58 protein-coding genes are annotated in these 55,636 nt (G+C 67.0%); 28 read left to right on the plus strand and 30 right to left on the minus strand.

Annotation, left to right across the window (positions count from 1 at the left end; all coding sequences use genetic code 11):
- Nucleotides 1-104: 104 nt before the first annotated feature.
- Genes aftC through SLQ33_RS10830 form a run of 3 tightly spaced genes read right to left on the minus strand, consistent with a single transcriptional unit; the run spans nt 105 to nt 3,809 of the window.
- On the minus strand, nt 105-1,388 hold the full coding sequence (gene aftC, locus SLQ33_RS10820) for an arabinofuranan 3-O-arabinosyltransferase (RefSeq protein ID WP_319453844.1): 1,284 nt from the start codon (nt 1,386-1,388) through the stop codon (nt 105-107).
- A gap of 20 nt (nt 1,389-1,408) precedes the next feature.
- On the minus strand, nt 1,409-2,977 hold the full coding sequence (locus tag SLQ33_RS10825) for an alpha/beta hydrolase (RefSeq protein ID WP_319453845.1): 1,569 nt from the start codon (nt 2,975-2,977) through the stop codon (nt 1,409-1,411).
- 37 nt (nt 2,978-3,014) lie between these two features.
- Nucleotides 3,015-3,809, minus strand: a complete 795-nt coding sequence (locus SLQ33_RS10830; RefSeq protein ID WP_319453846.1) for a pyrimidine reductase family protein — start codon at nt 3,807-3,809, stop codon at nt 3,015-3,017.
- 25 nt (nt 3,810-3,834) lie between these two features.
- On the opposite strand from SLQ33_RS10830, the gene zapE reads away from it, so the two are divergent.
- Nucleotides 3,835-4,872: a cell division protein ZapE gene (gene zapE / locus SLQ33_RS10835; RefSeq protein ID WP_319453847.1), complete on the plus strand. Its 1,038-nt coding sequence runs from the start codon at nt 3,835-3,837 to the stop codon at nt 4,870-4,872.
- Nucleotides 4,873-4,930: 58 nt separating this feature from the next.
- Complete coding sequence (locus SLQ33_RS10840; protein WP_319453848.1) at nt 4,931-5,689, plus strand: FkbM family methyltransferase; 759 nt, start codon at nt 4,931-4,933, stop codon at nt 5,687-5,689.
- On the opposite strand, the gene SLQ33_RS10845 is transcribed toward SLQ33_RS10840, so the two are convergent.
- The 5 genes from SLQ33_RS10845 to SLQ33_RS10865 form a co-directional block, all read right to left on the minus strand.
- The gene (locus SLQ33_RS10845) at nt 5,670-6,224 is read right to left on the minus strand and encodes an N-acetyltransferase (protein WP_319453849.1); all 555 of its coding nucleotides are present in this window, start codon (nt 6,222-6,224) and stop codon (nt 5,670-5,672) included. The genes SLQ33_RS10840 and SLQ33_RS10845 overlap by 20 nt on opposite strands.
- A 6-nt stretch (nt 6,225-6,230) precedes the next feature.
- Nucleotides 6,231-6,752, minus strand: a complete 522-nt coding sequence (locus SLQ33_RS10850; RefSeq protein WP_319453850.1) for a hypothetical protein — start codon at nt 6,750-6,752, stop codon at nt 6,231-6,233.
- A gap of 61 nt (nt 6,753-6,813) precedes the next feature.
- A complete protein-coding gene (locus tag SLQ33_RS10855; RefSeq protein WP_319453851.1) occupies nt 6,814-7,227 on the minus strand; it encodes a PPOX class F420-dependent oxidoreductase in 414 nt (137 codons plus the stop codon).
- A gap of 29 nt (nt 7,228-7,256) precedes the next feature.
- Nucleotides 7,257-7,982 (minus strand): Clp protease N-terminal domain-containing protein, encoded by a 726-nt coding sequence (locus SLQ33_RS10860; RefSeq protein ID WP_319453852.1) that lies wholly within the window; start codon nt 7,980-7,982, stop codon nt 7,257-7,259.
- Nucleotides 7,983-8,037: 55 nt separating this feature from the next.
- Entirely contained in the window at nt 8,038-8,520 is a 483-nt protein-coding gene (locus SLQ33_RS10865) for a polyketide cyclase (protein ID WP_319453853.1), read from the minus strand.
- Between the two features lie 82 nt (nt 8,521-8,602).
- On the opposite strand from SLQ33_RS10865, the gene SLQ33_RS10870 reads away from it, so the two are divergent.
- Complete coding sequence (locus tag SLQ33_RS10870; RefSeq protein ID WP_319453854.1) at nt 8,603-8,881, plus strand: hypothetical protein; 279 nt, start codon at nt 8,603-8,605, stop codon at nt 8,879-8,881.
- Nucleotides 8,882-8,891: 10 nt separating this feature from the next.
- Here SLQ33_RS10870 and SLQ33_RS10875 read toward each other — a convergent pair whose 3' ends face one another.
- From SLQ33_RS10875 to SLQ33_RS10885, 3 genes are read right to left on the minus strand one after another with little or no spacing between them, the layout of a single operon-like run.
- The gene (locus SLQ33_RS10875; protein WP_319453855.1) at nt 8,892-9,359 is read right to left on the minus strand and encodes a hypothetical protein; all 468 of its coding nucleotides are present in this window, start codon (nt 9,357-9,359) and stop codon (nt 8,892-8,894) included.
- 18 nt (nt 9,360-9,377) lie between these two features.
- Nucleotides 9,378-10,319 (minus strand): hypothetical protein, encoded by a 942-nt coding sequence (locus SLQ33_RS10880; RefSeq protein WP_319453856.1) that lies wholly within the window; start codon nt 10,317-10,319, stop codon nt 9,378-9,380.
- A gap of 31 nt (nt 10,320-10,350) precedes the next feature.
- Complete coding sequence (locus SLQ33_RS10885) at nt 10,351-11,409, minus strand: phosphotransferase family protein (RefSeq protein WP_319453857.1); 1,059 nt, start codon at nt 11,407-11,409, stop codon at nt 10,351-10,353.
- A gap of 121 nt (nt 11,410-11,530) precedes the next feature.
- Between SLQ33_RS10885 and SLQ33_RS10890 the strand changes: the two genes are divergently transcribed.
- Nucleotides 11,531-12,370, plus strand: a complete 840-nt coding sequence (locus tag SLQ33_RS10890) for an alpha/beta hydrolase (RefSeq protein WP_319453858.1) — start codon at nt 11,531-11,533, stop codon at nt 12,368-12,370.
- Here the strand turns inward: SLQ33_RS10890 and SLQ33_RS10895 are convergent.
- Nucleotides 12,367-12,924 carry a TetR/AcrR family transcriptional regulator gene (locus SLQ33_RS10895; RefSeq protein ID WP_319453859.1) on the minus strand — a complete coding sequence of 186 codons (558 nt, stop codon included), beginning with the start codon at nt 12,922-12,924 and terminating at the stop codon, nt 12,367-12,369. The two genes, SLQ33_RS10890 and SLQ33_RS10895, sit on opposite strands and share 4 nt — an antisense overlap.
- A gap of 193 nt (nt 12,925-13,117) precedes the next feature.
- On the opposite strand from SLQ33_RS10895, the gene SLQ33_RS10900 reads away from it, so the two are divergent.
- The 3 genes from SLQ33_RS10900 to SLQ33_RS10910 are packed head-to-tail and all read left to right on the plus strand — an operon-like array spanning nt 13,118 to nt 16,485.
- The gene (locus SLQ33_RS10900) at nt 13,118-14,074 is read left to right on the plus strand and encodes a metal-dependent hydrolase (protein ID WP_319453860.1); all 957 of its coding nucleotides are present in this window, start codon (nt 13,118-13,120) and stop codon (nt 14,072-14,074) included.
- On the plus strand, nt 14,064-15,308 hold the full coding sequence (locus tag SLQ33_RS10905) for a cytochrome P450 (RefSeq protein WP_319453861.1): 1,245 nt from the start codon (nt 14,064-14,066) through the stop codon (nt 15,306-15,308). Before SLQ33_RS10900 ends, SLQ33_RS10905 begins: the two co-directional genes overlap by 11 nt.
- A gap of 16 nt (nt 15,309-15,324) precedes the next feature.
- Entirely contained in the window at nt 15,325-16,485 is a 1,161-nt protein-coding gene (locus SLQ33_RS10910; protein ID WP_319453862.1) for a hypothetical protein, read from the plus strand.
- Between the two features lie 6 nt (nt 16,486-16,491).
- On the opposite strand, the gene SLQ33_RS10915 is transcribed toward SLQ33_RS10910, so the two are convergent.
- The 3 genes from SLQ33_RS10915 to SLQ33_RS10925 all read right to left on the minus strand — a co-directional run bounded on the left by SLQ33_RS10915 (nt 16,492) and on the right by SLQ33_RS10925 (nt 20,543).
- Nucleotides 16,492-17,646: a CaiB/BaiF CoA-transferase family protein gene (locus tag SLQ33_RS10915; RefSeq protein WP_319453863.1), complete on the minus strand. Its 1,155-nt coding sequence runs from the start codon at nt 17,644-17,646 to the stop codon at nt 16,492-16,494.
- Nucleotides 17,643-18,800, minus strand: coding sequence for a Zn-dependent alcohol dehydrogenase (locus SLQ33_RS10920; RefSeq protein ID WP_319453864.1), 1,158 nt, complete (start codon nt 18,798-18,800; stop codon nt 17,643-17,645). Before SLQ33_RS10920 ends, SLQ33_RS10915 begins: the two co-directional genes overlap by 4 nt.
- Before the next feature lie 72 nt (nt 18,801-18,872).
- Entirely contained in the window at nt 18,873-20,543 is a 1,671-nt protein-coding gene (locus SLQ33_RS10925) for an FAD-dependent oxidoreductase (RefSeq protein ID WP_319453865.1), read from the minus strand.
- A 104-nt stretch (nt 20,544-20,647) separates the two neighbouring features.
- Between SLQ33_RS10925 and SLQ33_RS10930 the strand changes: the two genes are divergently transcribed.
- Genes SLQ33_RS10930 through SLQ33_RS10950 form a run of 5 tightly spaced genes read left to right on the plus strand, consistent with a single transcriptional unit; the run spans nt 20,648 to nt 24,203 of the window.
- A complete protein-coding gene (locus SLQ33_RS10930; protein WP_319453866.1) occupies nt 20,648-21,025 on the plus strand; it encodes a Rieske (2Fe-2S) protein in 378 nt (125 codons plus the stop codon).
- Nucleotides 21,022-22,083: an amidohydrolase family protein gene (locus SLQ33_RS10935; RefSeq protein WP_319453867.1), complete on the plus strand. Its 1,062-nt coding sequence runs from the start codon at nt 21,022-21,024 to the stop codon at nt 22,081-22,083. The genes SLQ33_RS10930 and SLQ33_RS10935 overlap by 4 nt, the downstream gene beginning before the upstream one ends.
- The gene (locus tag SLQ33_RS10940; RefSeq protein WP_319453868.1) at nt 22,080-23,249 is read left to right on the plus strand and encodes an amidohydrolase family protein; all 1,170 of its coding nucleotides are present in this window, start codon (nt 22,080-22,082) and stop codon (nt 23,247-23,249) included. Before SLQ33_RS10935 ends, SLQ33_RS10940 begins: the two co-directional genes overlap by 4 nt.
- Nucleotides 23,230-23,652, plus strand: a complete 423-nt coding sequence (locus tag SLQ33_RS10945; protein WP_319453869.1) for a hypothetical protein — start codon at nt 23,230-23,232, stop codon at nt 23,650-23,652. The genes SLQ33_RS10940 and SLQ33_RS10945 overlap by 20 nt, the downstream gene beginning before the upstream one ends.
- 44 nt (nt 23,653-23,696) lie before the next feature.
- Nucleotides 23,697-24,203 carry a hypothetical protein gene (locus tag SLQ33_RS10950; protein ID WP_319453870.1) on the plus strand — a complete coding sequence of 169 codons (507 nt, stop codon included), beginning with the start codon at nt 23,697-23,699 and terminating at the stop codon, nt 24,201-24,203.
- Between the two features lie 11 nt (nt 24,204-24,214).
- Here the strand turns inward: SLQ33_RS10950 and SLQ33_RS10955 are convergent, their stop codons facing one another.
- The 8 genes from SLQ33_RS10955 to SLQ33_RS10990 all read right to left on the minus strand — a co-directional run bounded on the left by SLQ33_RS10955 (nt 24,215) and on the right by SLQ33_RS10990 (nt 33,904).
- Complete coding sequence (locus SLQ33_RS10955) at nt 24,215-25,783, minus strand: MCE family protein (protein WP_319453871.1); 1,569 nt, start codon at nt 25,781-25,783, stop codon at nt 24,215-24,217.
- Entirely contained in the window at nt 25,783-27,015 is a 1,233-nt protein-coding gene (locus SLQ33_RS10960; RefSeq protein ID WP_319454342.1) for an MCE family protein, read from the minus strand. The genes SLQ33_RS10955 and SLQ33_RS10960 overlap by 1 nt, the downstream gene beginning before the upstream one ends.
- Before the next feature lie 11 nt (nt 27,016-27,026).
- Complete coding sequence (locus SLQ33_RS10965) at nt 27,027-28,370, minus strand: MCE family protein (RefSeq protein WP_319453872.1); 1,344 nt, start codon at nt 28,368-28,370, stop codon at nt 27,027-27,029.
- Nucleotides 28,367-29,455 (minus strand): MCE family protein, encoded by a 1,089-nt coding sequence (locus SLQ33_RS10970; protein WP_319453873.1) that lies wholly within the window; start codon nt 29,453-29,455, stop codon nt 28,367-28,369. The genes SLQ33_RS10965 and SLQ33_RS10970 overlap by 4 nt, the downstream gene beginning before the upstream one ends.
- Complete coding sequence (locus SLQ33_RS10975; RefSeq protein WP_319453874.1) at nt 29,452-30,480, minus strand: MCE family protein; 1,029 nt, start codon at nt 30,478-30,480, stop codon at nt 29,452-29,454. The genes SLQ33_RS10970 and SLQ33_RS10975 overlap by 4 nt, the downstream gene beginning before the upstream one ends.
- The gene (locus SLQ33_RS10980; RefSeq protein WP_319453875.1) at nt 30,477-31,715 is read right to left on the minus strand and encodes an MCE family protein; all 1,239 of its coding nucleotides are present in this window, start codon (nt 31,713-31,715) and stop codon (nt 30,477-30,479) included. Before SLQ33_RS10980 ends, SLQ33_RS10975 begins: the two co-directional genes overlap by 4 nt.
- A gap of 426 nt (nt 31,716-32,141) precedes the next feature.
- A complete protein-coding gene (locus SLQ33_RS10985; protein WP_319453876.1) occupies nt 32,142-32,912 on the minus strand; it encodes a TetR/AcrR family transcriptional regulator in 771 nt (256 codons plus the stop codon).
- 173 nt (nt 32,913-33,085) lie between these two features.
- The gene (locus SLQ33_RS10990) at nt 33,086-33,904 is read right to left on the minus strand and encodes a FadR/GntR family transcriptional regulator (RefSeq protein ID WP_319453877.1); all 819 of its coding nucleotides are present in this window, start codon (nt 33,902-33,904) and stop codon (nt 33,086-33,088) included.
- Nucleotides 33,905-34,108: 204 nt separating this feature from the next.
- Here SLQ33_RS10990 and SLQ33_RS10995 point away from each other — a divergent pair, with 204 nt between their 5' ends.
- On the plus strand, nt 34,109-36,508 hold the full coding sequence (locus SLQ33_RS10995; protein WP_413467630.1) for a CoA transferase: 2,400 nt from the start codon (nt 34,109-34,111) through the stop codon (nt 36,506-36,508).
- Between the two features lies 1 nt (nt 36,509).
- Here SLQ33_RS10995 and SLQ33_RS11000 read toward each other — a convergent pair whose 3' ends face one another.
- The gene (locus tag SLQ33_RS11000; protein ID WP_319453879.1) at nt 36,510-37,748 is read right to left on the minus strand and encodes a cytochrome P450; all 1,239 of its coding nucleotides are present in this window, start codon (nt 37,746-37,748) and stop codon (nt 36,510-36,512) included.
- 135 nt (nt 37,749-37,883) lie between these two features.
- On the opposite strand from SLQ33_RS11000, the gene SLQ33_RS11005 reads away from it, so the two are divergent.
- Genes SLQ33_RS11005 through SLQ33_RS11035 form a run of 7 tightly spaced genes read left to right on the plus strand, consistent with a single transcriptional unit; the run spans nt 37,884 to nt 43,993 of the window.
- Nucleotides 37,884-39,038 (plus strand): Rieske 2Fe-2S domain-containing protein, encoded by a 1,155-nt coding sequence (locus SLQ33_RS11005; RefSeq protein WP_319453880.1) that lies wholly within the window; start codon nt 37,884-37,886, stop codon nt 39,036-39,038.
- Complete coding sequence (locus tag SLQ33_RS11010; protein ID WP_319453881.1) at nt 39,038-40,669, plus strand: AMP-binding protein; 1,632 nt, start codon at nt 39,038-39,040, stop codon at nt 40,667-40,669. Before SLQ33_RS11005 ends, SLQ33_RS11010 begins: the two co-directional genes overlap by 1 nt.
- A 13-nt stretch (nt 40,670-40,682) precedes the next feature.
- The gene (locus SLQ33_RS11015) at nt 40,683-41,096 is read left to right on the plus strand and encodes a nuclear transport factor 2 family protein (RefSeq protein ID WP_319453882.1); all 414 of its coding nucleotides are present in this window, start codon (nt 40,683-40,685) and stop codon (nt 41,094-41,096) included.
- A gap of 26 nt (nt 41,097-41,122) precedes the next feature.
- A complete protein-coding gene (locus SLQ33_RS11020) occupies nt 41,123-41,557 on the plus strand; it encodes a pyridoxamine 5'-phosphate oxidase family protein (protein ID WP_319453883.1) in 435 nt (144 codons plus the stop codon).
- A gap of 53 nt (nt 41,558-41,610) precedes the next feature.
- Nucleotides 41,611-42,084, plus strand: a complete 474-nt coding sequence (locus SLQ33_RS11025; RefSeq protein ID WP_319454343.1) for a MaoC family dehydratase N-terminal domain-containing protein — start codon at nt 41,611-41,613, stop codon at nt 42,082-42,084.
- Nucleotides 42,081-42,533, plus strand: a complete 453-nt coding sequence (locus SLQ33_RS11030; protein ID WP_319453884.1) for a MaoC/PaaZ C-terminal domain-containing protein — start codon at nt 42,081-42,083, stop codon at nt 42,531-42,533. The genes SLQ33_RS11025 and SLQ33_RS11030 overlap by 4 nt, the downstream gene beginning before the upstream one ends.
- On the plus strand, nt 42,530-43,993 hold the full coding sequence (locus SLQ33_RS11035) for an aldehyde dehydrogenase (RefSeq protein ID WP_319453885.1): 1,464 nt from the start codon (nt 42,530-42,532) through the stop codon (nt 43,991-43,993). The genes SLQ33_RS11030 and SLQ33_RS11035 overlap by 4 nt, the downstream gene beginning before the upstream one ends.
- A gap of 11 nt (nt 43,994-44,004) precedes the next feature.
- Here the strand turns inward: SLQ33_RS11035 and SLQ33_RS11040 are convergent, their stop codons facing one another.
- On the minus strand, nt 44,005-45,219 hold the full coding sequence (locus SLQ33_RS11040; RefSeq protein ID WP_319453886.1) for a cytochrome P450: 1,215 nt from the start codon (nt 45,217-45,219) through the stop codon (nt 44,005-44,007).
- A 169-nt stretch (nt 45,220-45,388) separates the two neighbouring features.
- Here SLQ33_RS11040 and SLQ33_RS11045 point away from each other — a divergent pair, with 169 nt between their 5' ends.
- From SLQ33_RS11045 to SLQ33_RS11060, 4 genes are all read left to right on the plus strand, one after another.
- Complete coding sequence (locus SLQ33_RS11045) at nt 45,389-45,955, plus strand: helix-turn-helix domain-containing protein (protein ID WP_319453887.1); 567 nt, start codon at nt 45,389-45,391, stop codon at nt 45,953-45,955.
- A 74-nt stretch (nt 45,956-46,029) separates the two neighbouring features.
- Entirely contained in the window at nt 46,030-46,950 is a 921-nt protein-coding gene (locus SLQ33_RS11050) for an LLM class F420-dependent oxidoreductase (RefSeq protein ID WP_319453888.1), read from the plus strand.
- A gap of 35 nt (nt 46,951-46,985) precedes the next feature.
- On the plus strand, nt 46,986-47,171 hold the full coding sequence (locus SLQ33_RS11055; protein WP_319453889.1) for a hypothetical protein: 186 nt from the start codon (nt 46,986-46,988) through the stop codon (nt 47,169-47,171).
- Between the two features lie 55 nt (nt 47,172-47,226).
- Complete coding sequence (locus tag SLQ33_RS11060; protein WP_319453890.1) at nt 47,227-47,625, plus strand: hypothetical protein; 399 nt, start codon at nt 47,227-47,229, stop codon at nt 47,623-47,625.
- A gap of 42 nt (nt 47,626-47,667) precedes the next feature.
- Here SLQ33_RS11060 and SLQ33_RS11065 read toward each other — a convergent pair whose 3' ends face one another.
- Nucleotides 47,668-48,168 carry a hypothetical protein gene (locus SLQ33_RS11065; RefSeq protein WP_319453891.1) on the minus strand — a complete coding sequence of 167 codons (501 nt, stop codon included), beginning with the start codon at nt 48,166-48,168 and terminating at the stop codon, nt 47,668-47,670.
- Between the two features lie 45 nt (nt 48,169-48,213).
- Between SLQ33_RS11065 and SLQ33_RS11070 the strand changes: the two genes are divergently transcribed.
- From SLQ33_RS11070 to SLQ33_RS11085, 4 genes are all read left to right on the plus strand, one after another.
- Nucleotides 48,214-49,647, plus strand: a complete 1,434-nt coding sequence (locus tag SLQ33_RS11070) for an FGGY family carbohydrate kinase (protein ID WP_319453892.1) — start codon at nt 48,214-48,216, stop codon at nt 49,645-49,647.
- Nucleotides 49,644-51,020 (plus strand): NAD(P)/FAD-dependent oxidoreductase, encoded by a 1,377-nt coding sequence (locus SLQ33_RS11075; protein WP_319453893.1) that lies wholly within the window; start codon nt 49,644-49,646, stop codon nt 51,018-51,020. The genes SLQ33_RS11070 and SLQ33_RS11075 overlap by 4 nt, the downstream gene beginning before the upstream one ends.
- Nucleotides 51,017-52,255 (plus strand): NAD(P)/FAD-dependent oxidoreductase, encoded by a 1,239-nt coding sequence (locus SLQ33_RS11080; RefSeq protein WP_319453894.1) that lies wholly within the window; start codon nt 51,017-51,019, stop codon nt 52,253-52,255. The genes SLQ33_RS11075 and SLQ33_RS11080 overlap by 4 nt, the downstream gene beginning before the upstream one ends.
- A 97-nt stretch (nt 52,256-52,352) precedes the next feature.
- Nucleotides 52,353-53,234: a mycofactocin-coupled SDR family oxidoreductase gene (locus tag SLQ33_RS11085; protein ID WP_319453895.1), complete on the plus strand. Its 882-nt coding sequence runs from the start codon at nt 52,353-52,355 to the stop codon at nt 53,232-53,234.
- On the opposite strand, the gene SLQ33_RS11090 is transcribed toward SLQ33_RS11085, so the two are convergent.
- The 4 genes from SLQ33_RS11090 to SLQ33_RS11105 all read right to left on the minus strand — a co-directional run bounded on the left by SLQ33_RS11090 (nt 53,174) and on the right by SLQ33_RS11105 (nt 55,585).
- Nucleotides 53,174-53,851: a TetR/AcrR family transcriptional regulator gene (locus tag SLQ33_RS11090; protein WP_319453896.1), complete on the minus strand. Its 678-nt coding sequence runs from the start codon at nt 53,849-53,851 to the stop codon at nt 53,174-53,176. The two genes, SLQ33_RS11085 and SLQ33_RS11090, sit on opposite strands and share 61 nt — an antisense overlap.
- On the minus strand, nt 53,848-54,693 hold the full coding sequence (locus SLQ33_RS11095) for an SDR family NAD(P)-dependent oxidoreductase (protein ID WP_319453897.1): 846 nt from the start codon (nt 54,691-54,693) through the stop codon (nt 53,848-53,850). Before SLQ33_RS11095 ends, SLQ33_RS11090 begins: the two co-directional genes overlap by 4 nt.
- Before the next feature lie 66 nt (nt 54,694-54,759).
- Nucleotides 54,760-54,966: a hypothetical protein gene (locus tag SLQ33_RS11100; protein WP_319453898.1), complete on the minus strand. Its 207-nt coding sequence runs from the start codon at nt 54,964-54,966 to the stop codon at nt 54,760-54,762.
- Nucleotides 54,967-55,216: 250 nt separating this feature from the next.
- Nucleotides 55,217-55,585 (minus strand): hypothetical protein, encoded by a 369-nt coding sequence (locus tag SLQ33_RS11105; RefSeq protein ID WP_319453899.1) that lies wholly within the window; start codon nt 55,583-55,585, stop codon nt 55,217-55,219.
- Between the last annotated feature and the right edge of the window lie 51 nt (nt 55,586-55,636).

Genomic DNA, 55,636 nt, shown 5'->3' on the forward strand with positions numbered 1-55,636 from the left:
TGGCACTGCTGGCAAGACCACACCACCTACGACCCCACCCAGCATCGCGCCCTCCAAGCACTGCTCGACAGACCCCAACCGGGAGCGGCTTGACACAGGGCAACTCATGCGTCAACGCTAGCGCGCTCCGGCTCCTTCATCCAGGGTTGATCGATGCCACCGTCGAGGCGGCCGTCGGCCTTCGCGTCGAGGAAGCGGAACAACAACACGCAGAACACCACCACGAGCATCAGCGACCAGCCGTAGGTGACCTTCATGTACTCGAAGTAGCGGCCCGTGGTCGGCCAGTGCCCCAGCAGCCAGAAATCCATCGTCATGAAGCCGTAGATGGCCAGCCAGGCCACCCAGTTGCGGAGCACTGAATTGGTGAGCACGACGGTCATCAGGAACGGGAACAGCATCATCGAGTAGTAGCCCTGACCCAGCGAAAGCACCAGGAACGAGGCGATCAACAGCACGCCCGAGGACGTCAGCATCCAGAACAGCTGATCGCGCTTGCGGTAGTACACGTACAACAGAACCAGACTGGCGAGCGCGAGGAGCCCGAAGACGATGCGCAGCAACAGGATCAGCCACGCAGGCAATCCGTAGTAGATGCCGTTGCCCAGGATGGAGCTGTTGAAGTAGTCGCGGACGGAGAAGATGTACGGGACCGTGTTCCGGACGAAGCTCATCGGGTCGCTGACCAGGAACCAACCGAAGGCGTTGAAGGCCAACGGCACCGCTAACGCGGTCACCAGCGCTCGCCACTGTCGGTTCAGCAACGGCAGCAGCAGCAACGGCGCCAGCGACGGTTTGATCGTCAGTGTCAGCCCCACCGCGACGCCTGCCAGCCACTGCCGGCTGACTCTTCCATCGAGCAGCCAGAGGAAGAACAGCACCTCGCAGAGCAGGATGCATCCGTTGATGTTGGTGAATCTCAGTGTGTTGGTGACGCTTTCGGTGCAGAACATGGCCAGCAGCAGCGCGGGCGCGGCAACCGAGGACAGTGAGAACTTGAACAGCCGCAGCAGAAAGTAGGCGGCCAGCACGATCGCGATGGTGTTGAAGGTGATGAACCAGTACCGGGAGGCGTCGACCGGCAGGTAGCCGAACGGGGCAAGCAGTAGCGTGCCGCCGGGCGGGTAGAGGTAGTGCGGGTCGACCTGATCGAAGTGCTCGTTGTAGATGTCCAGGCCGAGTTTGAAGTTGACCACCGCGCGGTAGACGGGACCGAAGTCGTCGGTGATGTAGCCGTTCGTCGCCAGCACATAGCTGCGGTGGACGACCGACAGGATCGCGATGGGCCACAGCACCGAACGCAGCACCGTCGCGGTGCTGGGCGCGGAGGTGCGGGGTCGGAATGCGCTCAGCAGTGATTCGGGTACCGCCACCAGCGCACCGTACACCGGAGCCCCGGACGGTCGGGCTAGGCGGGGCAGTACGTGTCGGTCTCCGGCAGCTTGCCGGAAGCCAGGTAGCTGATGACGGGCGTCGTGGCGCACGGCGTGTAGATGCTGGCCCCGTGGCCGACGCCCTGCCACATCACCCGGCGGTTGGAGGCGCCCGAGTTGATGATGGTGGCGGCGACGGCGGCCACGCCCTCGTTTCCTACGATCGGGTCGTTCTGGACGCCGAGCAGGAGCACCGGAACCTTCAGGTCCTTGGGGTCCTTCGGCTGGGCGCTGCTCGGCCAGCTCAGGCAGTTCGCCAGATTGAGCGCACCGACGGCGCCGAACTGTGGGTAGAGCTTGGGCCATGCCACCAAGAGTTCGCGGACCCGGTCGGGGGTGGGCCGGTTGAGCGAGTCACTGCACGAGTTGACGAACTGACCGTCCGTGAGGCGCACCGTCTCCGCCCTGCTGATCAGATTGTTCAGCCCGGTGGTGTCACCCCCACGTGCAGCGGCGAGGGTGCTGGCGAGGGCGTTGGTGGAGGCGACGCGATCACCGACGGGAAACGCGAGCGCGGTGACGATTGCGTCGGTGAGCACCGACACCGACACGCCTCCTGGTCCGCGACCGTCGCTGGCTGCGGCGAGCATGTCGCTCACCGCGCCCTTGGGGTCGGGGCCGAGCGGGCAGGCCGTGGTGGCGCACTGGCTGGCGAATGCGTCGAGCGCAGCCTGCTGACCCTTGACCCTCTGTTCGGCGGCGGCCTCGGCGGCGATGCCAAGCGGCAGCGGTGAGTCGAGCACGAGCCGGGCGAGCCTGTTCGGGTGCGACCCTGCGTACGCCAGCGCCACCTGCGCGCCGTTGCCGATGCCGAGCAAGGCGATCGTCGGGACGTCCCAGGTGCTGCGCAGTCGTTCGATGTCCTCGGCGGCGTGGGCGTTGTCGTAGGCCGAGTCGCCGGGGGCGATGGTGTCGGTGCAACTGGTCGTTGCGGTCTGCACGACGGCGCTCAGGTTGGCGACTCGGTCGTCACCGGATTCGAACTGCGCCTGCTCGAGCATCTCCTGCCGGTCGAAGTAGTCGCGGCAGTCGAGCTCACCCGAGGTTCCGATACCGCGCCGGTCGACGGCGACGATCGGGTTCGTCTTCAGAATGTCGATGCCGTTGCGGCTCAGCCACGCTGGAAGCTGCACCGAGGATGGCAGGTCCGTGCCCGTCGTCATCACCAGCGGGCCTGCATCGGACGGGGTGGCCGTGGACTGGGCCTTGACGACGCCGATGCTGACGGTGCCGTTCGCGCCGCTGATCGGATCGAGGTCGGCATCGTAGCTGGCGCACTGCAGGGTGACGCCTGCGATGGGTGGTACGGCGGCGTCGCCGAACACCCGTGACGTGCAGTCGCGCCACGTCAGGTCGTTCTTGGGAGCCGCCAGCGGCGGCGGACCCGCCTGAGGCGGGGTGGTGTTCGGCTGGCCCTGGGGGTGAGCGCCCGAGTCGGTGGCGAATCGCGGGTTGGCGGCCAATCCCGGCGCGCACCCGGCGACGACGGCCGACGCCACGACGCACAGGCTGAGGGCCCGGAGTAGCTGACGATGCCGACGCATGCTGACCACAGTAGCGATCACCGGGAGGGTGCCCGGCTCAGTCGTGCTTGACGTAGCGCGCGTAGAGGTAACCCTCTGCGTCGGTGAGCAGGTGGCTGCGCCGCATCCTGGTGTGGGCCTCGCCGACGCCCGCGGCGATGCGCCGGGCCGCTCCGCCGACCAGGATCGGCGCGATCGTTACGCACAGTTCGTCGAGCAGGTCACGCTCGATCAGCAGGCTCAACAGCGACGGTCCGCCTTCGGTGAGCACGCGGCGAAGCCCGCGCCGGTCGAGCACTTCGAGCACGGTCACCGGATCGACGCGGTCGGGCTGGTCGCCGGAGGCGTCGATGACCTCGGCGTGCGCGCCGAACCGGTGTGCGGCTTCGGCTGCGGTGTCGCGGGACGTCAGGATCAAGGGCGGTACCTCGGTGCGGGTGAAGAGTTTGGCGCCGTGCTCGAATTCGGCCCGATGGGTAATCACGGCGATGGGAGGCACCTCGGACTGTCCGCGGGACTGCCGGTCCTTGCGCTGGGCCAGGGACATCTGCGCACCCGAGTAGTTCTCGATTCGGACGGTGGACGCGCCGACCAGGATGACGTCCGCCTCCTGGCGCATGCGGGTGAAGATCGCGCGGTCTCCGAGGCCGGCAAGCCCGCCGGAGCTGCCGTCGTCGGTGGCACCGCCGTCCAGGCTGGAGATCATGTTGGCCCGCACATACGGCCGAGACAGCCCGTCGGGGTAGGAGTAGTACGCCGCCAGCCGTTCGTCGTCGTCGGGATCGAAGGCGGCGCCGACGGCCGCCAGCTCTGTGAGCTCGGTCGCAGGGTCGGCATCGGACACGGGCACCATTGCAGCACGCCGATAAAGTGCGTCCATGTCTGGGGCCAGCGGTGTCGCGCATCTGACCGATCGGCATCCGAGCGTCACCCCGGAGCGGCTCGTCGCCGGGCTCGTCCCGCCGCCGACGTTCGCGGCCGTCGACTTCGACACCTACCGCCCCGATCCAGCCGAGCCGTCGCAGGCCGCCGCAGTGGCGGCATGCCTGAACTTCTCCGCCAAGGCGGTGGAGCGCCGGGCAGGCAAGAAGAAGCTCTTCGGCAAGCGTGAGGTGCTGCCCGGGGTCGGCGTGTACCTCGACGGAGGGTTCGGCGTCGGGAAGACCCACCTGCTGGCGTCGACGTACTACCGGCTGGCCGCTGCCGGGGCCGGACCCGCGGCGTTCGCCACGTTCGGCGAGCTCACGCAGCTGGCAGGGGTGTTCGGCTTCGTCGAGTGCATCGACCTGCTCGCCGACTACGTCGTGGTGTGCATCGACGAGTTCGAACTCGACGACCCGGGCAACACGACGCTCATCTCCCGCCTGTTGTCGCAGTTGGTGGAGCGTGGCGTTTCGGTGGCCGCGACCTCCAACACGCTGCCCGAGCAACTCGGCGAGGGCCGATTCGCGGCGCAGGACTTCATGCGTGAGATCAATACGCTCGCAAGTATTTTCAGCACCGTGCGCATCGAGGGGCCCGACTACCGGCACCGCGATCTGCCGCCGGCGCCGGAGCCGCCGAGCGACGACGACGTCCGGGCCGGGGCCGCGCGGGTGGCGGGCGCGACGCTCGACGACTTCGACGACCTGTGTGCACACCTCGCGACCATGCACCCCTCGCGATACCTCGCGCTGATCGAGGGTGTGACGGAGGTGTTCGTCACCGGCGTCCACCCGCTGGACGACCAGAGCGTGGCGCTGCGGCTGGTGTCGCTGACCGACCGCTTGTACGACGCGGGCATCCCGGTGGCGGCATCCGGGGCCAAGCTCGACACCATCTTCGGTGCGGAGATGCTCGCCGGTGGCTTCCGCAAGAAGTACCTGCGTGCCACGTCGCGCCTGCTCGCGCTGAGCCACGCCGGTCGCGCTCAGTAAGCGCGCGACGGGCAGGCGGCTAAGCTGGCGGCGCCCATCAGGTCGAGGAGCGTGGCAAATGACAGCGGTTTCTTCGCTTGACGAGTTGCGCCAGGCGCTGGTAGTCGCTGGTTTGCGCGGCTTGGCCCGCACGACGCCGTGGATGGAGAGCGAGCTCGTCGGGGTCGCCGAGGTCATCCCGAAGGGTGGGGTGTGCATCGACATCGGTGCGGCGGCCGGCTTCTACACCGCGGAGCTGGCGCGGCTCGTCGGCGACGCCGGCGTCGTGCACAGCGTCGAGCCCTTGCGGTTTGCGCATGCGACCGCGTCGCGTCTGCTGGGCCTGCGCACCGGGCGCAACATCGTGCGGCACAGCGTGGCGCTCGGCGACACCGGCGACGAGCTCGTCATGAGCGTGCCGCTGCGAAAGGGTGTCCCGATCACGGGCCGGTCGTTCGTCACGCGCAATGCCTCCGGGCTGGGGTCCAATGCCGAGTTCGAGGAGCACCTGCGGGTGGTGGTCGATGGAGACACCCTCGACGGGTTCACCGCCCGGTTGGGCATCGACCGGCTCGACTTCGTCAAGATCGACGTCGAGGGTGCCGAGTTGCACGTCTTGCGCGGCGGGCAGGCCACGATCGCTGCGCTCAAGCCGGTGGTCATGGTGGAGGTGGAGGACCGACACCTCGAGCGCTTCGGAGTGAACTCGGCGCAGATCGCCGAGTGGTTCACGTCGCAGGACTACCGAATGTCGGTGTGGGACAGCGGCTCCTGGCGCCAGGTGAGCGTCGTCACCGAGCGCTACCGCAACTACCTCTTCACTCCGCCGGGCCGATAGCTTCCGCCAGCGGGCGGACCATCACGTAGTCGTGCTCCAGCCCGGTCCCCAGCCGGAACGTCTTGGTGCCGGTTGCCTCGAACCCGTGCTTGCCGTAGAACCGTTGGCCGCGTTGGTTTTCCTGATTCACCCCGAGCCAGACGCACGCGGCTCCGAGGCGACGGGCCCGCTCGAGGGTGGCCGTCATCAGCGCGGCCGAGACGCCCGCCCCATGCGCGTCGGGCAGCACGTACATCTTCGATAGCTCGATGGCGGGCCGCAGCCGGACGGCCGCCCGCACGTCGGCGTCGTCGGGGACACCGCGAATCAGCGTGGCGTAACCCAACATCCGCTCCGCGTCACGGGCCGCCAGCACCACCCGGTCCGGGTCGACGAGATTGTCGGCGAAGCGGGCGCGAGACAGGTTCGCGGCGATGAAGGCCGCCACGTTGTCCGGGGTGGCTGACGGCGGGCAGGCCAGCGGAAAGGTGCGTGCGGCGACGTCGGCGAGCTCGTCGAGGTCGGACTCGGTCGCCTCGGTGACGGAAACGGCCATGCCGCGTCAGGGCAGCGGGGTCCCTGGCTGCCAGATGTTCCACTGCGCCAGGTGCGTTCCCGTTTGCGGGTTGAGCAGCACGACGTTGGTGACCCCTGCGCGGTAGACCTGCCAATAGACGGCGCCGTTGACGGTGGCCCCGGGTGGGGCGTTCTGCAGCGCGTACTGCAAGGCGTCCGGGGCGTCTGTGTTCTTCGGCGCATACGCGTCGGCGTACGGGGTGACGCCGTTGAAGGCGAACGCGATGGACGTGATGAAGGGGTTGGGTGCCTGCACGACGTGCACGGTGACCAGCGCCTTCCACGGGCCGCCCTCGTTGCGCCAGCGCGGCGACCCGGTCGGCGTGTAGCCCGGGGGTGCGTCGGTCGGCACCACGTCGTGCACGGTGACGTCGGCGACGATGCCCTTGAACTCGACGCGCAACGTGTCACCGAGATTCCCGATGGGGTTCACCTCGGCGGCGGCCGCAGGCGCGACGAAACCGGCAACCACCGTCATCGCGGCGATCAAGGACACCAACCAGCGCATCGCTCCTCCTTTGCTGTTCCGCATGATGTCACACCGCGTCGGCGCCAGGGGAGGATCGTGGCTAGATGCCGAAGCCTCCGACTTTGTCGATGCGGATCCGGGTGAGCAGTCCCGGCGGTGAGTTGGGTGGCGGGAAGTGCTCGCTCGATCCAAGCATGGCCTCGGCCAGTTCGGTGAGCAGTTCGGGTGCGCCGCCCTCGACGATCCGCGCCGTTCCGGTGATGGACAGATACGGCGTCTGCTGGCCAGGGTGACCCTTGGACACGATGGTCAACGTGACCCGTGGGTCGCGGCGGATGTTGCGCGTCTTCTGGTACTCGGACAGGTGTGCGCTGACCAGTTCGTCACCGTCGGGCGTCGACTGCAGCGCGACCCAGATCAGGGAAACCTGGGGGCTACCGTCGGGGTTGAGGGTGACCAGAGTGGCGTCGGCGCCTGAGCCGATGAACGCGCGAGCAGAATCGTCGAATCTCATGTCGTGTTTCTACCGCTGCATGGCCCGTTTCATTCCCGCTTCGGATCGGTGAGGGACTGCAGCATGTCGACGACGCCGGTCTCGATCCGCTCCTTGTCCACCCCGAGGGTGTGCAGCGGGCCGTCTTCGGCCTCCGTCTCGAGCAAGGCAAGCAAGATGTGTTCGGTGCCGATGTAATTGTGGCCCAAGCGAAGTGCTTCGCGGAACGTCAGTTCGAGCACCTTTCGTGCGGCGCCGCTGAAGGGGATCAGCGCGGGCATCTTGGCGGACCGCTCCGGCAACGTGACGACCTCGGCGGCGGCCGCGGCGTCGACGCCGGCGCCCGCCAGCAATCGTGCGGCCAACGAGTCGGGGTCGGAGAAGAGCGCGAGCAGGATGTGCGCCGGCTGGATCTCGTCGTTGCCCGCCGCGTGCGCGTTGTTCTGGGCACCGACGACCACGCTGCGAGCGCGTGGGGTGAACCGGCTGAAGCCGTCATTCGGATCGATCGGGTCGGCTTGCGCCTTGGGCACGAAGCGCTTCTGGGCAGCCTGCTTGGTGACGCCCATGCACTTGCCGATCTCGGTCCAGGAGGCGCCGGACCGGCGGGCCTGGTCGACGAAGTGGCCGATGAGGTGGTCGGCGACCTCACCGAGGGCCTCGCCGGCGAGCACCGCGTCGATGAGCTGTTCGAGCGGCTCGTCGTGAACCTTCTTGATGGCGGTGATCAGGTCGTCGAGTCGGACGGGGTTGGACAGTTTGACGGGCTCGGTCATGCGTCAACCATAGGTTGACGAATCCTGATCGTCAACCTTGGGTTGACGCAGTGATCTAGCCGCGGGGATAGCCGCGCTTGACCGTCCGGTCGAGGATGCCCAACGTCGCGCGTAGTGCGCCTTCGGAGATGACGGGGAAGATGCCCGCGTCGCGCCAGTGCTGGTCGATCCCGGACCAGTCGTAGAACGACGTGACTACGGTGCTCTTGCCGTCGTCGCCGGGATCAAGTCGGTAGCCATACACATGCCCGATCTGCGGCTTGATCTGGCCGAGGATGGTCCAGGCGATGACCCGGTCCCGCTCGAAGTCGCAAATCTTGACCGTGACGTCGTACTCGCCGAGCGGAAAGTCGTTGAGCGCCTCCCGATCCATGTGGATGACGAAGCTGTCGTCGACCGCCGACACCGATTCGCCATCGGCGTCCTGGAGCATCCCCGACGCGTCGATCGCGACGTGCCCGTACGGGTCGCACAACACCATGAAGATGTCGGCCGCTGGGGCGTCGATGGTGCGCTGGACTTCGATCCGCTCGCTCATGCTGACGATGGTGTCAGGAGCGGCGACGCGTCGTGCGAAATTGCTGCTAGCGCCAGCAACCGTCGTCGGTTACGTTACGGCGATGAGCGATCCGGGGGTGCTCGGACAAACCGCGGCGGGGACCGCGGACGTGCTGCAGGGCGGATACTTCCGCGACATGCTCGTTGCGGAACGGCAAGGGGTGCTCAACGACCTCGTCAAGTCCAGGGCCGAACTGGCCGACCAGGCGGATACCGGGGGCGCCATCGTGCTCGGCAGGCTCCACGACGACGTGCTGGCAAAGGAACACCAACTCGACCACCTCGACGCGCTGATCTCCGCCCTCGACGAGCGCTTCGCGTCACATTGGGCGGGTGGCTAGGCGCTGAGGATCAAGGCGTCGGCGGAGCGGCTGGCGCCGGTGCGGGCGCCGCCGGTGCCTGCCCCATACCGCCTGCCAGCCCGTTGAGGGCGCCGAGCAGGATTTGCGCTTGCAGGTTGCCGACCCCGGCCGGAGGGGCCGCGTCGGTCAACGCCCACGCTTGGCAGCCTCGGGTCTTGAACGTCGCATCCGTCGGCGCGATCGCGATGATCTGAGCCTTGTGGCTGATGGCGTTGTCGATCGTGGTGCCTGCGGCATCCGCGCGTCGCCAAGAACACGTTCCGTCGCCGACGGGTCCGGCTGAGCTGTAGTTGCCAGGCGCGATGTCCTTGCCGACGGTGTACAAGCCGTCGGCGTCGATCGTCGTCTTGGGCGCCGGTGGGGGAGCCGGGGGTGGATCGGCGTGCGCGACACCTGCCGCGCCCCAGTAGGCGAAGGCGAAAGTCGCGGCCACCGCCGCCGTCTTGACCGACCTCACGAGCACAGTTTAGCTCAGCTACGCGAATGGTCGGTTTTTGGTTCTTGTCGGCGGTGAGATCTCCTGCATCCGCGCAACGGTCCGGGTCAGTCCGATGGCTGCGGCGTGGTGGGCCATGGCCGCGTTCACTTCCCGCTGTACCGCGTGGAGCGGCAGCGTCAGCTGGGCCTGCAGGTGGTCGAGTGCCGGATCGTCGACGTCACCCGAGTCCTCGACCGCTTCGAGAACGTCGTGCAGGTGGCAGATGAGCAGGTACAGCGGATCCTCGGCGATCGCCGAAGGGTCGAGCTCATCGTGCCGGTACCTGTCCAGCAGCAGGCTGGAGTCGAGGTAGCAGGGGTTGACCGGCGCGACGCGGTGCGCGACCAGCCACTCGGCGAGCACCGTGTTGGTGTACCGCACCTGGCTCGCGAGTTCGTCGGCGCGCGTGCGCAGCGTGCGGGCCGCGCGCACCAACTCGTCGTCGGTGTCCTCAAAGGTGACGACCTCGACCAGCAGGCTTGGAGAATTCACCAGCCGGCGCGTGCGATCGCCACGCAACACGTAGCCGGCCAGGCTCCACCGCACGGAGTCCAGGTAGTCGAAGGCTCCGTCCCGCCCGTCGCCGGGACGACCCGCCTCGGAGATCAAGCCGAGTTCGTCGGCCACGTCAGACATGTCCGACAGCTCCCGTGCGAGTTGGTCGGCCGGCGCGGGGGTGCACCGTGGCCGGGCCGGGGTGGCTGGCGCAGGCGACGGCCGCTGCCCGCGCACGCGGACGACGGCGCCGACGAGCATGAGCGCGAAGAAACCGTTCCTCACCGCGCTCTGGGCGAGCGCGACCCAACTCCAGCCGCCTGTCGACAAGGCGATGAGTTCTTCGCCGACGGCGGCGGCCGACGCGGCGACGACCGCGGTGACGACGAGTTTCGACGTCCGTTCGCCTCGCAGCGACCTCCGCAGTCCAACCATGGTGACCATCTGTGCCCCTTGGGATTTCGCCGTCGTCTGGTCAGTCGTTGGCGGTGATCGCCGCGGTGGTCCACGCGGGAAGCACCGGCGCCTTGGTGAATCCGTGGTCGCCCTGGCCGATGCTGCGCAGCAGCGCTTGCATCCGCACGATGCAGCACCCCATCCGGACCATCGCGAAGGTCTCGTACCAGTCGAGGTCGACGAGTGGCCGACCGATCAGTTCCTGGTAGCGCTCGATGAGGCGGGCGCGGGTGTCGAAGCCGGGCAACTCGGGATCCAGGTTCAGTCCGTGGACTTCGAGCATCTGCCGTCGGGTGCCCAGCCACCACGCGAAGTCGACTTCGGCGGGACACCAGCAGGCCTGCTCCCAGTCGAGCACGCCGATGATCGTGCCGTCGTCGTCGAAGATCGCGTTGGACAGCCGCGCGTCGCCCCAGCACAGCACCAGGTCGTCGGTGTCCTCGGGCTGGCGGCGGCGCAGCCAGTCGAACGCCGCGGTCATGACGCCGGGCACGTGCCCATCGGTGCCCCACTCGACGTACTCGCGCCACCAGTTCAGTTCGGCGGTGTTGCCGACTCCCGTCGGCCGTACCAGCCATGGGGCTTCTGACCGTGGAACACGCTGCAGCCCAACGAGTGTCTCGAGGAAGGAGTCGTGGGCACGGCGCTGAACCTCGGGCCCGGCCCCGTGCAACCAGCCGCGCGTCGCGTACGAGGTGTCCGACGGCGTGTGGCCGACGATGCGGGGCATGACGAGGAACTTCGAGCCGATCCACGCGTCGTCGGGTTCGTAGTGGATGGGCGATGGCGTGGCGATGCCGTAGGTGTGAAGGAGTTCCTGTGTGCGCGTCTGCCCAAGCAGGTCGTACTCGGCGAAGATCCCCCCGCCGGACGGCGGGATGCGCACCACGTACTCGTCGACGGTTCCGTCGGTGCGCTGCGCCGAGAACTTCAGGCTTTCGCTCGACCATCCCGAGGCGCGGTTGGCCGCTTCGAGCTCGGACAGCGTCACCGGCTCTCCGAACTTCTGCTCGAACCAGTCGCCCAGCCGAGCTCGGGTGCCCGGGAGATCACGTTGGGCGAGTGTGATGCCTGCCATACCGCCTAGATTTACATATCGCCACCGTGATGTAAAGCGAATCGATGTTTACGTATGACTACTCAGATGTAATACACTCGGTTGGCTCGTGACCCGAGCCGCACTCCCGGAAGGGGGCTCCGTGAGCTCTGTGGAACCGCTCGTCTTCGGCGACGTGGACGACGTCGCATTGCCGCTAGCGGTACTGGTGCACGGCTTCCCGGACACGCCCCACACGTGGCGTCACCTCGGGCCTCGGCTCGCAGAGCGCGGGTATCGGGTGGTCGCCCCGTGGCTTCCTGGCTACGACGCACCGGCGCAGAAGCCCATCAGTGTCGGTACCTACGTGCGCCACGTGCTGGCGGTGCGCAACCAGTTCCACGGTGACGAGCGGGCGCTGCTGGTGGGGCACGACTGGGGCGCTAACGCCGGCTACGGCGTCACCGTCACCGAGCCGGCCGCGTTCGGCCGGTTCGTGGCGCTCGCGGTCCCGCCGACCGCGGCACTCGGCATGGGACTGTTCCGGTACGCACAGTTGCGACGGTCGTTCTACATCTGGTTCATCCAACAGGTGGGGTTGGCCGAATCTGCGCTGCTCGAACCTGGTTTCTGGGAAGCGTTGTGGGCGGATTGGTCGCCCGGCTACGACCCATCCGAGGACGTCGCCGTGCTCAGGCGGCATGTCACGGCCGAGACCATCACCGGTGTCGTCGGACCGTATCGGGCGTCGTTCAACCCCGCGTACGCCGATCCGGAGGCGGCCGACGAGGCGGTGGCCACGCTGAGCCCACCCCCGGTTCCGACGCTGTACCTCCACGGTGCCCGCGACGGAGCGATCGGAGCCGAACTGCTCGGCGACGTGGCGGCTCAGCTACCGACGCCCGGTTCTGCGTTCGAGCTCATCGACGGCGTAGGTCACTTCCTGCACCTCGAACAACCGGAAGCGTTGTGGGTGAAGGTCTCTGGTTGGCTCGACGGCTAGCTGGCCGTTGCTGCGGCGCGGATGGCGCGACGCTTGCGCTGAGGCAACCCCGCCGCGTGCCGCAGTTCGGCGAGGTACTGGTCAGAATCGCCCGCGCCGAGCAGGAAGTGGCAGACGGCGATGCGCACCACCGCCGCAGCGGCGATGTCTGCGTGCTCGCCCGGGATGATCCGGCGGATGCGTTCCTGCAGCACGGGTAGCAGCCGTTTCGTCTGCGCCAGCACGTGTTCGGGCTCGACGTCCACCATCGAACTCACCGAGTACTCGTGCTGGAAGTCGACGATGAACTGCAGGGCGGCGTCGAGTCGGTCAGGTCCGCGCAGCCCGGCCATCGCGGCGGCGATGCCTGCGTCGAAGTTGTCCTGTTCGTAGAGCCCGAATGCGTCGAGCAACCCATCCTTGGAGCCGAAGTACCGGTACAACGTGGGCCGCGAGACCCCAGCTTCGGAGGCCACGTCGGACAACTGCAGTTTGCGAAGTCCACTGCGAGCGAGCACGACGAACGTCGCAGCGAGTATGCGCTTGCGAGTCGACTGCTCAACGTCGGCGGGCATCGGTCGAACCACCATCCAATCCTTTACATCTATAGACCATAATGTCACACTGACGTCGTCCGTGTCTGCCGTAGCGTTCGCGCCGTCGTGAGACACCGGACCGCGTCGACGTTAGGGCGTACCCGGCCCGAATCCGGTCCTACGACGCTCACCCGCGACGTGGCTGAGACATTCAGGGGAAGGTGCGACTGCGATGACGGACCTGGTGGTTCGCAAGATCGGCTGGGAGTTCGACGCGAGCGTTCCGTTCCTGTGGCAGCCGGCCAATCCGAACTTCAGCATCTTCTGCAATGCGTTCACGTTCATCGCCGTGCCGTTCGAGAAGTACATCATCGACGCGGTCCGCAAGGCTCAGCACGAGTTCGACACGGATGACCGCGTGGCCGCCGAAGCCGAGGCATTCCTCCGTCAGGAGGCGCAGCACGCCGCGGCCCACCGCAAGCACATGCTGGCGCTCATCGCGCGCTACCCCGCCCTGGAGAAGTGCTACGACGACGCGGTGGCCGCCTACGACGAACTCCTCGAGCGGTACCCCGCCGAATATCACTGGGCCTACATCGCCAACCTCGAAGCCACCTTCACTCCGCTGTTCAAGGTCGTGCTGGACAACCGGGAGGCGTTGTTCGGCGAGGGCGACCGGCGCGTCGGCTCATTGATGATGTGGCACTTCGTCGAGGAGATCGAGCACCGCAGTTCGGGGCTGACGCTCTACCGCCACCTGCGAGCCGGACCCTGGCACCGGGTGAAGCACATTTCCAGCACCTTCAAGCACGTCGGCGACATGGCCGAGAAGATCGCCAGAACCTTCGACGAGGTCATCCCCTTCGAAGAACGCGGCGCGTCCGCCGAGGCGCTCATGTCGATCAAGCTGCTGGTCGGCGAATTCAAGTACCGCGGACCGGGCGGCGCCCGCCGGCGATCCCGGGAAGGCGGTCCGCCGACGCTGTTCAGTGCCGTGCCGACAAGGGATTTGGCCACCATGGTGTGGCGGTTGCTGTTGTCGCAGACTCCACATCACGACCCGGCCGATCAGCCGTTGCCGTCGAGCGCCGATACCTGGATGCGCGAATACGAGAGGGGTACCGACATGACGACGTACTTCGGCCAGGCTCCTGCCAGCGTTCCGCCGAGTGCTGGGCATGACCACTGAACGCGCCGACGACGGGGGCGTTCGCGTGACTGCCACGGCCCCAGTCGAATTCGACCCGTTCTCCGAAGACTTCTTCAACGGCCCATTCGAGACGTATCGCCGGCTGCGCGACGAAGCGCCCGCGTACTACTCCGAGAAGTACGGCTTCTGGGCGCTGTCGCGCTACGACGACGTCGCTCCCGCCATCAAGGACTGCGACACCTACTCCTCGGCAAGGGGCGTCAGCCTCGACATGTTCTTGGACGAGCCGAACCCGGACATGCCCGACCTGGTCATCATGATGGACCCGCCGGACCACACCAAGATGCGCAAGCTCGTCAACAAGGTGTTCACTCCGCGTTCCGTCGCGGCCCTCGAGCCGATGATTCGCGCCAAGATCACCGAGTGCGCCGACCGCCTCGATCCGAAATCCTTTGACGCCGTTGCGGACTTCTCGGCGTTGTTCCCCGTCGAGATCATCACCACGATGCTGGGAGTGCCGCAGGCCGACCGCCAGCAGATTCGACACTGGCTGGACAGGACACTGACGCGCGCGCCAGGAGACTACCGCCCGTCAGCCGACGGCATGGCCGCCACCATCGAATCTGGCATGTACTACTACGACCTCGTTCAGAAGCGGCGCGCCGCTCCGCAGGACGACATGATCAGCGAGTTGACGCAGGTCGAGGTCGAACGCGACGACGGTGGCGTCGCCAAGCTGACCGACATCGAGATCACCGGGTTCCTGTCACTCTTGGGCGGTGCCGGGGCCGAGACCGTCACCAAACTGGTGGCCAGCGCTCTGGTCATCCTGTCCGAGCGGCGTGACCAGTGGCGCATGCTGCAGGAGGACCGCAACCTAATCCCCAACGCCTTCGAAGAGGTGCTGCGGTTCGAGGGGCCGGTGGGCTACTTGATCCGATACAGCATGCGCGAGGTGGAGATTCACGGGCGCACCATTCCGAAAAACGTTCCGGTGATGCTGGTTACGGGGTCGGCGACGCGTGACGAGCGGGCGTTCCCCGACCCCGACACCTTCGACATCCGACGCAAGCTTGGCGGATTCAACCTCGGCTTCGGCTATGGCGCCCACAGCTGTCTCGGCGCGGCGCTCGCCCGCATGGAGGGGCGCATCGCGCTGGAACTCCTGCTCGACCGGATACCACGCTTCGAGGTCGACCATTCGGCGTTGCGGCGGGTCAACATGACCAACGTGATGGGGTACTCGAATGTCCCCGTCCGCGTGAACAACTGAAGAGGAGTTGCCCACCTTGTTGTCGACGAACTATGGCGGCCTGGTGCCAGAGGACGAAAGCCTGACCCACCAGATCGTCGACACGTTCGCCACCGTGAGCCAGTCCGATCCGTCGTGGACGGAGAAGATCTGGACCATCGCCCACGCCAAGGACAACTCGCTGCAGGCCGTGCTCGGCGTCGGAAAGTACACCAACCGAGGCGTTTTCGACGGCGCCGCCGGAGTGTGCCGAGGCACGGAGCAGTGGACGGTGCGGGCAGGGCGGAGGCTGTCGTCGGATCCGGGTACCGACGTCGGGCCCGTCCACTACCGCGTCGTCGAGCCGTTACGGGCGATCCAGATCAGCCTCGACCCGAACGAGCACGTCCCCATCGCGTTCGACCTGACGCTGCGCGGCAGCTTCGACGCCGCGCTGGAGGACCCTTGGCCGGATCGAAGCCCCGACGGCTTCCGGGTCACCCACAACGTCTTGCGCTATCACCAGATTGGCGTCGCGTCGGGGTGGGTCGAGGTCCACGGCGAGCGCACCGAAGTCGCACCCGAGGAATGGATTTCGATCCGCGACCACTCGTGGGGCCTGCGACCTGGCGTCGGCAAGCCGATACCGGGTCTGCCTCGCGGTGGGCGCGGCGTCACGCACATGTTCATGACCTGGATGCCGATGACGTTGACCCGCCCCGACGGAACCGCATACTCGCTCTTCGTCTTCTATCAGGAGGAGCGCGGGCAAGGGCATCGGTCGGTGCGCTGCCAGGCCGAGGAACAGTTCGCCGATGGTACGTCGCGGCGCTTCGCAGACGTCGAGCAGGACCTGCACTTTCAGGACGACAACCGCCGCTTCACCCACGGCACCCTCACGCTGATCTCCGACGATGGCACCCGTCGTCCGGTCACCATCACGGCCGCTGGGCCGGGCGGCTTCCACCTCGGCACCGCAGGCTATTACGGCTGGGACGACTGGGTCTACGGCCAGTGGGTGGGTGACCTTCGCGTCGAAGGTAACCACGTCACCGATTGTGACAGCCCGGAGAACGCGCGCAAGCTTCATCAGCTGCGTGACCTGCTGGTGAAGGTCGACGATCCCGTCGGCGGCGGATCGGGGCTCGGCAACGCCGAGACCTTCGCGCTCGGCGAGTTCCCGGAACGCGGTCTTACGGCGGAGAACTCGTTCCTCTGACGGCGGTCAGCGGCGCTCGGTCACCACGCCACGCTCGACGAGGCCGTCGACGTCGGAGTCGGTGAACCCCGCCGCGGTGAGCACTTCGCGGGTGTGCGCTCCCGGGGCAGGTCCGGGAACCCCGGCCGCTCCAGGCGTTTCGCTCAGCCGCGGGCTCGGCACCGGTTGGACCAACCCGTCGATGGTGACGAATGACTGGCGGGCGGTGTGCAGCGGATGTTCGGTGACCTCGTCGAGTTCCAGGACGGGCGTGACGCAGGCATCGACGTCGGCGAAGCGCTGCGTCCACTCCGACCGGGTAGCCGAGGCGATGGTGTCCGCGAACACCCGCCGTTGCTCGGGCCAACGGGCGCGGTCGTTCTGGCCGCCGAGTGTGCCCGCGTCCAGTCCAAGCGTGGCGACGAACGCCGCGTAGAACTTCGGTTCGATGGCGGCGACGGCGAGCCACTTGGCGTCGCTGGCTTGGTATGCGTCGTAGTACGGCGCGCCGGAATCGATGGTGTTGGTGCCCCTTTCGGTGTTCCACCCACCCAGTGCCGACCACGCGTAGTAGGGCGCCATCAGGGTGGCTGAGCCGTCGAGGATGCTTGCGTCCACGACTTGCCCTCGGCCCGTCGTCGCCCGGCTGACCAAGGCGCACACCACGCCGTAGGCGAGCATCAGCCCGCCGCCGGCGAAGTCCCCGACGAGACTCAGCGGGGGAGTCGGCGGCTGCCCGTGGCGGCCGATCGCGGCGAGCGCGCCCGACAACCCGATGGCGTTGAGGTCGTGGCCCGCCCGGGTCGCCATGGGGCCCTGTTGCCCGAACCCGGTGAGCCGCCCGTAGATCAACCGGGGATTCGCGCCGAGCAGCACGTCCGGTCCCAGCCCGAGCGACTCCATTACGCCGGGTCGGTTGCCTTCGATGAACACGTCGGCGTCGGAGACGAGCCGTTGCACCACGGCCGTTGCGTCGGGATGTTTGAGATCGATCGCGAGGGAACGACGGCCGCGGTCGACCACCGCGGCGGCGTTGGGACCGGGGACGGGGATTGCCGTGCCCGAGGGCCGATCGATCCGGATGACGTCGGCGCCCATGTCCGCCAGCATCATTCCACCGAAGGGGGCCGCGCCAAGACCTGCGGCCTCGATGACGACGATGCCAGCGAGCGGTCCCGTCACGCGACGCCGAAGTCGATGACCCCGCGCACCAGTTCGCCGTTCCGTAGGTCCGCGTAGGCGTCGTTGATGTCGTCGAGTCGGTAACGCCGGGTGATCATCTCGTCGAGCTGCAGCCGCCCGGCCTGGTACAGCCGCGCCAGCATCGGGATGTCCGAGCGCGGGTTGCAGGAGCCGAACACGGTGCCGCTCAACGTCTTGTTCATCAACGTGAAGTCCTGCACGCCGAAGTGAATCGACCGCGTCGTCTGCGCGGCCATGCCGGTGATGACGCAATTGCCGCCCTTGCGGGTGAGCTTCAGCGCGGCCTCGACGTCCGGCTTGCCCACCAGGGACGGAGCCAGCACGACGCCGTCGGCCATGACACCGTAGGTGAGGTCGCGAACGAGGTCGAGCGCCTCGTCGGTGGATGCGGCGGTGTGGGTGGCACCGAACTGCATGGCGGACTTCTGTTTGAACTCGACCGGGTCGACGGCGACGATCCACGCCGCCCCGTTGATGCGCGCACCCTGGATGGCGGCCGTTCCGATGCCGCCCGCCCCGATGACGACGACGGTGTCTCCGCCCCGAACGTGCGCACGGTTGGCTGCCGAGCCGTAACCCGTTGGCACCGCGCATGACAGCAGCGCCGCGGACGCCAGTGGCACTGCGCGGTCGATCTTGACCAGTGAGTTCTGCGAGACCACGGTGTGCTCGGAGAAGGCCCCGATCTTGGACAGGTGGCCGAGGTTGGCACCGTCGGACGTGTGATGGCGGAAGGTCCCGTCGGTGGGCATTCCAGGGGTTAGCGTGCCCGCACCCTCGTCGCAGATGTACTCCATGCCGCTTGCGCACCAGCGGCATTGCCCACACACCGCGACGAACGACATGACGACGTGGTCGCCTGGCGCGAAGTCGGTGACGCCGTCGCCGACGACGGTTACCACACCCGCGCCCTCGTGACCGCCGATGGTGGGGAACATGGGTGGCAACCCGAACGAGCGCATGACTTCGTTGGAGGCCGACATGTCGCCTTGGAGGATGTGGTCGTCCGAGTGGCACAGCCCGGCTGCGGCCATCTGGACGAGCACCTCGCCGGCCTTCGGCGGATCGAGTTCGAATTCCTCGACCGACCACGGCCCACCGACGTCGTGAAGGATCGCTGCGCGGCTTCTCATCTGTCCCTACCTTCAATCATTGCAATATTAGGAATATAGCGCGGAGCGCTCGTTCGGAGGCGTCGAACGCCGCTAAGGTCTCGCGGCGCGACGCAGGCCGTCGACGTCGGTGAACTTGACGCGCGGCCGACTCGACCCGCGCCCCGCCAGTCGTTCGGCGACGTCGATGCGCGACCACCCGGCGTATCCGAATGCCTCTGGTCGGCGGCCTGCGAGCAGGTCGAGCAGGGCGGTGCATTCCGGCGCAGGCGGAATCAGGCCGTTCGCGACGTCGTCGAGCAGGCAGCCGACGGTCTCGCGGGCGCATCGCTTGTTCGAGCCGATGACGCCCGACGGCCCGCGCTTGATCCAGCCCGTCACGTACGTCCTTGGCACCGCCGTGCCGTCGGCATTCGTCAGCACGCGGCCCGCTCGGTTGGGAATGACGGCGTGGGCGTCATCGAACGGCACTCCGGCGATGGCGGCACCCCGGTAACCGACCGACTGCAGCACCAGAGAAGCGTCGAGCGATTCGACTTCGGCCCCCGCCTTGGCGCGCAACGTGCCGTCGTCCGCCCGCACGAGTGAGTTCCGCGCGACGTGCACCGTCGACACGGTGTCATCGCCGCCGAATCGGATCGGCGATGCGAGGTATCGAAGGACGATGCGCTTGGCGGCGCCGGTCGAGGGCCGTGCGGAGATCTCCTGCGCCAGTTGCGCCTTGAGCCGCATGGCCGGTTCGGCGCTTGCGCATGCCAGGTCGTCGCGGGTGAGCTCGTCGAGGGTCGCTTCCTCGGGATCAACGATGACGTCGACGTCGGGCAGGTCGAGCAGCGCCATCAACTCTGGGTTGGTGTACGCGGCCTGGGCCGGTCCGCGGCGGCCAAGCAGGACTACCTCGCGAATATTGCTGTGGCGCAGCGCTGCCAGGGCGTGATCGGCGATGTCGGTGCTGGCCAGCGTGTCCGGATCCGTGAGCAGGATGCGCGCGACGTCGATCGCCACGTTCCCGTTGCCGATGACGACGGCACGCTCGCCGGACAGATCGAACGTCGCGTCGACGCGTGCGGGGTCGCCGTTGTACCAGCCGACGAACTCAATGGCGGAGTGGACGCCGCGCAACTGGGCACCCGGCACGCCGGACTCGCGGTCCTGCGCCGCCCCGGTGGCATAGATGACGGCGCTGTGGTGCGCGAGCAATTCGTCGTGGGACACATGTGTGCCGACTTCGACGCCGAAGTGCATGGTGACGTTCGGCTTGCGCGCCGCCCGCTCGAACGTCGCCATGACGGCTTTGGTGGCGGGGTGGTCGGGGGCGACGCCGGAGCGGATGAGCCCGTACGGGGTGAGCGCGCGGTCGTAGAGTTCGACCTCGACACCCCGGTGTTCGAGTAGTTCCCAGACGGCATACATCGCGGCGGGACCGGTGCCGACGACGGCTACTCGCACGCCGGTCAGGTCCGTTGCCGGGCGTGGCAAAGGCCGCGGTCGCGTCCCCAACGGGATCGGGCGCGCGGAGAAGTAGGCCACGCTGATGTCCAGAAAGCGTTGCTGACTAGGAGCGAGTTCGTCGTCGGCGACGATGGCGTCCACGGGGCACTGCTCGACGCACGCGCCGCAGTCGATGCACGCCTCTGGGTCGATGTACAAACTCTCAGCGCTGGTGAATGCGTCGTCGTCGATCCTTGGGTGGATGCAATCCACTGGGCACGCGGCAGTGCACGATGCGTCGTTGCAGCATGACTGCGTGATGACGTACGGCACGCGGCCTCCGTGTGGTGTTAGCTAAAGAGTGGGCTCGGCGGATGTCCTGTTGTTCGTGGCTCATCTTATACGGTATTGTTAACGGTAGTCACGACCGTAGCGTTGTGGAGCGAGGAATCGATCTGATGGAACGGCGACGGGTGTGCGGAGTCGAAGAACTCCCGCCGGGCGCCATGAAACTGGTGGCGGCGGGCAAGTTCGGCGTCGGGGTCTACAACGTCGGCGGTCAGCTGTACGCAATCGCCAACTACTGCGCGCACGAGGGCGCACCACTGTGCACCGGCTACGTCGGCGGCACCAACGTGCACAATCCGGATCGGCCCGGTCGGCTCGAGTTCGTCCGCGACGGACAGATCGTGCGCTGCCCGTGGCATCAGTGGGAGTTCGACGTGACCAACGGCCGCACGCTGGCCGACCCAAGCCGCAAGATTCGCACGTACCACGTCGACGTGAGCGACGGAGAGGTGTTCGTGACCGCATGAAGAGCCCGGTGATAGACGCATGCGTACAACCGCACTTCCGGTACAACGCCGAGATCCGCAAGTTCATCGACCCGGCGTACAAGTCCAGGGCCATCCCCGACGTCGAGCAACAGTGGTACCAGGCGCCGGGCGGCGACTACCGAGCGGACCTCTACGACGGAAAGTATCCGGGCTCCGTTCCGGAAACGGTTGCGCGCCATCTATTTTCCGACGGAGGGGTTGACTACGCGATCCTCAACCCATCCACCCGCGGCAACATCGCGGACTATCTGCTTAACAGTCGGATCTGCGCTGCGGTCAACGACTGGCTGGTGGAGCGCTGGCTCGACGCCGACGTCACCGGCCGCTTCCTCGGCACCATCCGGGTCAACCCGGAGGACCCACGCGGTGCAGTGGCCGAGATCGAGCGGCTCGCGGGCCATCCGAAGATGGTCCAGGTGGGCGTGCCGATGCAGTCGCGAGAGCCCTACGGCAAGCCCATGTTCGAGCCGATCTGGGAAGCGGCCGCGGCGTTCGGCCTTCCCGTCGCCGTCCACGTCAACGGCGGCAACGGCGTGGACCACGCACCCACCTTCGCCGGGCACGCCCACACGTATCCGGGCTATGCGGCGTTCATGCCGCTGAACTACTTCGTCCATCTCGCCACGCTGATCGTCGAAGGCATCTTCGGCCGCCACCCCGGGGCGCGGTTCGTCTTCGCCGACGGCGGCTACGACATCCTGACCCCCTTGATGTGGCGACTGGATACGTTCTGGCTGTCGATGCGCGACCAGACGCCGTGGGTCGACCGCTACCCGAGCGAGTATCTCGCCGACCACGTCCGATTCTGCTCGACGGCGTTCGACGGACCGACCGATTCAGCGGACGCCCGGCGCTGGATGGACTTCACCGCCAAGTCCGATCTGGTCATGTACGGGTCGGGGTACCCGCACTGGTCAACCACGTCACCAACCGACGCGGTCGACGGACTCGATCCCGAACAGCGGGAAAAGCTGTTGTGGCGCAACGCCGCCGGCTTCTACAGCCTCACCCACCTGATGGAAGGAAGCGACGCATGACGACCTTCGACACGGTGCCGCCCGACACTACTTCGGACACGGTGCCCGTCACCGTCGTCGACACCGACGTGCATCCGGTGCCGGCGTCGGCCGACGTACTCAAGTCGTATGCCCCGGCCGATTGGGTGGACAAGATCTGGCCCACCGGCAGGGCGGTGACGCCGACGTCGTACTTCTACGACACCCCCGATGCCTACAAGTCGATGTCGATGCGCGTCGATGCGATGCCGCCGCGGGGTGGATTCGCAGGCACCGATCCGGATTTCGCCGCGCAACAGCTGCTGGTCGATGCCGGGGTCAGCATCGCGATGCTCGAACCGATGTGTGACCACCAGCTTCCGCAACACGAGCACGTGATGAAGTCGACGTACAACGACTGGCTGGCCGATGTGTGGCTGAATCAGAACAACGCCCATGGGCGGTGGCGCGGCGCCATCAGCGTCAGCGCGCAGACGCCGGCGGAAGCGGCCCGTGAGGTCGAGCGTTGGGGTGGACACCCGTACATGGCCGAGGTGTTGATGACCCCGCAGACCCGCGGAATCCCCTTCGGCAACCCGCATTTCGATCCGCTCTACGAGGCGGCCGCCCGCAACGGCTTCCCGATCGCGACCCACCTGATGGGGCAGACGCCGTTCGAGTTGATCCCGGCGTACCCGGTCGGCAACCCGGCGCACTGGCACGACTTCTTCGCATCCTGGCCCCTGCTCTACGTCTCGCATCTGATGAGCCTCGTGTTCGACGGTGCCTTCGACCGGCACCCCGACCTGCGGGTGGTGTTCGTCGAGGGCGGGTTCACGTGGGCCATGCCCACGATGTCGCGGATGGACCGCATCTGGGAGCATCGCAAGGCCGACCTGCCGCACGTGCGGAGGCGACCGTCGGAGTATGTGCGAGAGCACGTCCGGTTCACCACGCAGCCGTTGGAGGAGGTCGAGGTCGGCACCTACCTCGAGTACCTGGACATGATGGACATGGGTGACAACATCATGTTTTCCACCGACTATCCGCACTGGAGTTACGACTCGCCGACGTGGGCGATCAACCGGTTCCCGAGCGATCAGCGGGAACGCATCATGAAGGGGAACGCGACCGAGTTGTACGGCCTGCCCGACGTCGTCGGTGCGTTGCCGGGGGAGCGTCCGTCGGGTGGCCCAGACACCGCCTGACGCGGCGCTTGCCGAACTCGTCTGTGAGTACGACTCCCGGTGGGGCCGACTCGATTTCGAGGGGTTGTCCCGACTGTGGGTGAGAGCCGATCCCGAGCCCGTGTACGTCGGCGACGAGTACGCGGAGCCGTTGGTCGGCGCCGACGAGCTGGACCGGCACTGGGCCCGCCTGAGTGCGCGGGTGAGCGAGGCGTCGATGAGTTCGACGCTGCACCGCGCCGACGTGCTCGACGGTGGCGTCGTGCGGTGCGTGCTGCTCTGTCGATGGCGGCTGGAGGCCCGCGGCGTGGGTGGCGCGGGCGAGGGCGCGAGTTGGGTGACGTGGCTGGCAGTGCCGCGCGACGGACGGTATCTCATTGCGCTGCATACGGAGTCGGAAGTCCACCTCGCGGCCGATGGTTAGCTGCTAGGTTCGAACATTGGTGACCGTTGCGACAAGGAGCTGGCATGCGCGCAACCCGTGTGATGGCGACGCTATTCCTATCGCTCGCTGCCGCTGCCGTGGCACCGCCCGCCCATGCGTATGACGGCGGCCTTCCGATGAACGGGACGTTCGCGGTCACCTCGATCGGCGACTGGGCCAAGACCGACGACGTCTACCGCGACGAGGCCTCGACGCACCAGACCTGGCAAGTCACTTCGCAGTGCGACAATCCGCAGTCGTGCACGGGTCATGTCGTCAGCGACGCCGGCTGGAATGCCGAGCTCACGTTCCACACCGACAGGTGGCTGGTGCACAACCAGATTCCGGACTGGGAGAAGTGTCCCGACGGAACGGCATTCCCGGGTGATCAGCTGTTCCGGTTCTACCCGATCGATCCCGCTAGCGGCCGAGTCCAGGTCGGCTCGACGACGTACGCGGGTGAAGACATCACCACCGGAGTCACCGGCAAGTGCGGAGACTCGACGCCGCTCGTCATCCGGATGCCGGTGCGCATCGACAAGATCGCCTGACGCCTCCAGTCTCACGCGGTGGGTAGCAACTGCTCCCAGGACGTCGGACGTGCCGCCAGCTCGGACTGACGCAGCACCTGCCCGTCCGCGGTGATGAACCGTCCCGTGTCGGGGTCGTACTGCGCCGCTGCCACCGAAGGCCCGCCGGATGAGTGAAATGCGCTGGGCGCCACGGCAGGATCGGCGGGACCCGGCGCGGGGCCCGTCGGTGCGACTTCGATGGGCGGCGCGGGCGGCGGCTCGGCTGGGGGCACGGCGTTCGGGTCCGCGGGCATCGGACTGCCCTCGACGGGTCCGTAGATGTTCTCGTGGAAGTTGATGCGGTCGTCGGGTGGGATGCCCTGCGCGACCAGGTTCGGGTCGAATGGGTACGGGCCCAGCGCATGTGGACGCATCGCGAGCGGTTCGAAGGGTTTGTCGCTCCTGCAGATCGCCACGGTCGGGGCCCGCTTGCCCGGCTTGTCCATGCAGGGGCTGTTGCGCGCGCCGCGGACGGCGATCGCGGAATCCTGCGGCAGCTTGCAGTACAAGCCGTCGGGGGTGTCGATGTCGGACGTGTCGGCAGGGGAGCGCCATGACGAGGGTGGAAGGAACCCGGCCGTACAGACCGGTGGGTCGCCGATGTTGATGTTGAAGTCGCCCAACGCCATTCCGGTCGGATTGTTCCAAGGGATCCCCAGGGACTGCTCGGCCGCGATGTAGGGCGGCAGCAGCACCAGGAGCTGTTCGATGCCGGGCAAGTACGTCATCGTGACCTGACCGACGCTGGTCAGGTTCGCCAGCAGCACGGGAAGAGTCGGCTTGAGTTGAGTCAGCAGCGCGCTGACCTCTTGTGCCGTCCCGGGACCCCGCTGCAGCAGGCCGCGCACCTGTGGGTCGTTCTGTGCGAGCTGTTCGGTGAATCCGGCCAGCCCACGGGTCCACGTCCTGATGTCGTCGGCGGACTGCCGTTGCCCGTCGAGCAGCGGCACGGAGTCGTCGATCAGCGTGCGGGTTCGATCGCCGGCCGAGTCGAGGTCGGCCGACAGCTTGGCCGACGAGTCGATGAGCGAGCCGAGGTCGTAGTCCGCACCGTCGAGCGCCTTGAACGACTCGTCCAGCAGCCCGCTGATCCGCTCCTTCGGCACGCTCTCGAGTAGCGAACTGACCTGATCGAGCATCGGCCCGACGGCCTGGGGGAGCACGACGTCCTTCGCAGTGATCATCGAGCCATCGGTGAGGTACGGCCCGGAGTCCTTGCGGGGCAACAGGTCGACGTACTGCTCGCCGACCGCAGAGAGGCTCTTCACCTGGGCGACGAGGTCGGTGGGCACTCTCGGGGACGTGGCCAGCGACAAGGTGGCCACCGCTCCTTCGTCGGTCAGGCTCACGTCGGTCACCTTGCCGAGTTGCACGCCTCGTACCGTCACGTTGCTGAACCGGTACAAGGCCCCGGTGTCCGGCAGCTGAAGTTTGACGGTGATGCGTCCGATGCTCAGCAGCGTCGGCGCCTGCATGTAGACGATCGCCATGGTGGCGACGCCGATGACCGACGCGATCGCGAAGATGATCAGCTGGACTCTCACGAACCGGGTCAGCATCAGGGGCCTCCCGGTGTTTCGCTCGGATAGGGCCCCGCGAAGAGCTGGCCCGCCGGGCTGGGCGGAGCCGTTGCGTCCGGCGGTGTCACTGGCAGCACGGGACCGCCGGCAGTCGGTATCGAAGGTGCATCCGGCGCGGGCGGGGTGAGCCCGACGCTCAGCGGCGCGTAGGTGTAGTTGAGGTAGTACGGATCACCCGGCGCGGGGGTCAGCGTGGCGCCGGGTTGACCCCAGCGTGTGCCCAGGAACATGGTTCGGCGCAGGCGGGGGATGGTGAGGTCGATGATGATCTGCAGGTTGAGATAGTCGCCACGCACGGCTCGGTCGACCACGCCCTGGGTGTACGGGAAGGTCGGGATGAACGCGAGCGCAGTATCGAGCTCAGGACCGATGTCGGCGAGCGCCTTGATTGCAGGTTCGAGGTTCTGCAGGTTGCGCACCAGGTCGGCTTGGCTGTCGTCGATCAGGCGGGTGCCCGTCTGGGACAGCTTGCGGAGTTCGTCCAGTGCAGTGGTGATCCGTGGCCGCTCCCGCACCAATACGTCGAGTGCTGGTGGAACCTTGTGCAGCACTGCGTCGATCGAGTCGCGTTCGCCTGCAAGGGTTCCGGCGAACCGATTGACCTCGTCGATGGACGCCAGGATGTCGCCGCGCTGATCATCCAGCAGCCCGACGATGTCGTTGAGCTTGGTGAGTACGTCGCGGACTTCGGCTTCCCGCCCATTCAGTGCGGTGCTGAAGTTGTGGATGACGTCACCGATCTGGCCGAGCCCACCGCCGTTCACGACGGCTGCCAGCGACGAGAGCGTCCGTTCGGTGGATGGGTAGGTCGACGACCTGTCGAGCCCGAGCGTGGCGCCCGGTTGTAGCCGGCCCTGCGGCGCTTGGCCCACGGGTGGATCGAGCGCCAGATGCATGGAGCCCAGCAGGCTGGTCTGCCCGACCTTCGCGACGGCGTTCAGGGGCACGGCGACGTCGGGTTTGACCGAGACGTCGACCACCGCATGCCAGTCCTTCACGGTGATGGCCCCGACGCTGCCGACCACCACGTCGTCGATCAAGACCGGCGAATTCGACTCCAGCGTACCGACGTTCGCGACCTCGACGTGATAGATGGTCGCGTCGGGTCCGCGCCCAACCGCGCCAGGCAGCGGTACGGAGTTCAGCCCCTCGAAGGCACAACCCGTCACGGTCATCGCGACGGCGAGTACGGCAATCAGGCCCCTGGTCAGGATGCGTGTGTTCATGGCGGCGGGGCCTCCGCGGGCAACAGCAGCTCCGGCAGAGTGGGCGGAGGACCCGAAACCGCCTCGGGCAGCGGTACATAACCCGGCGGTGGTGGCACGTCGCCGTCCAGTCCGGTGTACGCGGAGATCGCGGGTGGGACGTCGGGCGGCCCTGGAGTGGGTCCGGTGCCGCCAGGGGCGAGGCTCGGCGGTGAGTAGACGATCCGGTCGGGGCTGGCCGACGGCATGAGCAACGGGTTCACCGGTATTGGTAGATAGTTGAAGTTCAGCAGCCGGAGCGCGGGACCTAGATATTGCTCGCACAGCTTGGCGGTTTCTGGAGCAGTGGCGTTCTCGACGGAGCCGATGCCGGCGCACAGCAGCTGTAGCGGATTGGCGAAGTTCTGCAGGACGAAGGCGCCGATGAACGAACCGCTATCGGGGTTGTAGATGTTGTAGGCGTTCGCGAACGCGTTCGGCGCATTGAGCAGAAGGTTTTCCAGATCCTCGCGATGGTCGACGAGCGTCTGGGTGACGTTGGCCAGCCGTTGGACCTGTTCACTGGTCTGGTTCCGGCTGCCCGCCACGAATCGCTTGACGTCGTCGATGGCGCTGGACAGCTTGGTGAGGGCTTCGTCGAGATCGGATCGGCTGCCGTCGAGGACGTCGGACAGTGTGGCCAGCCGGCTCTGGAACTGCACGATCTGGGTATTGCTGTCACGCAGTACCGAGATGAAGTTCTGCAGGCCCTCGATTGTGCCGACGATGTCGCCGCTGCCGTCGGCGAGGATGCGCCCGAGACCGGACAGCTGCGCCAGCGTTTGGCGCAGCTTCTCACCGTTGCCGTCGAGCGCACCTGCCGCGCTGTCGATGAACCGCGACACCGACGTCCCAGGGGCGGCTTCGCCTGGCTTCGGTCCCAATTCGGTTGCCAAGCGGGTCAACTGGGTCTTGACCTCGTCCCATTCGACCGGAACCGCGGTCCGTTCGATTCCGATGACCGCGCCGTCGGCCAGCTCGGCGGACCCCTTCTTGAAGGCAGGCGCTAGTTGGACGTAGCGGGCGGAGATGAGGTTCTGGGCGACGATCACCGCTTTCGCGTCGGCGGGTACGCGCACCCCGTGGTCGACGTCGAGGGTCAGTCTGGCCTGCGTGCCGGTGGTGTCGATCGCGGCGATGGTGCCGACCTTCACCCCGGAGATGCGGACGTCGTCGCCGGGATAGATCGCGGTGGCCGAGGTGAAGTACGCGGTGATGGTCTTGGGTCCGAAGAACGTCTGTCGCACGACGAGTCCGGCGCCCGCCAGAGCGCTGAGTACCAGCGTAGCGATGAGCGCCGCGATGAGTCGCTTGCGGGTCATCGCGAGCCGCCCGGAATCCCGTTGTGGGGGAACGCGAGTTCGGACCGCGGCCCGGCGGTGTCGGGAGGCTGCCCGGCGTTCACGCCGCGTCGGAAGCCGAATGCGTAGTCCAGGAACGGTTGTAGGAGCTGCGTGGGCAGCAGGTTGGCCACGAACGCGTTGTAGTAGAAGCCGCTCGACACCGCCTCGCCCTGAGTGATCGTGTACTTGGTGAGCCCGGGAATCGCCTTGCCAAGCGCGTCGCGGTTGCGTTCCAGCATCGCGTTGACGGAGTTCAGCTTCTCGAGCGCGGGCGCCAACTGCGCCTCGTTGTCGGCGACGAGTCCCGAGAGCTCGCGGGCCACCGCCGAGGTGTTGACGAGCAGGCTCATGATGGCCTGGCGGCGTGCGACTAGTTCGCCAAGTAGGTCGTTTCCGTTGAGCAGCAGCGAGTTCACCCGTTGGCTGCGTTCGGAAAGCAGCGTGCTGACGTCGGCGGTGCTGGCGAGCAGATCGCGCAGGCTGCCGTTGCGTTGGTTGAGCGCCTGCGACACCCTGGTGACCCCGTCGAACGTCGGGGAGAGCTGCGGCGCGAACTGGTCGATCGTCTCCGAAAGCGTGTTCAGCGCTTGATTGAGCGAATCGGTGTCCGTGGCAGCCACATTGGTCGCCAGCTCGCCGACGGCGTCGTTGAGCGAGTACGGCGACGAGGTGCGGGTGTTGGGTATCACGTCAGACGGTTTCATCGTCGCGTCGCCGGCGGACTCCAGTTCCAGTACCCGCTCGCCGAGCAACGTGCCGGTGCGGATGTGGGCGGTGGTCTGCGAACCCAGCACGACACTGCCCGGCACGGTGAAGGTGACCAGCGCGTCCCCGGTGTCCTCGTCGAGGGCCACGCCGTTCACGCGGCCGATCCTCATGCCGGACACCACGACGTCATTGCCGACGGCGAGTCCGCCCGCCTCGACGAACTGGGCCTGATAACGGATTGCCGTGGCCCACGCCGAGATGCGCTCGGGCGAAAGCCCGACCGCGATGATCAGGATGAGCAGCACGGTGCCGATGAAGCCGGCTCGGATCAGGTGCGTGCCCCGGTATTTGTTCACTGCTGCTCACCACACCTTCCGCCCTGGTTCTTGAACCAGGGGAACACCGCGGTGCGCAGCTGCATGTCGGACACGCGCAGGGTGATGCCGCAGAGGTACACGTTGAGCCAGCTTCCGTAGGCACCGAGGCGCACCAACTTGCGGTAGTTCGCGGGCGACTTCTGAATCGCGGTCTCGATCTTCTCCTTGTCCATGTCGAGCAGCGGCGCAAGGCGATTCAGCTCGGTCACGGTGCCTGCCAGCGGGGGGCGGGCCTCGGTGAGCAGATCCGCCAATGAGGCCGTGCCCGCGCTCAATGCCTCGATTGCCTCGCCGATCGGCTCGCGGTCCTTGGCAAGTCCGGTGACCAGGTCGTCGAGTTTGTCGATCGAGGCGGAGAGGTTCTCGTCTTCGTCGGACAGCGTCCGCAGGACGGTGCGCAGGTTGTCGATCGACTGTTGGATGACGGCGCTGCGGTCGGCGAGCGCGTTCGTGAACGACGAGGTCCTGGTGAACAGCGACTCCAGCGTGTCGCCCTGGCCCTGCAGCACCTGCAGCAGGGACGACGTGAGTGCGTTGACGTCGTCGGGGTTGAGGCCCTGGATCACGGGTTTGAGCCCGCCGAGCAGCAGGTCGAGGTTGAGCGCGGGTTGGGTGCGCTCGATGGGCAGACGCGACCCGGCGGGCAGAATCCGCGTGGACCCGGGGCCGTCGACGAGCTCGAGATAGCGGTCGCCGACGAGGTTGAGGTACCGGACCACCGCGGTGGTGCCCGTGGTCAGCACGATGTCGCGCTTGGCGTCGAACTTCACCACGACGGTCTTGTCGGGTTGAAGCCTGACGTCGTCGACGGTGCCCACCCGCACCCCGGCGACACGCACCGAGTCGCCTGCCTTCAGCCGGGAGACGTTGGCGAACAACGCGGAATAGCCGTTGGTGGAACCGGATTGGTACTGGCCGAAGATGAGGAAGAGAAACGCCGTCAGCAGCGTCATCACGATGCCGAAGACGGCGAACTTGACGATCGTTCCACGCGCACCCGTCATCCGGGTTGCCCGACCTGCGTGGCGTTTCGCGGCGGTCCGTCGATGGGGCCGTACAGCGCCTGTTTGAGCCCGTCGGAGTTCCACATGGCGCTGCGGTTGCCGTACTGCCACGGGTTGGCTCCGGTATCCGCGACGATGAAGGGTGGTTGGGTCTGCGGCGCCAGGGTGGGTAACCCGAGTGCGCGACAGGCCGGTCCGCCGGTGGCGTTCACCTTCGGAAGGTCCTGGGGGTACCGATAGCGTTCGATGCCCAGCGTGAAGCCGGTGGAGATCACGACGGCGTTCTCCGGCTGCGGCGGGGCCTTGGTGAACGGGAGCAGCCCGGCCACACCGCAGTTCAGCGCTTCGTGGTACCGATTGAGTAGGTCGGTCGTGGGCACCAGGAGGTGCAGCAGGTCGGTGATGGCCTGACGGTTTCCGCCGATGACGTCATTGCCAATGTTGGCGAGCCCGATGGTGCTGACCAAGACCGCGTCCAGATTCTGTTGCTCGTCGACGATCGTCTGGCTGAGCTGCGTGGTGTTGTCGGCGATCCTGATCAGGTCTGGCGCGGCGTCGGCGTAGGCGCGCAACACCTCTGGCAGCGCGGCAATGTCCTCGCGCAGGTTGGGCAGGCTGGGTTCGAGCTTGGTGAGGAAGGAGTCGAGCTGCGCCAGCATCGTGCCGAACTTCTCGCCGCGTCCGTCGAATGCCTTCGACAGTGCGCCGAGTGTCTCGTTGAGCTTCGCGGGGTCGATCTTGTCGAGTAGTGCCGTGAGTTGTTGGAAGACGGTGTTGATCTCAACGGTGACGTGTTGGCCCTGCAGGACCTGGCCTTCGTGGAGGCGTTCCCGTTGCGGTTCGCCGGGCGGGATCAGCTTGACGAACTTGGCGCCGAACACCGTCGAGGACGTGATGTCGACTGCGACGTTCGAGGGGATGTAGCGCAGTTGTCCGCGTTGGATCGCGAGATGGATCGCGGCCTCGCCGTCGGCGCGCTCCTCGATGTAGGCGACCTTGCCGACCTCGACGCCACGCATCTTCACCTTGGCATCGGGGTTCATCACCAGACCCGCGCGGTCCGAGATCACCGTAACCGGAACGGAATCCGTCCACGACCCGCGAAACAGCTGGACCGCGACCGCGACGATCAGTCCGATTGCCACCATCATCGCAAGCCCGGCCAGCGGCCGCGCGTAGCTGCTCGAGCCGAACCCGAAGTGTCTGCTCACGGGCATCCCGGCAGGTCGACGCATGGCGCTAGTGGAGACATGCCTCCACCTCCCCACGAAGTGTCGTCTCAGCAAACGTCGGTACGGGGCCAGTCGCATCGAAATTCGTCTTCACCGTAGCTCCGTACCCAAGCGTTGATCGCGAATTCAGCCAACTCGCAGGGGTGGGTTCGTGGCGGCGGCACATGGTTCGTTGACTCGACAACGGCCGGCGTGGCGAATGCGCAACCCGCTTCTTCTGGTGCGGCGTCGTTGCCGAGCGCGTTCCCGCCGAGTGACGACGTGGAGGCGGCCAGCGAACCCAACCGCGCGGCGGCACGCGGCTAGCATTCGGGTCCATCGGCGCCTCCTCTGGAGGCGACCAGAGCATTCAGCCTATCCCGTCGTCTCGACGGTTGACGTTACCGTAGGACGGCCCGGTTCGGGTGGAGTTCGCCGAAGTGCAGACCGCTACTTTGCGTCGGACGCGGCCCTGGCGCGGTCGAGGAGTCGTTTGGCCTTGTCGATGAGCGCTTCGAGGGTGAACTCGAAGTTCGTGTCGGAGACGGCGTCGCCACGATTGGCCAGGGTGGCCACCTTCATCGCCGTGGGGCTGGCGTGAGCTAGGAAGTCCGCGCCGACGACGCTCGTGTTCATGACGCGCGTGGCCATGGGTGCTCCGCCGGTGCCCTGCTGTCTGGCCAGGTGTTCCACTAGCGCGCTACCCCGGCTGTGCACGGAGAACGCGAGGTACACCTCGAGGGCGTCGTCAGGGTTGAAGCCGGCCTCGACCAAGGTGTCGACGACGGCCTCGATCCTCCCGAGCGCGGTCCTGGTGGCATCGGGACTCAGCTCGCCGACCCGCATCAGCACCAGGTCGCAGAGCACGGGATTCTGACGGAAGACGTCGCGCATCTGTCGAAAGTGGGTGCGCAGCGCCTCATCCCACGTCTTCCCGTCGACGAACGTCGTCTCGAGGTGGTACTCGCGAATGGCGTGGTCGAGCATCGCGTCGAGAAGTTGTTCCTTCTTTCGGAAGTGCCAGTAGATGCTCGTGACGGGCACGTCGAGGTGCTTGGCCAACTTCGGCATGTTCAAGCTCGCCAGCGAGATCTCCGTGGCGAGGTCGAAGGCCGCCGCGATGACGTCGTCGGGGGTGATCGATCCACGGGGACGGCGGCCGGGACCGTCGGAAGCGGTGCGCCGATCAGGGGAGGCGACGTCTGGTCGCGCATCAGTCATGTCGCCTCCTCGTCGCGCACCGAGGTTCTTACGGTAGCTCGTGCGGTGGCGAAGACGGCAAGTCAGCCGTCGCTCGGGCGTCGACCGCCTGCGTTGAGTGAGCGCTCAGCGCGAAGAAGTTCGAGTGGACGCCGCCGCCAGCGCTATCTCAACGCGATCTCACGCGGCAACGCCTAGATCAGTCGCCAATCGCGCGGACGGTGGTCCATGACGTGCGGCGCGGTGGCGACGATGGGATGTGACGCGTCGTCGCTGAGCCCGTACGACTTCGAGTCGTTGAGGTGCCGGGTGGCAACGGATCTGGCGAGGTCGGGATCGCCGAGCTCGATGGCATCCGTCAAGGCGGCGTGTGACTTGAGCACGGCCTGCCGCTCACCGGTGGACGGGTAGGCGCCTGCGTCGGACCGTTCGGTGACCTGCCGGTGGCTGTTCCACAGGGCCTCGAGACTGCCGAATACCGCGACGAAGGTGTGGTTGCCGCAACCCCTTACGACCATGTCGTGGAATTGGCGGCCCAGTTCGGTGAAAACCGGTCCGTCTGAGATCAGTTCGGCCATCTGAGTGTTGAGCTGGGTCAGCGCGGGCACCAGCTCGATGGCCCGATCGGGCCGCTTGGCTGCCAGCGCGGCGCACATCGGCTCGAGTTCCTGAAGCGCAGCCGCCAGGTCGCTGAGCATCACTTCTTCGCTTTGGAGCAACAGTCCGAGCATGTACGCTGTACTGGCCTTGGCCGGTGCATGCACGACTGCGCCTCCGCGATTGCCGCGCCGGACCGATACCAGCCCCTCCGTCTCCAGGATGCGCAGCGCTTCGCGCAGCGACACCAGGCTGACGTTGAACTTCTCGACGAGCACCGCCTGCGGTGGCAGCAGGTCGCCGTCGGCGAGTTGACCGTCGATGATCTGCTGTCGGAGTTCTCCTGCCACGGTCTCGGCGATCCGGGGCGAGGTCAGCCGACGCCGGGCTGGCCGGTCAGAACCGATCGCAGTCATGGGCATCCACCAGCGGCCGTCCGGGAGCCCAGTGGTTGCCGCTCACCACCGCGCTAGGCTTTCATAACTATTTTAGCAGTATTAGAAGGCGTTTGACCCAAGTCCGTGCGGGACGACTGCCATCGTTGCAGCTAGTTCAGTCGTCGACTGTTCGGCATCATGGCTAAGATTGCGAGTTAGCTCATGCGTGAGCGGCCGACAACTATGGAGAGGTCACACTATCCAATGACCGGGCCGACGCCACTGACTGACCTTCGGGTGTTGGAAATCAGCGATCGCATCGCCGGGGCATACTGCGGCAAGTTGTTCCGGGACGCGGGTGCCTCCGTGGTCAAGGTCGAACCCGAGTCGGGCGATCCGCTCCGCCGGTACACCGCCACTCGGTCGGCGTTGGCACCTGGGGCGGACTCGCCGTTGTTCACCTTCCTCGATGCGGGCAAGCACAGCGTGGTCGCGGAGTTGGACAGTCCCGTCGTGGCGGACCTGCTCGCTTGTGCCGACGTGGTGGTGCTCACGGCGAGCCGGGCAGCCGCGGAGCGGGCGGGGTTGGGCCCGGATCGACTTCTCGGCGTTGGAGCTCCGCCCATCGTCGTCACCATCTCCGACTTCGGCTGGACGGGTCCGTGGGCCGAACGTGCGGCCACCGAGTTCACCCTCCAGGGCTGGTGCGGCGCGACGGGGTTTCGTGGAATGCCCGACGGCCCACCGATATCAGTCGGGGGCGACGTCGGCGAATACGTGAGTGGCACGCTCGCGGCCTTCGCGGCGCTCGCCGTGGTGCGGAGGGTCGGGGGAGGCGGTCCGGGGGACCATCTCGACCTGGCCCTGCTCGAGGCGATGACCCTGTCGATGCAGAGCTCGGAGTGGCTGCACACCCATCTGCTGAAGGTTGGCCCCATCCAGCGCTCCGTCGAAGTGCCGTCCATCGTCGAGGCCAAGGACGGGTTCGTCGGCATGACCTTCATCACCGGCCAGCAGTGGCTCGACTTCACCGCGATGGTGGAATGTCCTGAGCTGGGCGAGCTTCCGGAATTGAAGTTCCAGCTGGGCCGGTGGGGTCACCGGGACAGAATCCATGAGCTCATCGGGCCGTGGATGCGTGCCCACACCGTCGCGGAGATCGTCGAGCTCGCTGAACTGTTCCGGCTGCCGATGGCGGCGCTGGGCACCGGGGCCACCGTCACCGAACAGGACCACTTCCGTGCGCGCGAGGTGTATTCGCGCAATGAAGCGGGTCTGTTGGCGCCCCGCCCGCCGTGGCGTATGACGCTGGCCTCGCCCGCTGCCCCGGCGCAGGCGCCCGCTCCGGGCGAGGCGGACACCGGACCGGGCTGGACGCCGCGCACCCGCACGACCGGGGACGGTCCCGTCGGCCTACCGCTGCACGGAGTCAGAATCGTTGACCTGACGGCCTTTTGGGCGGGTCCGTCCGCCACCCATCTACTCGCCGCGTTCGGTGCAGAGGTGATCAAAGTCGAGTCGATACAGCGGCCCGACGGGATCCGCTACTCCGGTGGCATGCGGACGGACGTCGACGACTGGTGGGAGTACGGCTGGGTATTCCAGGCGGTCAACACCAACAAGAAGTCCGTCACGTTGAACCTGGAATCGCCGGACGGCATCCGGTTGCTCAAGCAGCTCGTCGCCGGGGCCGACGCTGTGACCGAGAACTTCTCCCCACGCGTGATGGACCATTTCGGGCTCGGAGCCGACGCGCTCCTCGAAGTGAACCCGAAGCTCGTCGTGGTCCGGATGCCCGCATTCGGGCTGGACGGCCCGTGGCGTGACCGCGTCGGATTCGCGCCGACGATGGAGCAGATCGCCGGAATGGCCTGGGTAACAGGGGTTCCCGACGGTCCGCCGATTCCGCCGCGCGGCGTGTGCGACCCGCTTGCGGGCGCGCATGCAGCGTTTGCGTTGCTCGCTGCGCTCGACTTCGCCGACCGCACGGGCGAAGGGCAACTGGTCGAGCTGGCGATGATCGAGTCCGTGCTCAACGTCACCGCGGTGCAGACCCTCGAAGCTCAGGCGTTCGGAGTCGTCATGGAGCGGCAGGGCAATCGTGGCCATGGGACGGCCACGCAAAACGTCTACCGATGCGCCGGCGCCGACGACTGGGTCGCCGTCACGGTGCGCGACGACGCCGAATGGCGCGCGCTGGTCGAGCTGATGGGCGCACCCGACTGGGCCAACGACGACCAGTTCGCCACTGCCGAGGCCCGCCGTGACCACGCCGACCTCGTCGACGAGCGGCTGGCGCCCTGGTTCGCCGCCCACGATGCAAGCGCCATCGTCGAGCGACTCGCCGCCGCGGGAGTGCCTGCGGCTGAGGTAATCTCGCCGTCAGACGTGACAGGCAACGAACAGCTAAGAGTGCGCGGGTACTTCGAGCCGCTCGACCACCCGAGCACGGGTGCTTGCGTGTATCCGCGGCCGCCGTTCGCGCCCATCGGCGGGACCGACGGCCGCTGGCTGCGGACGCCCGCGCCGACGCTCGGTCAGCACACCGAAGAGGTACTGCGCCGGCTGTGCGGCGTGACGGACGAGGAGTTGGCGGGCTTGACCGCCGACGGGGTGATAGGCACCAGACCCAAGGGGCTATAGGTCAGCGCGCGACGACGGTGACCGGCCACTTGTCGTAGATGAACATGTTCGAGATGAGCGACGGGTTCGCCACGCTCGGCTCGCCGAGCTCGATGCGCTGAATCCGGGGGAGCAGTTCGTCGAACACGGCCCGAATCTCGGCTCGCGCGAGCATGGCGCCGAGACAGTGGTGCGGTCCGCCGCCTCCGAACGTGACGTGCGGGTTGGATTCCCGGCCGATGTCGAAGCGGAATGGGTCGGTGAACACGTCCTCGTCGCGGTTGGCCGACCTCAGCATCGCCACCACACGCTCGCCCTTCGGGATGTGCTGGCCGCCGAGTTCGATGTCCACCTTCGTGGTGCGCGTCCAGTAGGTGACCGGAGTGCTCCACCGCAGCACCTCTTCCACGGCGGATTGGCGCACACTCTCGTCTTCTTGATAGCGCGCTATCTGTTCCGGGTTCTCGACGTAGGCCTGTAGGCCCATGGCGAGCGCGTTCTTGGTGGTGTCACTGCCGGCCAAAGCCAGTACGAAGAAGAAGATCTCGAGCTCGGCCGACGGTAGCGACAAATCCTGACCGTCCTCGTCGGTGATCACCGCCGACGCCAAAGTGCTCCAAATGTCGTCGGCCGGGTGCGCCCGTTTTTCGGCGGTCAGCTGCTGCGCATACTCGAATATGGTGGTGTAGAGCCCGATTTGGTCCTCTTCGGACAATTCGAACGCGGGCGCCTTGGACTTCAAGATCCGATCGAGGCAGTCGTAGATCTTCGGCCGGTCCTCCTCCGGCATTCCGATGATGTCGGCGATCACCGACATGGGTAGCGCATCGGCGACGTCGTCGATCCAGTCGCCTTCACGCTTCTCGATCAGTGCGTCGACCATCGCGGCGGCGCGGGTACGGATTCCGTGCTCGAGCTTGGCGATCGCCTTTGGCGTGAACGCGCTCGCGATGACCCTGCGGCGTTTGTTCAGTTCTGGCGGATCCATGTTGATGAGTGTGGGCATTTCGGAAAAGGTGCCCATGTCCTGGATCAGCGGGCCGTCGACGGCGGTGAACGAGTCGATGTCTCGGTGGATGCGTTGGGCGTGTGCGTGCTTGGTGGCCACCCAGAAGTCGGTCCCGAGCATCCGCTGGACGCGTTCATTCGTTCCGTGGCGGAAGACCGGCGCGTTGCGGCGTAGGTCGGTGAACACCTCGTCGGGGAAGCCCTCGCGCCACACGTTGTAATCGGACAGATCGACCGAAGCCGTGGTTCCCATGTGCTGCCCCTCGCTCTTGCTGCGACTCTGATTGACGCTTAATGTTTATTATAGTAATAATAGCCTTATGTCGCAGGCCACGGCCAGCCCGTCGTGTCCACCGGTGCTGCGATGTCCGACGTTGGAGGAGCTGACATGACGAACACGGTGTCCGACGTGGCGCATCAGAGCGAGCGGAGCGAGGGGGATTCGAGCTCGACGGTCGATCCCTCGGAGCGGGAGTTCGGTCCGTCGGGGATTGCCCTGTCGCCGTACCGATTCCCCACCGGTTGGTTCATCGTGGGGTTCGCTTCGGACCTCGCCGTGGGTCAAGTCAAGCGCATGCACTACTTCGGCGAGGAACTGGTGATGTTCCGGACCGAATCGGGTGCGGTCAACGTGCTCGACGCATACTGCCTGCACCTTGGTGCGAACATCGGTGTCGGCGGCACCGTCGAGGGCGAGCACGTCGTGTGCCCGTGGCATGGCTGGCAGTGGAGGGGCGACGGCACTAACGCGCTGATCCCGTACAGCAAGATCGGCTGCAAGCAGAACGTTCGCATCAAGACCTACCCCTGCCAGGAGTGGTACGGGTTCATCGTGGTGTGGCACGAGCGCCACGGTCGGGCGCCGTACTGGCAGCCGCCGGTGCTGCCCGACGTCGAGAACGCCGACTACTACCCACTGCATCCGCACTCGCGGATGGTGAACCGGGTCAAGGTCCACGCGCAGATGATCATCGAGAACGCCGCGGACCCGTACCACGTGCAATTCGTGCACAAAGCGGACAGCGCCGCCAACACCACGTCGTTCCACGCCGATGGCTACCACCTTCATGCAACGGTGACCGCGAACTTCGGCGGCGGCCGCGCTGCGACGTGGCTGACCCCAGACGGCCCAGTGGACGCCAACATCGTCTACGACAACTACTCGCTGGGGCTGGGCATCGTCCGGTTCCCCAAGGAGTTGGTGGAGACCATCGAGGTCACCGGTCAGACGCCAGTTGACGAGGAGTACACCGACTACTTCTACACCCAGGCGTCGGTGCGCGAGCCGGGCGACACCGGCGACGTTCCGATGGGGCGGGCCGCGAAATTCCTTCAGCTACAACAAGAAGTCATCAAGCAGGACTTCTTCACGTGGGAGAACATGAAGTACCTGGAGAAGCCCAACTTGGCTCCCGAGGAAGCGCGCGACTATGCGGCGCTCCGGAGGTGGGCGCATCGCTTCTATCCGGGCGAAGAGGCCTCGCCCGGCGACTTCGGGTACCTGCCGGACGGGCAACCGGACCCGGCCGCCGCGAGCGCGTGATGGTCCGCGGCGGAGACACCTGCGCCGCCCCGGCCACCTACGGAGTCGCCGAGTTCACCGTCCCCGCGGTGTTGGACGTCCGCGCTGCCGAGTTCGCCGACCGCACACTGATGCGGATCGATGGGGTCGACATCAGCTTCGCCCAGATGCGCGCCCGCTCGAACGCAGCCGCCAATGCGCTTCTGGGGTTGGGCGTTTCCCCCGGGGACACCGTCGCACTCTTCTCCGGATCCACCCCGGAGTGGGTGTACTTCTGGCTCGGCGCGGCTCGCATCGGGGCGGTGAGCGCTGCGGTCAACGCCGCGAACAAGGGCGACTACCTCCGCCATGCTCTGGCGGTCTCGTCCGCCAAGGTCGTCGTCACCGACACCGCTGAACGATGCGCACGCGTGCTGGAGGTCGCAGGCGAACTGGATACGTTGCAGATGGTGCTCGCCGACGAGCCCCTTGCTGCGGGCGAGTCCGGCCTCTTGGTGAAGTCGACGCAGGCCCTGCTCGCGTTGGCCTCGGACGCGAATCCTCCTGCCGAACTGGGCTTCTCGCCGATCGACACGGCCGCACTGTTCTTCACCTCGGGCACCACCGGGCCGTCGAAGGCCGTCGCGACCAGCTGGCATTACCTGTTCACGGCCGCCGCGACGGTCGCGACGTCATGGGAGTTCGCCGAAGGCGAGTCGATCTGGTCGGCGATGCCCTTGTTCCACCTCAGTGCGGTCGCCACGATCCTGGCTCCGATGTTGGTGGGCGGTACGACGGTGCTGGCGTCCATGTTTCGGCCCACGCAGGTGTGGGATGAGCTCCGCGCCAGTGGCGCCGTGGGTTTCGTCGGGGCAGGTGCCATGGTGTCGATGCTGTGGAATCTGCCCGCCGCGCCGCGCGACGGCGAGCTAGGACTGCGGTTCATCTCGGCGGCCCCGATCGCGAGGGAGCTGTACCGGGCGATCGAGCAGCGCTACGCCTGCCGGGTCGTCACGATGTACGGCCTCACGGAGGCGTTCCCCGTCGCGGTGAAGGCGGTTGGCGAGGAAGGCGTACCGGGCACTTCGGGCCGCATCAATGATGCGTTCGACGTGGCGGTCCTGGACCATGGCGACACCCGAGTCGTCGACGCCGTCGGTGAAATCGTATGTCGTGGACGCTCATCCGAGGTGATGAGCCAGGGCTACGTCGAGGAGTCGGGGACGGGGTTGCGGGTCCGGCCATACGGAGAGTGGTTCCGCACGGGTGATCTCGGCCGGATCGACGCGGCAGGAAATCTGACCTACGTGGACCGGGTGAAGGACGCGATCCGGCGCCGCGGCGAGAACGTGTCGTCGGTGGAAGTCGAGAGTGTCGTGATGGCCTACCCCGGGGTTGCCGAGGCGGCGGCCGTCGGCGTGCCGAGCGAGCTCGGCGAAGAAGACATCCTGGTGGTTGTTCGGGCCGCTCCGGCAGCTGAACTCGACCCGCGTGGCCTGCTCGACTTCTGCGCCGACCGCATGCCGTACTTCTGCGTGCCGCGCTACGTGCGGCTGGTGCCCGAGCTACCGAGGAATGTCGTGGGCAGGGTCCGCAAGGACTTGCTGCGAGCGAGTGGTACCGGGGACGACAGTTGGGACCGCGACGCGCACGGCTACGTACTTCGACGCTAAAAGGAGAAACAGCATGACGTTTGGCTATCAGCAGCAACACGTTCTGGAGAGCACCGCTGCGCGCGCGGCGATCTCGAACCTCAACGCGCGTCACAACCGGCTGTACTCGGCGGGTGACCGCGTGCCGTGGCTCGCCACGTTCAAGCACACCGGCGCCACGCTCACCATCGGCGGCCAGACGTACGCCAAGATCTGGGAGGCCTTCGACGGCGGTTCGGGTCGGCTGATCACGGTCGATCACGAGATCGAGGTCGACGGGGTCAACGCCACCCAGCACTGCGTGGCCATGAAGTTCGACGCGTCCGGACACGTCCTCGCGATCGGCACCTACACCGACGTGCTGATCTACGAACGCGGTGGGTGGTACTACGCCAATCGGACCCTGGCGTGGGATTCTGCGTCGGGCCTGTCAGCCACCGGGTCGTGAGCCCGTCGGCCCGCGCTCGGGTTGCCATGGCCGACGGGGAAATTCGTGACCTGCTAGCGCAGTGTCGCACGATGACCGTCGTGACCAACGGGCGCGACGGCTGGCCGCACGCGACCGCGATGTGGTTCGCCGTCCACGGCGACGGCGTCGCGTTCATGGCCTACCGGCGGTCGCAGAAGTGCCGCAACCTCGATCGTGACGACAGGGTCACCTGCATGGTCGAGGCCGGGTCGTCATACGAGGACTTGCGCGGCGTCCAGCTCAAGGGGCGGGCCACCGAAGTCGCCGCTGACGAGCGGGTCGCCGTGGCATGCGCGATCGCACAGCGCTATTCGGAACAGCCCGTCGACCCAGCCGAGGTGGACCGTCGGATTCAATCCCGCGTCGTCTACGCGGTCGCCGTCGTCGATGCCGCAAGTTGGGATCACCGCAAGCTCGGTGGTCCGGGGCCGACATCGTGAATGCCCCGTTGAGTTACGAGTTCGTCTTCGGCACATACGAAGACGCGCTGAAGATGGTCGGCTACCGTTCGGAACCGCGAGTGGCGGCGACCGCCGTCAGCGGCGCGCGGATACAGATGTTCGCCGCGACGGTGCGCGACCCGAACCCCGGATACTGGGACGTCGACTTCGCCGCACGGACGTGGGGCGGACTCATCGCGCCGCCGGCGATGCTGATGGGTTGGCTCATTCCGCCGCCGTGGGAGCCGACTGGGCGGCCCCCGGTGCCGTCGATTGCCGTCAGGATCCCGCTTCCCGGAACCAGTTTCGTCAATGCATCGAACGAGGCCGAGTTCCTCGATCCGATCCGCGAAGGGGACCGGTTGACGGTCGTCGAGGAAGTCGTATCCATTTCGCCGGAGAAGACCACCCGACTTGGCACCGGCCACTTCGTCGAGACTCTCGAGACGTATCACCGCGATGATGGCAGTCCCGTTGCGACCAACCGGAATACGTTGTTCCGATTCACTCCGGCGGACCGGGCGTGACGGCCACCGGGTTCGATTGGGCCGCCGTGGTGGTGCCGTCTGAGCTGCCCGACGTCACCGACGATCCCATCAGCTACGAGCGGGTCATCATGAACCCTGGATCCACGTGGGACTACTTTCCCGGACATTACGACCCCGAATACGCCAGGGCCATCGGGCAATCGACGATCTTCGTCAACACGATGCACGTTGCGGGGTTCATCGACCGGGTGGCGACGGACTGGGCGGGGTCATATAGCAGGGTGGTTCGGCGCAAGGTGTCGCTGGCGGGGTCGATCTACGCAGGCGACACGATCACTGGCCGCAGGCGCATCACCGGCAAGCGCCAGCACGGTGACCGGTGGTTGATCGACATGCACGTCGACGTGGTCAACCAGCGCGGAGAGTTGTGTTGTCCCGCCGACGTGACACTCGACGTCTCGAAGGCCGTAGAGCGAAGGGTGCCATGAAGATTCCCTCGTACGACAAGCTGTTCGTGGGCGGGCGGTGGTGTGAACCCGCCACCGACGGACTCATCGACGTCGTGTCGCCGCATACGGAAGAGGTGATCGCGCACGCGCCCGCGGGCTCGCCTGCCGACGTCGACGCCGCGGTGCGCGCCGCCAGGGCGGCGTTCGACGAGGGGCCTTGGCCGCGCATGTCACCCGAGGCTCGGATCGCGAAAGTCGAACGGTTCGCGGAGGTCTACGCCAAACACGTCGACGAGATGGCCGAGCTCATCACCGCGCAGATGGGCTCGCCTGCCAGCTTCAGCCAGCTCGGCCAGGCGGCCGGGGCGGCCTCGATGATTCACCTCAGCACCGCCATCGGGCGCAAGTATCCGTGGGTCGAACGGCGCCAAGGCGTACTCGGCGAAGTGCACGTGCGCCGAGCGCCGATGGGCGTCGTCGGCGTGATCATCCCGTGGAACGTGCCGCAGTGTCTGCTGATGCCCAAGCTGATCCCAGCGCTCGTCGCGGGCTGCACCGTGGTCGTCAAACCGGCGCCCGAAACCCCGCTCGACTCACTGTGGGTGGCCGAAATGCTGGAGGAGGCCGACCTACCCGTTGGCGTCGTCTCCGTCGTCTCCGGAGGAACCGACGCCGGCGAGGCGCTGGTGCGTCACCCCGGCGTCGACAAGATCGCGTTCACCGGGAACTCTGCGACTGGGCGCCGCATCGCCAGCCTGTGCGGGGAGCAGCTCAAGCGCTACAGCCTCGAACTGGGTGGCAAGTCAGCGGCCATCGTGCTCGACGACGCCGACGTCGGCCGTACCGTCGCGGGCCTGAAGATGGCCAGCCTGATGAACAACGGCCAGGCGTGCGTCGCGCAAACCCGCATCCTGGTCAGCGAAGCGCGCCACGACGAGTTCGTCGATGCGCTGGCCGACATGATGTCGGGGCTCGTCGTCGGCGATCCCACCGATCCGGCCACCGACGTCGGCCCGTTGGCGGCGCAGCGCCAGCAGCACCGGGTGCAGGAGTACATCCGGTCCGGTCAGGCTGACGGGGCGCGAATGGTGTTGGGAGGGGCGGATGCTCCGCACGATCGCGGGTGGTATGTGCGACCGACGCTGTTCGCCGACGCCACCAACGACATGCGCATCGCTCGCGAGGAGATCTTCGGACCGGTGCTCACGGTGATCAAGTACCGCGACGAACAGGACGCCGTACGCATCGCCAACGACAGCGACTACGGACTGGCCGGATCGGTGTGGACCCGCAACGTCGCGCACGGGCTGGAGCTGGCGGCGCAGGTACGCACGGGGACCTACGGAATCAACATGTTCATGCTCGACATCAGCAGCCCCTTCGGCGGATTCAAGCAATCGGGCATCGGCAGGGAGTTCGACGTGGAGGGGCTCGACGAATACGTCGAACTGCAGTCGGTGGTCAGTGCGGGCAAGCTGCCTCCGCTGGCGAGGGAGTAGCGCCGAGGACCTCACCGCACGGCCAGTTCGAGGCTTTCCCGTCGCCGTACGAGGATGCTGGGGATCCATTGACCGGTGTCGACGGCGTCGATGTCGGCGGTGCGCTCGAGCAGCATGCCGAGCACGATGCGCGCCTCCATGCGGGCCAGCGCAGCACCGACGCAGAAGTGCGCACCCTTGCCGAACGTCAAGTGGCCCTTGGCCTGTGCGCGGTCGAGTCGGAACTCGTTGGGCGTGTCGAAGTGCGCCGGGTCGCGGTTGACCGCACCCCACAGCAGCAGCAGGTGCGAACCAGCGGGCAGGGCCACGCCGCCCAACGTGGTGTCGACGCGGACATGGCGGTAGTGACCTCGGAACGGCGGCTCGTAGCGCAGGCACTCCTCGATGAACGTCTCCAACAGATCGGGGTCGTCGCGAAGCCGCTGCTGAACGTCCGGCCGGTCGGCCAGGATCCACGCCGCATTGCCGATCAACGATGCGGTGGATTCACCGCCTGCGCCGAACAGGATGATCATCATCAACTGGGCCGTCACGGTGTCCAACTCGCCGCGGGCGACGGCGGTGGCCAGGTCGCCGAGCAGGTTGTCCTGCGGATCGGCGGCGGCCCGGTCGAAGTGGGTGGCGATGTACCCGGCGAGCTCTACGGCTGCGGTGCCCGCTGCTGCGAGCTCGTCGGCGGACACCACGCCGTCGAGCATCTGCGTTGCGGCGTAACTCCACGCGATGAGTTGGTCGACGTCGTCGTCCGGCACTCCGATCAAACGCGCCACCACCATCATGGGCAGTCGGTTTGCCATCGCACTCATCCACTCGATGCGGCCGCCGTGGACCCCGTCGCGCCACAGCAATTCGGCCGTGTCGGTCACGAACGACTCGGCGGCACGAATGCGTTTGGCCGCCAACTGGGGCAGCAGGTACCTCCGGTGTACCGCGTGGGCCGGGTCGTCGGCGGTGGCCAGTACGTGAGTCGGTCCGCCGAGCGGATCCATCTCGAAGGACGTGACGGTGCCGTCGGGGTGGTACACCATCGTCGCGGTCAGATTGGACGAGAAGTCGTCGACGCGTGCGATGGCGTCCTCGACGGCGGCCCAGTCGGGCACCACGTAGAACGCCGACGCGCCTACGCGATGCACCGGACCCGCAGCACGCAGGCGGTCGTAGAGCGGGTAGGGATCCTGCAACGCGTCTGCGCCGAAGAACTCGAGTGGATCGGAGAGGACGGTCACCCGCTCAGATTGGCCGTTGGAGAACGCCGAGGTCAACGAAAGCTGCGCAACTCGAAACTCGCCCGTCGACGCCCGTTCGGGGGCGGCGTCTCAGCACGACGTCCGAACCAGCTGAAACAGCTGAGATGAAACGTCGAATTCGTCTCACGCGTGAGATAGATTGTAGAACGTGGCGCAGGGCGACTGGATCTTCGACGGCGATCGCAGCGGCGTCGCTCGCGAGCGGCTCTACGCGGCAGCCGCCGACCTGATCTCGCGCGACGGCTTCGAAGCATTCACGGTGGATGCGCTGGCGGCGCGGGCACATTGTTCGCGCGCCACGATCTATCGCCACGTGGGTGGCAAGCGGCAGCTCCGCGACGCCGTGCTGGCCCGCTCGTCGGCGCGCATCGTCGACGTCGTCCGAGCGAGCGTCAAGGACCTCACCGGCGCCGAGCGGGTCATCACGGCCATCGAAGTCGCTGTGGCTCAGATCCGGTCCGACCCCGCAGGCCAGCTGTTCGTCGAGTCCGCTGCGGGCACGCGTGGCAGCGAGTGGCTGGCCGGCTCGGCGGAAGTCACCGGGCTAGCCAATGAACTCGCCGGCCTTTCCGGGGACGATCCGGTCGCGGCCAGGTGGATCGTCCGGCTGGTGCTGTCGTTGCTCTTCCTGCCCGACAAGGATGCCCACGCCGAGCGGCAAATGTTGCGCCGTTACGTCGCACCGGCTTTTGAAGGGGCGGTCGCAGCACCGTGAGCGTTACGGTATATGACTGAATTGTCACGTTCGTCGAGCAGCGTGGCCCCACGCCACCGGAGGATCACGCGACGATGAAGTTCACGATCACCTACCCGATGCACAGCCACCCCTATCATCCAGACTTCGCGTCGGGCGCGGGTGTCGCGACGCTGGCCACCGCGTGCGAAAAGGCCGGCTTCCACGGCTTCGGCTTCACGGACCATCCGGCGCCCTCGCAACGCTGGCTGGAGGCAGGCGGCCACGACTCGTTGGACCCGTTCGTCGCCATGGCCTTCGCAGCCGCCCACACGTCGACGATCCGACTGATCCCGAACATCGTGGTGTTGCCGTACCGGAACCCGTTCGTGGTCGCGAAGGCCGGGGCGACGCTGGACCGACTGTCGGAGGGGCGGTTCACGCTCGCGGTCGGGGTGGGCTACCTCCGCAAGGAGTTCACCGCGCTCGGGGTGGACTACGAGGAGCGTGCGGACCTGTTCGACGAGGCGCTTGCCGTCATCGACGCCATTTGGACGGGTGACGACGTGTCCTACGAGGGAAGGCATTTCACCGCCAACGGCATCACCGCCCACCCGCGGCCGATCAGCAGCCCGCGGCCGCCGATCTGGATTGGCGGCAACACGGGTGCGGCCCGACAGCGCGTCGTCGACCGAGGCGAGGGCTGGTGCCCGTTCGCGGCGCCAGCGGCACTGGCCAAGACCGCGAAGACGGCCGCGCTGGACTCGGTGGAGGCGCTCGGGACGGCCATCGGCGACCTTCGCCGCCGGTCCGAGGCCGCGGGCCGGGATCCGTCGGCGCTCGACATCGCCTTCACCAACTCCGAGGGCGGCAACCCTGGCGAGGACGACTTCAACGCCGACGCCCACATCGCGGGGCTGGAAGCGCTTGCGGCGCTGGGTGTCACGTGGGTGCACGTGCATCTGCCGGGGGACAGCATCGCGCATGCTCAGGAAGCCATCGACCGCTTCCGTGTCGAAGTCATCGACGTGATGTGACCGCGAGGTCGTAACCGAGGGCTACGCTCGGTTTCATGCGCATCGTCATCATCGTGGTCGGAATCGTGCTCGCCTGCTTCGGCGCACTGTGGGCGCTGCAGGGGTTCGGAGTCATCGGTGGTAGTCCGATGAGCAACACCACGACCTGGTCGATCATCGGGCCGATCACCGCGCTGATCGGTATCGCCGTCGCTGGCTACGGGGCGCGGCGCAAGGGCTAGTGGCCGCCTAGTTTGCCCATGTGCGACGGGCGTCTACCGGCGTAATCTTTCGATCATGAACGCCGAGTGGATCCTCCTCTTCGCGATATGCGCGCCGTTCGTGCTCATCATCGCCGTGGTGGTCGCGCTGCTGTTGATTCAGGTCGCGCGTCGCAGGAACGAGACCCCTGAGCAGCGGTACCAGCGCGAAGTGCTTGGCATGCGGCGGGTCCACCTCACCAGGGGCAGCAGAGGCAATCGCCACTACGGGGCGGCGGGGTTGGGGCTGGCCGCCGGGGGACTGTGGCTGGCAGGTCAATCCGGTGCGGACGGCGGGTTCGTGGGTGACGGCGGTGCTACGGGCGACGTTGGCAGCAACTGTGGCGGCGGCGGAAGCTGCGGCGGTGGCGGCTCGAGTTGCGGTGGCGGCGGCGGTTGCGGTGGTGGCGGTGGCGGCTGCGGCGGCGGTGGATGACGGAGTCGGCGTACGAAACCCGTTGAGCGATAGGCAACGTCGCTAATGCGCGGTGCGACCCGCGATGTCGTCCTGGACGGCGGCCACCAATTCGCGGCTGACGCCCCACGGCTCGTCCACGCCCACCTTGGAGTCGAGCTCCCAAAGCACGCACTCCTCGCCCGGGGCGGCCACCAACGACCAGGCGACGACGGTTCGACGTAGCTGCTCGTGAGCGCAGTCGGCGAGCGCCACGGACCCTGCGGGTGCGCCGCCCTCGGGGTGGTGATGCAGAAACCTGCCGTACGCGGCATCGCAGAACGCCGAATACCGCGCGGTGCAAAGGATGAACCCGTGCCAGGCCTGGTCCACCGCGTGCGACGGCATCCCGATGAGCTGCCCGTCGCGCAGGGCAGGCGCGCAGCAGCGAAGCCATTGCCGCAGACCGGTTTCGACCAGCGACCGAGGTTCCCACGGACACGTCTTGAACACGGCGGGCGGAAGCTCGAGGTCCGCGACCGCGGAACTTGCCCGATCGAGTGGATTTCCATGCCGACGTCGCACGAATCAACTGTATGTGCCTGGCACGGTCGTGAAGAATCGAACACCATGACCGTGTTGGCCATCGACCAAGGCACCTCGGGGACCAAGGCCATCGTCGTGGACCCCGATGCCGGAGTGTGTGGCCTCGCGGAGGTGCCGGTGCACCCGCGCTACCTCGACGGCGGCGGCGTCGAGCAGGACCCCGGTGAACTGCTCGAGTCAGTGCTCGCCGCAGGACGCGCCGCCGTCGCGAGTGCGGGCCGGCCCATCGACGTGGTGTCGTTGGCCAACCAGGGCGAGACTGTGCTGGCCTGGGACCCGGACTCCGGCAGGCCGCTCACGCCGGCCATCGTGTGGCAGGACCGCCGTGCGGAGCCGCTGTGTGCCGAACTGGCTCAGCACGCGGAGCTGTTCGCCGCCGAAACCGGGCTGGTGCTCGACCCGTACTTCTCGGCACCGAAGATGGCCTGGCTGCGCCGCAACGTCGAATCCGCAGGGGTCGTCACCACCTCGGACACCTGGCTGCTGCATCAACTGACGGGGACCTTCGTCACAGACGCGACGACCGCCAGCCGGTCGCTGGTGGTGAGCCTCGGCGCCCAGCAGTGGAACCGAGAACTGTTGGCGCTGTTCGGACTCGACGACGAGCGGATGCCCGACATCGTCGCCAACGACGTCGTCATCGGCTCGACGTCGGCGTTCGGCGGCGACGTTCCCGTCGGCGGGATCGTCGTCGACCAGCAGGCCGCGTTGTTGGCCGAGGCCTGCTTCGACGCCGGAATGGCCAAGTGCACCTTCGGAACCGGTGCGTTCCTGCTCGCCAATACCGGGACCGCCGCGGTGCGGTCCCGGTCCGGACTGACATCGTCGGTGGCTTGGCGCGTCGCGGGGGAGGACACCTTCTGCGTCGACGGTCAGGTCTACACCGCCGCGTCCGCCGTGCGCTGGCTGAGCTCGTTGGGCATCGTCACCGGCGCCGAGGAACTCGACGCAGTGGCGGCCGCAGACGCCAACGGCGTGATGTGCGTGCCTGCGCTGGCGGGCCTGGCTGCGCCGTGGTGGCAATCGGGTGCCACCGCAACGATTTCGGGCATGACGCTGTCGACCGGTCGCGGGCACGTGGTGAGGGCACTGTTGGAGGGCATCGCTGCCCAAGTCGGCGAGCTGGCCACCGCGATCGAATCCGACACCGCGTCGACCCGGCTGAACCGGCTACGCGTCGACGGTGGGCTCACCCAGTCGAAGGTGCTGATGCAGTCCGTCGCGGACATTCTCCAGGTGCCCGTCGACGTCTACCCGTCGGCGCACGCCACGGCGCTGGGAGCGGCGGCGCTCGCCGACTTGAGCCTGCACCCGGACAAGGGACTGCGGGACGTCGTGCCGCCGTGGACTCCGGCGTCCACCTACGAGCCCGCGTGGAGCGCGGAGCGTGCCGCCGAATTCCGTTCGGCCTGGCGCACACTCGCCGACACGACGTACCCCGCCAAGGAAACCTCGTGACGGCCGACTACGACGTCGCGGTGATCGGGGCTGGCATTGTCGGGTCGGCCATCGCCCGTGAACTCGCCGGGTACGAACTGTCCGTGGTGCTGCTCGAGGCGCGCGACGACGTCGGCGACGGCACCAGCAAGGCGAACACCGCGATCCTGCACACCGGGTTCGACGCCAAGCCCGGCACTTTGGAATCGGAGCTTGTCAGCCGCGGCTACCGGTTGCTCTCCGAGTACGCCCAACACACTGGCATCCCGATCGAACGGACCGGCGCCGTCCTGGTCGCCTGGGACGACGAGCAACTGCACGCGCTGCCCGGGCTGAAGGCCAAGGCCGAGCAGAACGGCTACCGGGAGTGTGAAATCGTCGACGCCGCAACGGTGTACGAGATGGTTCCGGCACTCGGCGATGGTGCGCTGGGTGGGCTCACCGTGCCCGACGAATCGATCATCTGCACGTGGACGGTCAACCTGGCGCTGGCCACCGACGCCGTCCGCCGAGGCGCAACGCTGCTGACCAACCACCCCGTCGAGTCAGTCGACGTCGGCGCGGACGTGACCCTGTTGCGCACCAACGCAGCCCCCGTCACCGCGCGCTGGGTCGTCAACGCCGCGGGCCTCGGGGCCGACCTGATCGACGCGATGTTCGGGCATGCTCGGTTCAACGTCACCCCGCGCCGCGGCGAACTGATCGTCTACGACAAGCTCGCGCGGCCACTGGTCGACAAGATCGTGCTTCCGGTTCCGACCGCCCGCGGGAAAGGCGTCCTCGTCAGCCCGACGATCTACGGGAATGTGATGCTCGGCCCCACGTCCGAGGATCTCGAGGACCGCACCGCGACGGCCACCTCCGAAGCGGGTCTGGAATTCCTGCTCGAGAAGGGCGGCACGCTGATGCCGCGCTTGCTCGAAGAGGAAGTCACCGCAACGTATTCGGGGCTGCGCGCCGCGATCGATCACGGCGACTACCTCATCGAGGCCGAATCCGCCAAGCGCTATCTGCTCGTCGGTGGCATCCGCTCCACCGGGCTCACTGCGGGCATGGCGATCGGGGAGTACGTTCTCGGTCGGCTCCAGGACGCGGGGCTGACGCTCGTCCCGAAGCCAGAATTGCCTGCGCCGCCGCGTATGCCGAACCTCGGCGAGGCGTTCATGCGTCCGTATCAGGACGCCACCAGGATCGCCGAGGACCCCGAGTACGGAACCGTCGTGTGTTTCTGCGAACGCGTCACCGCAGGCGAGTTGCGCGACGCGTGCCGCTCCACGATCCCGCCCGCCGGACTCGACGGACTACGTCGGCGCACCCGCGTGATGAACGGCCGCTGCCAAGGGTTCTTCTGCGGGGCAGCGGTTCAAGACTTCCTCGAGGCCGGTCCGCGATGAGCACCCTGGTGCCGGACGTCGCGATCGTCGGAGCGGGTCCGGCGGGACTGACTGCTGCCGCGGCTCTGGCTGCCGACGGGCTGAACGTGCTCGTCCTGGAACGCGAAGCGGCCGCCGGTGGCATCCCGCGGCACAGCGACCACCTCGGTTACGGGATGCGCGACATGAGGACGTTCATTTCGGGGCCGAACTATGCGCGCAGACTCGTCGACCGGGCCGTGTCCGCCGACGCCGACATCCGCACCAGGAGCATGGTCACCGGGTGGTCGGGCTCCTCGTTGGACGTCACCTCGCCGGAGGGCCGACACCGCGTCGACGCCCGCGTGGTCGTACTCGCCACCGGTGCGCGGGAACGCCCCCGGTCGGCGCGCCTCATCCCGGGCGACCGGTGCACGGGCGTGTACACCACCGGACATCTGCAGAACCTGGTCCACCTGGGCCACCGGACGGTGGGACGTACGGCGGTGGTGGTCGGCGCCGAACTCGTCAGCTACTCGGCGGTGCTCACGCTCAAACATGCGGGCTGCCACACGGAGTTGATGACGACCACGCATCCGTCGCCCGAGTCCTACGCGGTGTTCAACGTCGCGGGCCGTTCCCCGTACCTCGGCGTCGACGTGGCCACGCGCACCCGGGTCGTGCGGATCATCGGCAAGCCGCACCTGCGGGCCGTCGAGCTCGAACACCTCGACACCGGGGCGCGTCGAATCGTCGACTGCGACACGCTCGTCCTGACTGGTGACTGGGTGCCGGACAACGAACTCGCCCGCACCGCGGGACTGGACATGGATGCGCACACGCTCGGGCCCGTCGTCGATACGGCGTTGCGCACCAGCCGAACCGGCGTATTCGCCATCGGAAACCTGCTGCACCCCGTCGACACGGCGGACGTCGCGGCACTCGACGGCCACCACGTCGCCGATCCGGTGCGCGACTTCCTAAGCGGGAAGCCCAGCCCGTCCGAGGGGGTTCGGCTGTGCGCCGAGGCGCCGCTGCGGTGGATCTCCCCGGGACTCGTGCGGCCCGGCGACCCGGCTCCGGCGCGCCGCCGACTGCTGCTGTGGACGGACGTCCTCGTCCGCGTGCCGACGGTGCTCGCACGCCAGGACGGACGGATCGTCGGCCGCCGCACGCTGCCCTGGCCGGCCGCCCCGGGACGGGTATTCCGCATTCCTTCAGGCATTCTCGACGACGTCGATCCCCGCGGCGGTACGGTGACGGTCTCGCTGCGTTGAGTGGATGCCGGGGCAGGCTTGCTTTCCCCGCCTGGCTGTTCATATTGTGGAACAAAGATTTGGTGCAGACTGTGCCGATCGTGAACGAGGAGGTCGGATGTCCGGACGGCTCGAAGGCAAGGTCGCGTTCATCACGGGTGGGGCGCGCGGGCAGGGGCGGGCGCACGCGATCGCGATGGCCAAGGAGGGCGCGGACATCATCGTCGTCGACATCTGTCGGCAGATCGAGTCGAACCCGTACCCGTTGGCGACCCCCGACGACCTGGCCGAGACGGAGCGTTCGGTCAAGGAGTTGGGCCGACGTGTCTTCGCCAAGATCGCCGACGTGCGCGAGCGTCACGAACTGCGCGATGCGCTCGAGACGGCCATCGCGGACTTCGGCAAGCTCGACGTCGTCGTCGCCAACGCGGGCATCCTGCCGATGGCGATGGGCCGGCCACACGACCCGATGGCCTTCGTCGACGCCACCGACGTCGACCTGCTCGGGGTGATGAACACCGTGGCGGTCTCGCTGCCACATCTGGGGGAGGCGGCCTCGGTCATCATCACCGGATCGACCGCCGGAATGATCACGGGCACCACGGACAATCCCGACATGGGGCCGGGCGGTGCCGGATACGGGTGGAGCAAGCGCGTGCTCATCGAGTACTCCGAACAGCTGTCGCTGCAGTTGGCTCCAAAGATGATCAGGGTCAACACGATTCACCCGACGAACTGCAACACTCATCTGCTGCAGAACGACGGGATCTACAGCATGTTCCGGCCCGACCTCGTCGCCGAGGGCAAGAAGCCGACCCGCGAGGACGCGATGCTGGCGTTCAACTTCTTCCAGGCCATGCCGATTCCGTACGTCGAGCCCGAGGACATCGCCAACCTGGCGGTGTTCCTCGCCAGCGACGAGAGTCGCTACGTGACGGGTCAGCAGATCCGCGTCGACGCCGGGTCGCTACTGCGGTGGCCGAACGGCCCCGGCAAGTAGGCGGCGTCGAGCAGCTCGGGGTCCAGGCCGAGCGTCGCGTCCATCGCGGCCACCGTCTTCAACGTCGTGACGAGGGTGGCGGTGGCGAGGTCCACGAGCACGTCTGCGTCGACGTCCTGGTGCTCGATGCGGTCGATCATCATCTCGTCGAGCGCGCCGACCCAGCCCTTCATGGCGGTGCGCAGCGTCGCGGGCACGGGTTCGGTGATGCCCAAGGCCAGCAGGATGCGTTGGGCGCCAAGCCAGCGCAGGTCGTTCACGGCCGATTGCTGTTCGGGGTCGGAGCCGAGGTCGCCCCGAATGAACGCGACGAAGCTCGGCGCGTGGGAGTCGATGTAGTCGACGTGGTTGCGCAGCGCGTGGCGAAGCTGCTCGACGAGGGTGGCGTCGGGTGGTGGGGCGGTGAGGTGAACGTTCGCGATCTCGACGGCGATCTCGTTCATCGCGGCTCGGTAGATCCCACGCTTGTTCTCGAAGTGATGGGCCAGCAGGCCGTATGCGACTCCGGCGCGCTTGGAGATCGCGGTGGTGGTGACCTGGTCGTAGGGATGTTCGGCGAAGAGCGCGCGGGCGGCGTCGACGAGGCGTTGACGGCGATCGGCGCCGGGCGGGGTCATCGAGCGAGCCCGGTGTCGTGGGCGGGCTCGAGCGCCCCGCGGGTGTCGACGCGTCGACCGCCGATTCGCGCGATCAACCGGCCGATCGCCGGGACCTCGAGTGGGGCAAGGGAATAGCGAGGGTAGACCACCCTTGTGGTGCCCCTCTTGAGCGCGCGGACGACGGCCGCTGCGGTCGCTTCGGGCGGTACGGGGGCGAACGTCTTGGGCGGTGAGGTCTTCCACGGAAGCTCGTCGACGTCGCGCAGTGCGGTGTCGGTGGAGCCGGGCACGACCTCGAGCACCCGCACCGGGGTCTCCGCGAGTTCGTTGCGCAACGCGCGGGTGGCCTGCGCCAGGGCGGCCTTGGACGCCGCGTAGTAGCCGAGCAGGGGCAGCGGCACCGCCTGAACGGTCGACGTGACGTTGACGATGGTGCCGGTGCCTGCCGACAACATGGAGGGGAGCACCGCCGCGGTCAACGCCAGCGGCGACCACAGATTGACCTCGAACGCCTCGCGGGCCAGGCGGGAGTCGGCCACCACGGGCTGGGCGCCGATCAGGCTGGCGCCCGCGTTGCTGATGACGACGTCGACGCCTCCGAGCGTCTCGACGGCGCGCAGCCCCAGCGCCGCAGCGGCGCCCGGCACCGACAGATCGCTGGGCAGCACGATCGGCCGGCGGAGTCCGCGTGCGTGGATCTCGTCGGCGACCTCGTCGAGCAGGTCGGCCCGCCGAGCCGCGATCGCGAGCGCCGCCCCCTCGGCGGCAAGCTGGCCCGCAAGCGCCCGGCCGATACCGCTGGATGCCCCGGTCAACAAGATTCGCGCGCCGTCGAGCTTGGTCCCGCGGGTTCTGTTCACGATGACACTCTGACAGGCTGACTGATAATCAGTCAATAGCTCCGTTTTGGCGTCTGGGTGCACCCGTCAGGCGAGTCGTTCGAGGAGCAGTGGATCCAGGTAGAAGCCGGCGGCCAGTTGGAACACGGTGCAGCCGCAACGAACGTACTCGTGGTGGTGCTCGGCGCGGGGATCGTCGTCGTCGCAGTGGCGGCAGCCGTGGCACTGCCCGCAAATCGAGTGCTCGGGATGTCGATGTCCGCACAGGCACTGCGCGTCGACGCCTCGGCTCATCAGAGCACAGCTAACTTACTAGCCCAAGACATCGTTTCCATGATTGGAGATCCTACCCGACGGTAACAAGATGGAGCAGTTAACTTGATCACGAGGCGGCTCGCCGAGGTAATTGACGCTTTTAACTGCATATATATGTCGCTCACGAAGATAATCTGACTTATGATGGTTACCTCTGTAACCAGTTTTCAAGAATGGATATCGCCCCGGCGGAACACACGCTCGACTTTCCTTGTCGCAAACTGCGCGATCATGGGCACCACGGAGGAATTGGGCAGAAGTTGAGCCCCGGCGGTGGTGGCGGTGGGGGAGGCGGAGGAGTCTCGCCCTCGAAGATGTTCTGGGCGACGTTGCCTTGCCCGAAGTAGACGTACCAGTAGGTGTGGCAGACGTTGTTGTCCCAAATCACTGGGTTGATACGAAGATTGCCGGTCTGGACGGGAGGGTCCCCCGGGCACCAGTGGCACGGGCCGCTGGGATTGTCCTCGGGACAGCCGGGCCAAGCCCGTTCCGGCAACGGAGCTGCGGGCAAGGCCTGCGCGGGAGGCGGGCCCACCACCCCAGCGACGCCGCCCCACAACAGCACAGCGGTGGCGAACCCCACGAATAGTGCTCGCACAGTCCAGGAATCGTCTTCCTTGGCCGCGCCGCACGGATGGGATGGAACCGA

Origin of the sequence: Mycobacterium sp. RTGN6 (assembly GCF_033804605.1) — a bacterium.
In the GTDB taxonomy this organism is placed as follows: domain Bacteria; phylum Actinomycetota; class Actinomycetes; order Mycobacteriales; family Mycobacteriaceae; genus Mycobacterium.

Coding starts and splice junctions, on each gene's coding strand:
- SLQ33_RS11070 (WP_319453892.1), top strand. CDS start 48,214: ATGACCGTGTTGGCCATCGACCAAGGCACCTCGGGGACCAAGGCCATC.
- SLQ33_RS10850 (WP_319453850.1), bottom strand. CDS start 6,752: ATGCGCTGGTTGGTGTCCTTGATCGCCGCGATGACGGTGGTTGCCGGT.
- SLQ33_RS10885 (WP_319453857.1), bottom strand. CDS start 11,409: ATGGCAGGCATCACACTCGCCCAACGTGATCTCCCGGGCACCCGAGCT.
- SLQ33_RS10860 (WP_319453852.1), bottom strand. CDS start 7,982: ATGACCGAGCCCGTCAAACTGTCCAACCCCGTCCGACTCGACGACCTG.
- SLQ33_RS10990 (WP_319453877.1), bottom strand. CDS start 33,904: ATGACTGCGATCGGTTCTGACCGGCCAGCCCGGCGTCGGCTGACCTCG.
- SLQ33_RS10840 (WP_319453848.1), top strand. CDS start 4,931: ATGACAGCGGTTTCTTCGCTTGACGAGTTGCGCCAGGCGCTGGTAGTC.
- SLQ33_RS10975 (WP_319453874.1), bottom strand. CDS start 30,480: ATGACGGGTGCGCGTGGAACGATCGTCAAGTTCGCCGTCTTCGGCATC.
- SLQ33_RS11020 (WP_319453883.1), top strand. CDS start 41,123: ATGGCCGACGGGGAAATTCGTGACCTGCTAGCGCAGTGTCGCACGATG.
- SLQ33_RS10980 (WP_319453875.1), bottom strand. CDS start 31,715: ATGCGTCGACCTGCCGGGATGCCCGTGAGCAGACACTTCGGGTTCGGC.
- SLQ33_RS11015 (WP_319453882.1), top strand. CDS start 40,683: ATGACGTTTGGCTATCAGCAGCAACACGTTCTGGAGAGCACCGCTGCG.
- SLQ33_RS10955 (WP_319453871.1), bottom strand. CDS start 25,783: ATGCTGACCCGGTTCGTGAGAGTCCAGCTGATCATCTTCGCGATCGCG.
- SLQ33_RS11025 (WP_319454343.1), top strand. CDS start 41,611: ATGGTCGGCTACCGTTCGGAACCGCGAGTGGCGGCGACCGCCGTCAGC.
- SLQ33_RS10935 (WP_319453867.1), top strand. CDS start 21,022: ATGAAGAGCCCGGTGATAGACGCATGCGTACAACCGCACTTCCGGTAC.
- SLQ33_RS10995 (WP_413467630.1), top strand. CDS start 34,109: ATGGAGAGGTCACACTATCCAATGACCGGGCCGACGCCACTGACTGAC.
- SLQ33_RS11010 (WP_319453881.1), top strand. CDS start 39,038: ATGGTCCGCGGCGGAGACACCTGCGCCGCCCCGGCCACCTACGGAGTC.
- SLQ33_RS10845 (WP_319453849.1), bottom strand. CDS start 6,224: ATGGCCGTTTCCGTCACCGAGGCGACCGAGTCCGACCTCGACGAGCTC.
- SLQ33_RS10880 (WP_319453856.1), bottom strand. CDS start 10,319: ATGGTCACCATGGTTGGACTGCGGAGGTCGCTGCGAGGCGAACGGACG.
- SLQ33_RS11080 (WP_319453894.1), top strand. CDS start 51,017: ATGAGCACCCTGGTGCCGGACGTCGCGATCGTCGGAGCGGGTCCGGCG.
- SLQ33_RS10950 (WP_319453870.1), top strand. CDS start 23,697: ATGCGCGCAACCCGTGTGATGGCGACGCTATTCCTATCGCTCGCTGCC.
- SLQ33_RS10855 (WP_319453851.1), bottom strand. CDS start 7,227: ATGAGATTCGACGATTCTGCTCGCGCGTTCATCGGCTCAGGCGCCGAC.
- SLQ33_RS11035 (WP_319453885.1), top strand. CDS start 42,530: ATGAAGATTCCCTCGTACGACAAGCTGTTCGTGGGCGGGCGGTGGTGT.
- SLQ33_RS10940 (WP_319453868.1), top strand. CDS start 22,080: ATGACGACCTTCGACACGGTGCCGCCCGACACTACTTCGGACACGGTG.
- SLQ33_RS11090 (WP_319453896.1), bottom strand. CDS start 53,851: ATGACCCCGCCCGGCGCCGATCGCCGTCAACGCCTCGTCGACGCCGCC.
- SLQ33_RS11100 (WP_319453898.1), bottom strand. CDS start 54,966: ATGAGCCGAGGCGTCGACGCGCAGTGCCTGTGCGGACATCGACATCCC.
- SLQ33_RS10830 (WP_319453846.1), bottom strand. CDS start 3,809: ATGGTGCCCGTGTCCGATGCCGACCCTGCGACCGAGCTCACAGAGCTG.
- SLQ33_RS10985 (WP_319453876.1), bottom strand. CDS start 32,912: ATGACTGATGCGCGACCAGACGTCGCCTCCCCTGATCGGCGCACCGCT.
- SLQ33_RS11060 (WP_319453890.1), top strand. CDS start 47,227: ATGAACGCCGAGTGGATCCTCCTCTTCGCGATATGCGCGCCGTTCGTG.
- SLQ33_RS11055 (WP_319453889.1), top strand. CDS start 46,986: ATGCGCATCGTCATCATCGTGGTCGGAATCGTGCTCGCCTGCTTCGGC.
- SLQ33_RS10825 (WP_319453845.1), bottom strand. CDS start 2,977: ATGCGTCGGCATCGTCAGCTACTCCGGGCCCTCAGCCTGTGCGTCGTG.
- SLQ33_RS11005 (WP_319453880.1), top strand. CDS start 37,884: ATGACGAACACGGTGTCCGACGTGGCGCATCAGAGCGAGCGGAGCGAG.
- SLQ33_RS11000 (WP_319453879.1), bottom strand. CDS start 37,748: ATGGGAACCACGGCTTCGGTCGATCTGTCCGATTACAACGTGTGGCGC.
- zapE (WP_319453847.1), top strand. CDS start 3,835: ATGTCTGGGGCCAGCGGTGTCGCGCATCTGACCGATCGGCATCCGAGC.
- SLQ33_RS11050 (WP_319453888.1), top strand. CDS start 46,030: ATGAAGTTCACGATCACCTACCCGATGCACAGCCACCCCTATCATCCA.
- SLQ33_RS10870 (WP_319453854.1), top strand. CDS start 8,603: ATGAGCGATCCGGGGGTGCTCGGACAAACCGCGGCGGGGACCGCGGAC.
- SLQ33_RS10905 (WP_319453861.1), top strand. CDS start 14,064: ATGACCACTGAACGCGCCGACGACGGGGGCGTTCGCGTGACTGCCACG.
- SLQ33_RS11085 (WP_319453895.1), top strand. CDS start 52,353: ATGTCCGGACGGCTCGAAGGCAAGGTCGCGTTCATCACGGGTGGGGCG.
- SLQ33_RS10865 (WP_319453853.1), bottom strand. CDS start 8,520: ATGAGCGAGCGGATCGAAGTCCAGCGCACCATCGACGCCCCAGCGGCC.
- SLQ33_RS10900 (WP_319453860.1), top strand. CDS start 13,118: ATGACGGACCTGGTGGTTCGCAAGATCGGCTGGGAGTTCGACGCGAGC.
- SLQ33_RS10965 (WP_319453872.1), bottom strand. CDS start 28,370: ATGACCCGCAAGCGACTCATCGCGGCGCTCATCGCTACGCTGGTACTC.
- SLQ33_RS10920 (WP_319453864.1), bottom strand. CDS start 18,800: ATGAGAAGCCGCGCAGCGATCCTTCACGACGTCGGTGGGCCGTGGTCG.
- SLQ33_RS10895 (WP_319453859.1), bottom strand. CDS start 12,924: ATGCCCGCCGACGTTGAGCAGTCGACTCGCAAGCGCATACTCGCTGCG.